General features: G+C 71.1%; 54 protein-coding genes (2 of these 54 only partly in view). 28 read left to right on the forward strand and 26 right to left on the reverse strand.

Annotated features, from left to right (window positions below):
• The 4 genes from DI272_RS23140 to DI272_RS23155 all read left to right on the forward strand — a co-directional run.
• A protein-coding gene (locus tag DI272_RS23140; protein ID WP_109497199.1) for a dihydrolipoamide acetyltransferase family protein crosses the window boundary here: on the forward strand, nt 1-844 show its 3' portion. Its footprint begins 548 nt before the window's first position; only the last 844 of its 1392 coding nucleotides appear in the window; its start codon lies off the left edge, out of view; it ends in the stop codon at nt 842-844.
• A gap of 230 nt (nt 845-1074) precedes the next feature.
• A complete protein-coding gene (locus DI272_RS23145) occupies nt 1075-2010 on the forward strand; it encodes an NTP transferase domain-containing protein (RefSeq protein WP_109497200.1) in 936 nt (311 codons plus the stop codon).
• Nucleotides 2007-3371, forward strand: coding sequence for a molybdopterin molybdotransferase MoeA (locus DI272_RS23150; RefSeq protein WP_109497201.1), 1365 nt, complete (start codon nt 2007-2009; stop codon nt 3369-3371). Before DI272_RS23145 ends, DI272_RS23150 begins: the two co-directional genes overlap by 4 nt.
• Complete coding sequence (locus tag DI272_RS23155) at nt 3368-4465, forward strand: potassium channel family protein (RefSeq protein ID WP_375138059.1); 1098 nt, start codon at nt 3368-3370, stop codon at nt 4463-4465. Before DI272_RS23150 ends, DI272_RS23155 begins: the two co-directional genes overlap by 4 nt.
• A 17-nt stretch (nt 4466-4482) precedes the next feature.
• Here the strand turns inward: DI272_RS23155 and DI272_RS23160 are convergent, their stop codons facing one another.
• Both DI272_RS23160 and DI272_RS23165 read right to left on the reverse strand, forming a co-directional pair.
• Nucleotides 4483-5331, reverse strand: coding sequence for an ABC transporter permease (locus tag DI272_RS23160; RefSeq protein ID WP_109497203.1), 849 nt, complete (start codon nt 5329-5331; stop codon nt 4483-4485).
• The gene (locus DI272_RS23165; protein WP_109497204.1) at nt 5328-6332 is read right to left on the reverse strand and encodes an ATP-binding cassette domain-containing protein; all 1005 of its coding nucleotides are present in this window, start codon (nt 6330-6332) and stop codon (nt 5328-5330) included. Before DI272_RS23165 ends, DI272_RS23160 begins: the two co-directional genes overlap by 4 nt.
• Nucleotides 6333-6559: 227 nt before the next feature.
• Here DI272_RS23165 and DI272_RS23170 point away from each other — a divergent pair, with 227 nt between their 5' ends.
• Nucleotides 6560-7549: an NAD(P)H-quinone oxidoreductase gene (locus DI272_RS23170; RefSeq protein ID WP_109497205.1), complete on the forward strand. Its 990-nt coding sequence runs from the start codon at nt 6560-6562 to the stop codon at nt 7547-7549.
• A 239-nt stretch (nt 7550-7788) separates the two neighbouring features.
• On the opposite strand, the gene DI272_RS23175 is transcribed toward DI272_RS23170, so the two are convergent.
• Nucleotides 7789-7995, reverse strand: coding sequence for a hypothetical protein (locus tag DI272_RS23175; protein ID WP_109497206.1), 207 nt, complete (start codon nt 7993-7995; stop codon nt 7789-7791).
• A gap of 621 nt (nt 7996-8616) precedes the next feature.
• Between DI272_RS23175 and DI272_RS23180 the strand changes: the two genes are divergently transcribed.
• Together DI272_RS23180 and DI272_RS23185 are read left to right on the forward strand one after the other, a co-directional pair.
• Nucleotides 8617-9168, forward strand: a complete 552-nt coding sequence (locus DI272_RS23180) for a PadR family transcriptional regulator (protein WP_109497207.1) — start codon at nt 8617-8619, stop codon at nt 9166-9168.
• A gap of 86 nt (nt 9169-9254) precedes the next feature.
• On the forward strand, nt 9255-9791 hold the full coding sequence (locus tag DI272_RS23185; RefSeq protein WP_109497208.1) for a bacterial proteasome activator family protein: 537 nt from the start codon (nt 9255-9257) through the stop codon (nt 9789-9791).
• A gap of 91 nt (nt 9792-9882) precedes the next feature.
• On the opposite strand, the gene DI272_RS23190 is transcribed toward DI272_RS23185, so the two are convergent.
• From DI272_RS23190 to pdhA, 3 genes are read right to left on the reverse strand one after another with little or no spacing between them, the layout of a single operon-like run.
• A complete protein-coding gene (locus DI272_RS23190) occupies nt 9883-11283 on the reverse strand; it encodes a dihydrolipoamide acetyltransferase family protein (RefSeq protein ID WP_109497209.1) in 1401 nt (466 codons plus the stop codon).
• Between the two features lie 10 nt (nt 11284-11293).
• Nucleotides 11294-12298: an alpha-ketoacid dehydrogenase subunit beta gene (locus tag DI272_RS23195; protein ID WP_109497210.1), complete on the reverse strand. Its 1005-nt coding sequence runs from the start codon at nt 12296-12298 to the stop codon at nt 11294-11296.
• A gap of 1 nt (nt 12299) precedes the next feature.
• Nucleotides 12300-13448, reverse strand: coding sequence for a pyruvate dehydrogenase (acetyl-transferring) E1 component subunit alpha (gene pdhA, locus DI272_RS23200; protein ID WP_109497211.1), 1149 nt, complete (start codon nt 13446-13448; stop codon nt 12300-12302).
• Between the two features lie 346 nt (nt 13449-13794).
• Between pdhA and DI272_RS23205 the strand changes: the two genes are divergently transcribed.
• From DI272_RS23205 to DI272_RS23215, 3 genes are all read left to right on the forward strand, one after another.
• A complete protein-coding gene (locus tag DI272_RS23205) occupies nt 13795-14460 on the forward strand; it encodes a response regulator transcription factor (RefSeq protein ID WP_109497212.1) in 666 nt (221 codons plus the stop codon).
• Between the two features lie 67 nt (nt 14461-14527).
• Nucleotides 14528-14950 (forward strand): pyridoxamine 5'-phosphate oxidase family protein, encoded by a 423-nt coding sequence (locus tag DI272_RS23210; protein ID WP_109497213.1) that lies wholly within the window; start codon nt 14528-14530, stop codon nt 14948-14950.
• A 92-nt stretch (nt 14951-15042) separates the two neighbouring features.
• Nucleotides 15043-16059, forward strand: a complete 1017-nt coding sequence (locus DI272_RS23215; protein WP_181387289.1) for a phosphotransferase — start codon at nt 15043-15045, stop codon at nt 16057-16059.
• Nucleotides 16060-16184: 125 nt separating this feature from the next.
• On the opposite strand, the gene DI272_RS23220 is transcribed toward DI272_RS23215, so the two are convergent.
• Nucleotides 16185-17750, reverse strand: a complete 1566-nt coding sequence (locus DI272_RS23220) for a protein kinase (RefSeq protein ID WP_109497214.1) — start codon at nt 17748-17750, stop codon at nt 16185-16187.
• A 351-nt stretch (nt 17751-18101) separates the two neighbouring features.
• Between DI272_RS23220 and DI272_RS23225 the strand changes: the two genes are divergently transcribed.
• The 3 genes from DI272_RS23225 to DI272_RS23235 are packed head-to-tail and all read left to right on the forward strand — an operon-like array spanning nt 18102 to nt 20762.
• Entirely contained in the window at nt 18102-19733 is a 1632-nt protein-coding gene (locus DI272_RS23225) for a protein kinase (protein ID WP_109497215.1), read from the forward strand.
• A gap of 43 nt (nt 19734-19776) precedes the next feature.
• Nucleotides 19777-20298 (forward strand): hypothetical protein, encoded by a 522-nt coding sequence (locus DI272_RS23230; protein WP_109497216.1) that lies wholly within the window; start codon nt 19777-19779, stop codon nt 20296-20298.
• Nucleotides 20295-20762, forward strand: a complete 468-nt coding sequence (locus DI272_RS23235; protein WP_109497217.1) for a GNAT family N-acetyltransferase — start codon at nt 20295-20297, stop codon at nt 20760-20762. Before DI272_RS23230 ends, DI272_RS23235 begins: the two co-directional genes overlap by 4 nt.
• 57 nt (nt 20763-20819) lie before the next feature.
• Here the strand turns inward: DI272_RS23235 and DI272_RS23240 are convergent, their stop codons facing one another.
• Nucleotides 20820-21719 (reverse strand): D-alanyl-D-alanine carboxypeptidase family protein, encoded by a 900-nt coding sequence (locus DI272_RS23240; RefSeq protein WP_109497218.1) that lies wholly within the window; start codon nt 21717-21719, stop codon nt 20820-20822.
• A gap of 209 nt (nt 21720-21928) precedes the next feature.
• Between DI272_RS23240 and DI272_RS23245 the strand changes: the two genes are divergently transcribed.
• Nucleotides 21929-22612 carry a GntR family transcriptional regulator gene (locus tag DI272_RS23245; RefSeq protein ID WP_109500990.1) on the forward strand — a complete coding sequence of 228 codons (684 nt, stop codon included), beginning with the start codon at nt 21929-21931 and terminating at the stop codon, nt 22610-22612.
• Entirely contained in the window at nt 22609-23904 is a 1296-nt protein-coding gene (locus tag DI272_RS23250) for a nitrate/nitrite transporter (protein WP_109497219.1), read from the forward strand. Before DI272_RS23245 ends, DI272_RS23250 begins: the two co-directional genes overlap by 4 nt.
• A gap of 96 nt (nt 23905-24000) precedes the next feature.
• Here DI272_RS23250 and DI272_RS23255 read toward each other — a convergent pair whose 3' ends face one another.
• Complete coding sequence (locus tag DI272_RS23255) at nt 24001-24825, reverse strand: maleylpyruvate isomerase family mycothiol-dependent enzyme (protein ID WP_109497220.1); 825 nt, start codon at nt 24823-24825, stop codon at nt 24001-24003.
• Nucleotides 24826-25007: 182 nt separating this feature from the next.
• Between DI272_RS23255 and DI272_RS23260 the strand changes: the two genes are divergently transcribed.
• Nucleotides 25008-25805 carry a carbon-nitrogen family hydrolase gene (locus DI272_RS23260; protein ID WP_109497221.1) on the forward strand — a complete coding sequence of 266 codons (798 nt, stop codon included), beginning with the start codon at nt 25008-25010 and terminating at the stop codon, nt 25803-25805.
• 102 nt (nt 25806-25907) lie between these two features.
• Here DI272_RS23260 and DI272_RS23265 read toward each other — a convergent pair whose 3' ends face one another.
• Both DI272_RS23265 and DI272_RS23270 read right to left on the reverse strand, forming a co-directional pair.
• Nucleotides 25908-26408 carry an LURP-one-related/scramblase family protein gene (locus tag DI272_RS23265; RefSeq protein ID WP_109497222.1) on the reverse strand — a complete coding sequence of 167 codons (501 nt, stop codon included), beginning with the start codon at nt 26406-26408 and terminating at the stop codon, nt 25908-25910.
• On the reverse strand, nt 26405-27397 hold the full coding sequence (locus DI272_RS23270) for a GlxA family transcriptional regulator (protein WP_109497223.1): 993 nt from the start codon (nt 27395-27397) through the stop codon (nt 26405-26407). Before DI272_RS23270 ends, DI272_RS23265 begins: the two co-directional genes overlap by 4 nt.
• Before the next feature lie 52 nt (nt 27398-27449).
• Here DI272_RS23270 and DI272_RS23275 point away from each other — a divergent pair, with 52 nt between their 5' ends.
• Nucleotides 27450-27866 carry a cupin domain-containing protein gene (locus tag DI272_RS23275; protein WP_258314637.1) on the forward strand — a complete coding sequence of 139 codons (417 nt, stop codon included), beginning with the start codon at nt 27450-27452 and terminating at the stop codon, nt 27864-27866.
• Between the two features lie 29 nt (nt 27867-27895).
• On the forward strand, nt 27896-29740 hold the full coding sequence (locus tag DI272_RS23280; RefSeq protein WP_109497224.1) for an NHL domain-containing thioredoxin family protein: 1845 nt from the start codon (nt 27896-27898) through the stop codon (nt 29738-29740).
• 21 nt (nt 29741-29761) lie between these two features.
• On the opposite strand, the gene DI272_RS44595 is transcribed toward DI272_RS23280, so the two are convergent.
• The 5 genes from DI272_RS44595 to DI272_RS23300 form a co-directional block, all read right to left on the reverse strand.
• Nucleotides 29762-29926, reverse strand: a complete 165-nt coding sequence (locus tag DI272_RS44595; RefSeq protein ID WP_181387290.1) for a hypothetical protein — start codon at nt 29924-29926, stop codon at nt 29762-29764.
• Nucleotides 29927-29962: 36 nt separating this feature from the next.
• Entirely contained in the window at nt 29963-31069 is a 1107-nt protein-coding gene (locus tag DI272_RS23285) for a glycosyltransferase family 2 protein (RefSeq protein WP_181387546.1), read from the reverse strand.
• 217 nt (nt 31070-31286) lie between these two features.
• Nucleotides 31287-31520, reverse strand: coding sequence for a DUF6458 family protein (locus DI272_RS23290; RefSeq protein ID WP_109497226.1), 234 nt, complete (start codon nt 31518-31520; stop codon nt 31287-31289).
• 58 nt (nt 31521-31578) lie between these two features.
• Nucleotides 31579-32874: a M18 family aminopeptidase gene (locus DI272_RS23295; protein WP_109497227.1), complete on the reverse strand. Its 1296-nt coding sequence runs from the start codon at nt 32872-32874 to the stop codon at nt 31579-31581.
• Between the two features lie 102 nt (nt 32875-32976).
• A complete protein-coding gene (locus tag DI272_RS23300; protein ID WP_109497228.1) occupies nt 32977-34803 on the reverse strand; it encodes an acyl-CoA dehydrogenase in 1827 nt (608 codons plus the stop codon).
• Between the two features lie 182 nt (nt 34804-34985).
• On the opposite strand from DI272_RS23300, the gene DI272_RS23305 reads away from it, so the two are divergent.
• From DI272_RS23305 to DI272_RS23315, 3 genes are all read left to right on the forward strand, one after another.
• A complete protein-coding gene (locus tag DI272_RS23305) occupies nt 34986-35459 on the forward strand; it encodes an SseB family protein (protein ID WP_109497229.1) in 474 nt (157 codons plus the stop codon).
• A gap of 179 nt (nt 35460-35638) precedes the next feature.
• Nucleotides 35639-37585, forward strand: a complete 1947-nt coding sequence (locus tag DI272_RS44600) for a YncE family protein (RefSeq protein WP_181387291.1) — start codon at nt 35639-35641, stop codon at nt 37583-37585.
• Nucleotides 37586-37693: 108 nt separating this feature from the next.
• The gene (locus tag DI272_RS23315) at nt 37694-38665 is read left to right on the forward strand and encodes a pirin family protein (protein WP_109497230.1); all 972 of its coding nucleotides are present in this window, start codon (nt 37694-37696) and stop codon (nt 38663-38665) included.
• Nucleotides 38666-38746: 81 nt separating this feature from the next.
• On the opposite strand, the gene DI272_RS23320 is transcribed toward DI272_RS23315, so the two are convergent.
• The 3 genes from DI272_RS23320 to DI272_RS23330 form a co-directional block, all read right to left on the reverse strand.
• Nucleotides 38747-39616, reverse strand: coding sequence for a Bro-N domain-containing protein (locus tag DI272_RS23320; protein WP_109497231.1), 870 nt, complete (start codon nt 39614-39616; stop codon nt 38747-38749).
• Nucleotides 39617-39724: 108 nt separating this feature from the next.
• The gene (locus tag DI272_RS23325; protein WP_109497232.1) at nt 39725-39931 is read right to left on the reverse strand and encodes a DUF397 domain-containing protein; all 207 of its coding nucleotides are present in this window, start codon (nt 39929-39931) and stop codon (nt 39725-39727) included.
• Nucleotides 39909-40757, reverse strand: a complete 849-nt coding sequence (locus DI272_RS23330) for a helix-turn-helix transcriptional regulator (protein WP_109497233.1) — start codon at nt 40755-40757, stop codon at nt 39909-39911. The genes DI272_RS23325 and DI272_RS23330 overlap by 23 nt, the downstream gene beginning before the upstream one ends.
• Before the next feature lie 123 nt (nt 40758-40880).
• Between DI272_RS23330 and DI272_RS45460 the strand changes: the two genes are divergently transcribed.
• The 3 genes from DI272_RS45460 to DI272_RS23345 all read left to right on the forward strand — a co-directional run bounded on the left by DI272_RS45460 (nt 40881) and on the right by DI272_RS23345 (nt 42447).
• Nucleotides 40881-41081 (forward strand): hypothetical protein, encoded by a 201-nt coding sequence (locus tag DI272_RS45460; protein ID WP_109500992.1) that lies wholly within the window; start codon nt 40881-40883, stop codon nt 41079-41081.
• A complete protein-coding gene (locus DI272_RS23340) occupies nt 41078-41317 on the forward strand; it encodes a hypothetical protein (RefSeq protein WP_375138060.1) in 240 nt (79 codons plus the stop codon). Before DI272_RS45460 ends, DI272_RS23340 begins: the two co-directional genes overlap by 4 nt.
• A gap of 80 nt (nt 41318-41397) precedes the next feature.
• A complete protein-coding gene (locus tag DI272_RS23345; protein ID WP_109497235.1) occupies nt 41398-42447 on the forward strand; it encodes an AI-2E family transporter in 1050 nt (349 codons plus the stop codon).
• Here the strand turns inward: DI272_RS23345 and DI272_RS23350 are convergent.
• Entirely contained in the window at nt 42414-44558 is a 2145-nt protein-coding gene (locus tag DI272_RS23350; protein WP_109497236.1) for a SpoIIE family protein phosphatase, read from the reverse strand. The two genes, DI272_RS23345 and DI272_RS23350, sit on opposite strands and share 34 nt — an antisense overlap.
• A 184-nt stretch (nt 44559-44742) precedes the next feature.
• On the opposite strand from DI272_RS23350, the gene aspS reads away from it, so the two are divergent.
• Together aspS and DI272_RS23360 are read left to right on the forward strand one after the other, a co-directional pair.
• Nucleotides 44743-46506 (forward strand): aspartate--tRNA ligase, encoded by a 1764-nt coding sequence (gene aspS / locus DI272_RS23355; RefSeq protein WP_109497237.1) that lies wholly within the window; start codon nt 44743-44745, stop codon nt 46504-46506.
• Between the two features lie 119 nt (nt 46507-46625).
• Nucleotides 46626-47555 carry an intradiol ring-cleavage dioxygenase gene (locus tag DI272_RS23360; protein WP_109497238.1) on the forward strand — a complete coding sequence of 310 codons (930 nt, stop codon included), beginning with the start codon at nt 46626-46628 and terminating at the stop codon, nt 47553-47555.
• Here the strand turns inward: DI272_RS23360 and DI272_RS45465 are convergent.
• The 6 genes from DI272_RS45465 to DI272_RS23395 form a co-directional block, all read right to left on the reverse strand.
• Nucleotides 47506-49419 carry a hypothetical protein gene (locus DI272_RS45465; RefSeq protein ID WP_258314638.1) on the reverse strand — a complete coding sequence of 638 codons (1914 nt, stop codon included), beginning with the start codon at nt 49417-49419 and terminating at the stop codon, nt 47506-47508. The two genes, DI272_RS23360 and DI272_RS45465, sit on opposite strands and share 50 nt — an antisense overlap.
• 77 nt (nt 49420-49496) lie before the next feature.
• The gene (locus DI272_RS23375; protein ID WP_109497239.1) at nt 49497-50099 is read right to left on the reverse strand and encodes a DinB family protein; all 603 of its coding nucleotides are present in this window, start codon (nt 50097-50099) and stop codon (nt 49497-49499) included.
• Nucleotides 50100-50136: 37 nt separating this feature from the next.
• Nucleotides 50137-51378 carry an MFS transporter gene (locus DI272_RS23380; RefSeq protein ID WP_109497240.1) on the reverse strand — a complete coding sequence of 414 codons (1242 nt, stop codon included), beginning with the start codon at nt 51376-51378 and terminating at the stop codon, nt 50137-50139.
• A 13-nt stretch (nt 51379-51391) separates the two neighbouring features.
• A complete protein-coding gene (locus DI272_RS23385; RefSeq protein WP_109497241.1) occupies nt 51392-51661 on the reverse strand; it encodes a hypothetical protein in 270 nt (89 codons plus the stop codon).
• A 146-nt stretch (nt 51662-51807) separates the two neighbouring features.
• Nucleotides 51808-53094 carry an MFS transporter gene (locus tag DI272_RS23390; RefSeq protein WP_109497242.1) on the reverse strand — a complete coding sequence of 429 codons (1287 nt, stop codon included), beginning with the start codon at nt 53092-53094 and terminating at the stop codon, nt 51808-51810.
• The gene (locus DI272_RS23395) at nt 53087-53623 is read right to left on the reverse strand and encodes a DUF3291 domain-containing protein (protein ID WP_258314639.1); all 537 of its coding nucleotides are present in this window, start codon (nt 53621-53623) and stop codon (nt 53087-53089) included. The genes DI272_RS23390 and DI272_RS23395 overlap by 8 nt, the downstream gene beginning before the upstream one ends.
• A 194-nt stretch (nt 53624-53817) precedes the next feature.
• Between DI272_RS23395 and DI272_RS23400 the strand changes: the two genes are divergently transcribed.
• Together DI272_RS23400 and DI272_RS23405 are read left to right on the forward strand one after the other, a co-directional pair.
• Nucleotides 53818-55110 carry an ATP-grasp domain-containing protein gene (locus DI272_RS23400; RefSeq protein WP_109497244.1) on the forward strand — a complete coding sequence of 431 codons (1293 nt, stop codon included), beginning with the start codon at nt 53818-53820 and terminating at the stop codon, nt 55108-55110.
• Nucleotides 55107-55748: the 5' portion of an acetyl-CoA carboxylase biotin carboxylase subunit family protein gene (locus DI272_RS23405; RefSeq protein WP_109497245.1), read on the forward strand. It continues 678 nt past the right edge of the window; 642 of the gene's 1320 nt are visible here — the first part of the coding sequence; its start codon is at nt 55107-55109; its stop codon lies off the right edge, out of view. The genes DI272_RS23400 and DI272_RS23405 overlap by 4 nt, the downstream gene beginning before the upstream one ends.

Consider the following 55748-nt stretch of genomic DNA (forward strand, 5'->3'; position numbering starts at 1 on the left):
CGACGGACTGATCCTGCGGGCGGACGTGGAGTACGCGCTGCGGGCCGCCACGGCCCAAGGACGCGCCGCCGCTCCCGCCCAGGCAGGCCCCGTCGCCGCGCCGGCCGCCGTTCCGGAGCCGACGCCCGCCCCGGTGCTCACCGGCCCCGCCGCCGGAGGCATCCGCACCCCCCTCAAGGGACTCCGCGGTGCCGTCGCCGACAAGCTCTCCCGCAGCCGGCGCGAGATTCCCGACGCCACCTGCTGGGTGGACGCCGACGCGACCGAACTCATGCGCGCGCGGGCCGCGATGAACGCCGCCGGTGGGCCGAAGATCTCCCTCCTCGCCCTGCTGGCCCGCATCTGCACGGCGGCCCTCGCCCGCCACCCCGAGCTCAACTCCACGGTCGACATGGCGGCCAGGGAGGTCGTCCAGCTCGACCAGGTGCACCTCGGCTTCGCCGCCCAGACCCCGCGTGGCCTCGTCGTACCGGTCGTACGCGACGCACACGCGCGGGACGCTGAGTCGCTGACCGCGGAGTTCGCCCGGCTCACCGAGGCCGCCCGCACCGGCACCCTGACTCCTGGGGAACTGACCGGCGGGACCTTCACGTTGAACAACTACGGCGTCTTCGGCGTCGACGGCTCCACGCCGATCATCAACCACCCCGAGGCCGCCATGCTGGGCGTGGGCCGCATCGTCCCCAAGCCGTGGGTGCACGAGGGCGAGCTGGCGGTGCGGCAGGTCGTCCAGCTGTCGCTCACCTTCGACCACCGCGTCTGCGACGGCGGCACGGCGGGCGGCTTCCTGCGGTACGTGGCCGACTGCGTCGAACAACCGGCGGTGCTGCTGCGGACACTGTGATCGTGGCGCCGCCCACGCGTTCTTCGCGATCGCGGCGCTGCCCAGACGTTTTCTCTGGGGTCGCGGTGATGCCGTTGCGCACAGAGTGATCGTGGCGGCACCGTTGCGCGCACGGTGATCGCGACCGTGCCGTTGCGTCCACGCTGATCGTGGCGGTGCCGCTGTGCTCCCTGTGATTGCGGAACCCCCCACGCGTTCCCTGTGATCGCGGCGCCCCCCATACTCGGAGGGTGACCTCGTACGAGCCCGCGGGCGCCGCCGGTGCCGACGTCGTGTACGACGCCGTCGTGCTCGCCGGGGGTGCCGCGCGGCGGCTCGGCGGCGCGGACAAGCCCGGCGTGCGCGTGGGCGGCCGTGCGCTGCTGGAACGCGTCCTGACGGCCTGCGCCGACGCCCGCACCACCGTCGTCGTCGCCGACCCCCGGCCCACCGCACGGCCCGTCACCTGGGCGCGCGAGGACCCTCCCGGCGGCGGCCCGGTCGCCGCGCTCGGCGCCGGGCTGAGCCCCACGGCGGCGCCGGACGTCGTCGTCCTCTCCGCCGACCTGCCCTTCCTCACGACGGACACCGTCCGCCGACTGCTGACCGCCCTCCGCGCGGCCGGCACCGACGGGGCGCTGCTCACCGACGCCGACGGCCGCGACCAGCCCCTCGTGGCCGCGTACCGCGCCTCCGCGCTGCGCCGCGAGCTGACCACGCTCGCCGAGGAACACCACGGCCTCACCGGGCTGCCCCTGCGCAGGCTCACCGCAGGCCTCCACCTCACCCGTGTCCCGGACCCCGTCGCGTCCTTCGACTGCGACACCTGGGACGACATCGCCGCCGCCAGGGCACGTATCAGGGAGCATGGACCCGTGCTGGATGAATGGATCTCCGCAGTCAAGGACGAGCTGGGCATCGAACTCGACGTCGACACCGGCGTCCTGCTCGACCTCGCCCGCGACGCCGCCCACAACGTGGCCAGGCCCGGGGCGCCGCTGACCACCTTCCTCGTCGGCTACGCCGCCGCGCAGGCCGGGGGAGGCCCCGAGGCGGTCGCCGAGGCCGCCCGCAAGGCGACCGCCCTCGCCCTCGCCTGGCCCGACGAGGACGCGTCCGACGCCAAGCCGGCCGACGCCGGGGCCGCCGGCGACTCCGGCGCCCAGCCCGGTACGGACGCCGGATGACCGCCCGTCCGGATGCCGCCGACGCCGAGGACCTGGACGTCGAGGAGGTGCTCGCCCTCGTGAACGAGACCGCACACGACACCGGCCACCCGCACGCGGCCCCGCCGCCCCGGTCCACCGACCGGGCAGCCGGCAAGTCCGACGCCCACCACCGCGCCACCCCCTGGCCCGAGGCCCGCGCGATCGCCGAACGTGCCGCGCGTTCCACCGCCCGCGCCGCCCGTCGCGCCCCTGTCTCCGTTCCCCTCGACGCCGCCCTCGGCCTCACCCTCGCCGCCCCCCTCACCGCCCTCACCGACCTGCCCTCCTTCGACACCTCCGCGATGGACGGCTGGGCAGTTGCCGGACCCGGCCCGTGGGACGTGCGCGACGAGGGTGTCCTGGCCGGGCACGCCGAGCACCGGCCGCTCAGCGACGGCGAGGCCGTCCGGATCGCCACCGGCGCGCGCATCCCCCCGGACACCACCGCGGTCCTGCGCAGCGAGCACGGCCGCGCCGACGCCCAGGGCCGTCTGCACGCCACCCGCGACACCAAGCACGGCCAGGACATCCGCCCGCGCGGTCAGGAGTGCCGCACCGGCGACCAACTCCTGCCCGTCGGCACCCTCGTGACCCCGGCGGTCCTCGGGCTCGCCGCGGCCGCCGGGTACGACACGCTCACCGCGGTCCCCCGCCCCCGCGCCGAAGTCCTCGTCCTCGGCGACGAGTTGCTCACCGAGGGCCTGCCGCGCGAGGGCCTGATCCGGGACGCGCTCGGCCCGATGCTGCCGCCCTGGCTGCGCGCACTCGGCGCCGAGGTCATCGCCGTACGCCCGCTCGGCGACGACGCCGAGGCCCTGCACAAGGCGATCACCGGCTCGGACGCCGACCTGATCGTCACCACGGGCGGGACCGCCGCCGGCCCCGTCGACCATGTGCACCCCACCCTCCGGCGCATCGGCGCCGAACTCCTCGTGGACGGCGTCAAAGTGCGCCCCGGTCACCCGATGCTGCTGGCCCGCGTCAAGGAGAACCAGCACCTGGTCGGCCTGCCCGGCAACCCTCTCGCCGCCGTCTCCGGGCTGCTCACGCTCGCCGAGCCGGTGCTGCGGACCCTCGCCGCCCGCCCCGCCCCGGAGCCGTACACCCTGCCCCTGCGCGACGAGGTGCACGGCCATCCGCACGACACCCGGCTCATCCCCGTCGTCCTGCGCGGCGACAGTGCCGCTCCGCTGCACTACAACGGCCCGGCCATGCTGCGCGGCATCGCGGCGGCCGACGCCCTGGCCGTCGTACCGCCCGGGGGTGCCCGCTCGGCCCAGGAGCTCGAACTCCTCGACCTGCCCTGGGCATCCGCCGGAATCGGGGTGTGTTTCACGTGAAACTTCCGGGCCATGACGCGATCGCCCGCCAGGCGGACGAGCACCTCGTGACCCACCGGGTGAAACTCCCGCGCAAGGTGGTGGAGCACCCGTTCCGGCAGGTCGCCAAGCGGGTCCTGATGGCGTTGCTGGTGCTCTCGGCGACCGCGCTGCTCGTGTGGTTCGACCACGACGGTTACAACGACAACTCCGACGGCTCGGTCGACTTCCTCGACGCCTGGTACTACGCGACCGTCACGCTCTCCACCACCGGCTACGGCGACATCACCCCGGTCAGCGACGCGGCCCGGCTCACCAACATCTTCGTCATCACGCCCCTGCGCGTGCTGTTCCTGATCATCCTGGTCGGCACCACGCTCGAAGTCCTCACCGAACGCACCCGGGAGGAATGGCGGCTCAACCGCTGGAGGTCCACGTTGCGAGACCACACCGTCGTCGTCGGCTTCGGGACCAAGGGGCGGTCGGCGATCCAGACCGTCTGTGCGACGGGGCTGAAGAAAGAGCAGGTGGTCGTGGTCGACCCCAGCTCCAAGGTGATCGACGCCGCGACCGCCGAAGGGTTCGCGGGGGTCATCGGGGACGCGACGCGCAGCGATGTGCTCAAGCGGGCCGAGGTGCACAAGGCGCGGAAGATCATCATCGCGACGCAGCGGGACGACACCGCCGTCCTCGTCACCCTCACCGCACGGCAGCTCAACAAGGGCGCCAAGATCGTGGCCGCGGTGCGGGAGGAGGAGAACGCGCCGCTGCTGAAGCAGTCCGGTGCCGACGCCGTCATCACCAGCGCGAGCGCGGCCGGACGGCTCCTCGGCCTGTCGGTGCTGAGCCCCGCCGCAGGCATGGTGATGGAGGACCTCATCCAGCAGGGCAGCGGGCTCGACATCGTCGAACGCCCGGTCATAAAGGCCGAGGTGGGCCGTAATCCGCGGGAGGTCGAGGACCTGGTGGTGAGTGTCGTACGAGGTCATCGGGTGCTCGGCTACGACGACCCGAACCTGGGGGCGCTGGAGCTGACCGACCGGCTGATCACCATCGTGCGGATGACGCCGGGCACCCAGGTGGCGCCCGACGTCAGGCCGCTGCCGCAGGACTGAGGCCGGTTCTTCGGGGTCTACTTGCGGTTGTAGAGCCGCATCGTGATCGGGCCGAAGACCAGCACGAACAGGCCCGCCCACCCCAGCGACCAGGCGATCTCGTCGGCCGGCCAGTCGCCCGCCATCAACGCGCGGACGGCCGAGGACAGATGCGTGATGGGGCTGTTGTTGACGAACGCCTGGAGCCAGCCGGGCATCGTGCGCGGATCGACGAAGACGTTGGACAGGAAGGTCAGCGGGAAGATCACCATCATGCTGACGCCCATCACCGACTTCTCCGTGCGCAGCAGCAGCCCGAACATGGTCCAGATCCACGAGAACGCGAACGAAAACACCACCAGCAGCACGATCCCGGCGGCCACCCCGCCCATCCCGCCGTCCGGGCGGTAGCCGATGATCATGCCGACGACGAGCATTACGACCGACGCGATCGTGTAACGCAGGGCGTCGCCGAGCAGATAGCCGACCATCGTCGACGGCCGCCAGATGGGCAGCGACCGGAACCGGTCGAAGACGCCCTTCTCGATGTCGGTGTTCACGGACACGCCCGTGTACATCGTGATCATCACGACCGACATCACCAGGATGCCCGGCAGCAGGAACTGGATGTACTCCTTCGGGGAGCCGGCCAGGGCACCCCCGAACAGGTATGTGTACATCAGCACCATCATGATCGGGAACGCGGTGACGTCGAAGAGCTGCTCGGGCACGTGCTTGATCTTCAGGATCGCCCGCCAGCCGAAGGTGAGGGAGGCCGAGAGCGCCCCGGGGCGCGGCGGCCGCTCCCCGGCGACCAGCAGGGCGGCCAGCGACTCGGCGCTGACGGGGGCGAGGTCCTTGGCCTCGGTGGTGGTCGCGGTGCTCATGCCGCCGCCTCTTCCTTCGCGTCGGGGGCTTCGTGGGTGTCGTGTCCGGTGAGGGCGAGGAACACCTCGTCCAGGCTGGGCTGGCCCAGCGAGAAGTTGTCGACGGTGATGCCGGTGCGGGCCAGTTCGGCGAGCGCGCGGGAGGCCTGCTCGGCCGCCGAGTCGCCGCTCACGCCCGCGAGACGGGCGGTGAGCGCCACCGGATCGGGCTCCAGCTGTACGTCCGTGTCGAGCGCGAGCCTCAGCACCCGCTCCGCCTCCGGCCGCTGCGCCGGATCGCGCAGCCGCAGATGCACGGACCCGGCCCCGACGGACGCCTTCAGCTCGCCCTTGGTCCCCTCGGCGATCACCCGGCCGCGGTCGATGACGGCGATCCGGGACGCCAGCTGGTCGGCCTCGTCCAGATACTGCGTGGTCAGCAGCACGGTGGTGCCCTGGGCGACGACCGCGCGCACGATGTCCCACACCTGGTTGCGGCTGCGCGGGTCGAGCCCGGTCGTCGGCTCGTCGAGGAAGAGCAGGTCGGGGGTGTTGAGGATGGAGGCGGCGATGTCGATACGGCGCCGCATGCCGCCCGAGTAGTGCTTGACCTGCTTTCCGGCCGCGTCCGTCAGCCCGAAGGCCTCCAGGAGCTGTCCGGCCCGCACCCGGGCGGCCTTCTTGTGGTGGCCGAGGAGACGGCCGAGCAGGACCAGGTTCTCGATCCCGGTGAGGTCCTCGTCGACGGAGGCGTACTGGCCGGTGAGGCTCACTCGGCCGCGCACCTCATCGGCCTCGCGGACGACGTCGTGGCCGAAGACATGGGCCTCGCCGCCGTCGGGGCGGAGCAGGGTGGCGAGCATCTTCACGGTGGTCGTCTTGCCGGCGCCGTTCGGACCGAGGACGCCGTAGACCGTGCCGGCCGGGACGGCGAGGTCGACGCCGTCGACGGCCCGGGTCTCGCCGAACGTCTTCACCAGTCCGGCCGTCTCGATGGCCAGGCCGGAGGTGTGCTGGCTCATGGTGGGGTGTCCTTCCGCGTGCTGTGGTCGGCCGATCAGGCGCTGTGGTCTTGAACGTGCTTGGGCTACGCATGGGGAGACCTTTACGGTCGCGCAAACTCATCGGCGGCGCACCGGGGTTTTCGGGGAGGGCGGCCGTCGCCGCCGGTGGCGGCCGATCCGACCAGGTGGGACGAGGCGCGGGTGCACCAGGCCGCAGCCCGGGGGCGAGGAGTAGCGTCGCCTCCATGCGTGCGATCACGATTCCCGAACCTGGTGGACCCGAGGCGCTGGTGTGGAGCGAGGTCCCCGATCCGGTGCCCGGCGAGGGCGAGGTGCTGGTCGAGGTGGTGGCCAGCGCCGTCAACCGGGCCGACATCATGCAACGGCAGGGCTTCTACGACCCGCCGCCCGGCGCCTCCCCGTACCCCGGCCTGGAGTGCTCCGGCCGCGTCGCCGCGCTCGGCACCGGCGTGTCCGGCTGGGCCGTCGGCGACGAGGTGTGCGCGCTGCTGTCCGGCGGCGGGTACGCCGAGAAGGTCGTCGTCCCGGCGGGCCAGCTGCTGCCCGTGCCCAAGGGGGTCGACCTGAAGCACGCCGCCGCGCTGCCCGAGGTGGCCTGCACGGTCTGGTCGAACGTCTTCATGATCGCCCACCTCCGCCCCGGCGAGACGGTGCTGGTGCACGGCGGCTCCAGCGGCATCGGCACGATGGCGATCCAGCTCGCGAAGGCCGTGGGCGCGAAGGTCGCCGTCACCGCGGGCACCAAGGAGAAGCTGGAGCACTGTGCGCGGCTCGGCGCCGACATCCTGATCAACTACAAGGAGCAGGACTTCGTGGCCGAGGTCAAGGCGGCCACGGACGGTGCGGGGGCGGACGTCATCCTCGACAACATGGGCGCGAAGTATCTGGACCGCAACGTCCAGGCCCTCGCGGTCAACGGCCGTCTCGCGATCATCGGCCTCCAGGGCGGGACCAAGGGCGAGCTGAACATCGGCGCGCTGCTCGGCAAGCGTGCGGCCATCAGCGCGACCACCCTGCGGGCGCGTCCGCTGACCGAGAAGACGGCGATCGTGGCGGCCGTACGCGAACACGTCTGGCCCCTGCTCGACGGCGGCCACGTCCGCCCGGTCGTCGACCGCGAACTCCCGATGAGCGATGCGCCAGCCGCCCACCGGGTGGTGGAGGAGAGCGGGCACGTGGGCAAGGTGCTGCTGATCGTGGACGGGCAGAACTGACCTGGACCTGCGCCGCGGTGCCGGGCCGCCTTGCGCCGCGGTGCCGGGCCTTGTGCGTCGCGTGGCCGGGCCGCATTGCGTCGCAACTGCCGGGCCGCCCTGCCCTGCGCTGGCAGGCCGTCCCGCCCTGCGCTCACGTGCCGCTCGGCCTCCCGCGCTGACGGGCCGTCCCGCCGCCCGCTGATGGGCTCCCCGCCCTCAGCCGGGTGGGGGTGGCCCTCAGCCGGGCGAGGCGGCCGTCAGCCGCGGCGCAGGCGCACCCCGAGCAGGGCGAGCCCCAGGCCGAGCCCGATCAGTACCAGCCCGCTGCCGAGCGGCAGGATTCGCAGGACGGGCTCGGTGGGGCGCTCGGCCTGGCCGACGGCCTGCCCGACCGGCCGCGGCGATGCCTCGGGCACGGCGGTGCCGGCACCGTCGGTCGCCCGCCCTGCCTCCTCGTCCCGCACGCCGTCATCCCCGACGCCTTCGCCCGGCGCCGCCGAGTCCGCCGTTCCCTCACCCCTGACTTCGGACTCCTGACGCCCGGCGTCCGCATCCGTACCGGTATCGACATCCGCGTCCGCATCGACGTCGGCCTCGGGCTCCTCCCGCCGCCCTGGACGTTCCCGCCCCTCACCCGCGCTGCTCCCGGCCCGGGACGGCCCGACGCCGGGAACGGCCGGCTGTCCCGCCCGCGGGGGTGCGGCGGACGCCACCGGCGCGGCCGTATCGCGAGAGACATCCGGTACGAGGGTGGCGGCAGCGCCGTCGGGCACGCCCACGGAGGTCGCCGCACCGCCCGGCCCCGACCGCCCTGACCGCTCCCGGCTCTGCCCCGGCCCCTGCTCCCGTCCCGGCCCGTGGCCCCACCCTTGTTTCTGTTCCCGCCCTTGCACCGCCCCATCCGGCGTCACCACCACCCCACCCGGTGGCGCCGTCGCCACCGTCCCGCCCGTCGCCAGGGCGATCAGGAGTCCCGTAGTGCGCACGGTGCGCAGCCATCGCGTCACAGGACCAGCGTCACATCGCTCCGCGATTCCGGCATTACGGGTACCGCCGCCGGGCCCAACCGGCTGCACAATCCGGGTATGTCGATACGGCACGGACTGCTGGCGCTCCTGGAACGCGGCCCCCGCTACGGCTCGCGGCTGCGCTCCGAGTTCGAGGCGCGCACGGGCGGGACCTGGCCGCTGAACATCGGGCAGGTCTATACCACCCTCGGCCGTCTGGAGCGGGACGGCATGGTGAGGCAGGAGGGGGCGGACGAGGCCGGGCGGATGCTGTACGGCCTGACGGAGGCGGGCCGCGCCGAGGTGCGGGCCTGGTTCACGCGGCCGGTGGATCGAGGGAACCCGCCGCGCGACGAGCTGGCCATCAAGCTGGTGATGGCGGTCGGCGTGCCCGGAGCCGACGTCCGGGCGGTCGTCGAGGTCCAGCGACGGCATGTGTCCCGGGCGCTGCACGAGCACGTCCGGGCCCGTGCGGAGGCGCTGGCGCGGGCGCCCGGGCATCCGGACGAGGTGGCGCGGCTGCTGGTGCTGGAGCAGCAGGTCTGCCACACGGAGGCCGAGCTCCGGTGGCTGGAGCACTGTGAGGCCCGGCTGCTGCGGATGACACAAGCCCCGAATCCGGACAGCTGACGCGATCCCCCGCACCGTAAACGGTGGATCACCCTCCACCGGGGGCACCCCAATGGTGAGGTGTAGGGGTGCGAGAGAATGGCGGCATGGAGATGCCGAGGAACGAACGGTCGTCCGAACAGCCGCAGATCCTGGTCGTGGGCCAGGACGGGATGGCGCTCGGCGGCACCGGGGACGAGGACTCCCGCGAGCTTCCGGTGACGGAGATGGTGGAGCAGCCCGCCAAGGTCATGCGGATCGGCAGCATGATCAAGCAGCTGCTGGAGGAGGTGCGCGCGGCTCCTCTCGACGAGGCCAGCCGCGCCCGGCTGAAGGAGATCCATCGCAGCTCCGTCAAGGAGCTGGAGGACGGCCTGGCGCCGGAGCTGGTCGAGGAGCTGGAGCGGCTCTCCCTGCCGTTCACGGACGGGGCGACCCCGAGCGACGCCGAACTGCGGATCGCGCAGGCTCAGCTGGTCGGCTGGCTGGAGGGCCTCTTCCACGGCATCCAGACCACGCTGTTCGCCCAGCAGATGGCCGCGCGGGCCCAGTTGGAGCAGATGCGTCGGGCGCTGCCGCCGGGCGTGGGCCACGACGGCGAGGACGGACACCCGGGCGGACGCTCCGGCGGGCCGTACCTCTAGGACCGAAGGCACGTAGACACGTAGAGAAGGCACGTAGACACGTGACGAGAAGGGGCCGGCGTCCGCGGACGCCGGCCCCTTCTCTCATGTCTCACGCCCAGGTGATCAGCCGCTTGGGCTGCTCCAGGATCGCCGCCACGTCGGCGAGGACCTTGGAGCCCAGTTCGCCGTCGACCAGGCGGTGGTCGAAGCTCAGAGCCAGGGTCGTCACCTGACGCGGCTTCACCTTGCCCTTGTGGACCCACGGCTGGAGCTTGATCGCGCCGACCGCGAGGATCGCGGACTCGCCGGGGTTGAGGATGGGCGTACCGGTGTCGACGCCGAAGACGCCGACGTTGGTGATCGTCACGGTGCCGCCCTGCATCGCGGCCGGGGAGGTCTTGCCCTCCCGCGCGGTGGCCACCAGCTCGCCGAGCGACTCGGCCAGTTGCGGCAGCGTCTTGGCGTGGGCGTCCTTGATGTTCGGGACGATCAGGCCGCGCGGGGTGGCCGCGGCGATGCCCAGGTTCACGTAGTGCTTGAGCACGATCTCCTGGTTGGCCTCGTCCCAGGACGCGTTGACCTCGGGGTTGCGCTTGATCGCGACCAGCAGGGCCTTGGCGATCAGCAGCAGCGGGTTGACCCGCAGCCCCTGCATGTCCTTGTCCTGCTTGAGCTCCTCGACCAGCTTCATGGTGCGCGTGACGTCGACCGTCACGAACTCCGTGACATGCGGCGCCGTGAACGCCGAGCCGACCATCGCCGCCGCCGTCGCCTTGCGGACGCCCTTGACCGGGATGCGGGTCTCCCGCGCGGTGTCGTACGTCGCGACCGGGGCGGGCGCGGGGGCCTGGACGGGGGCCGGCGCCTCGACGACCGCCGGCTCGGCGGCCGGGGCCGCCGCCGCGTGGACGTCCTCGCGCGTGATGATGCCGTCGGGGCCGGTCGGGGTGACCGTGGCGAGGTCGACGCCCAGGTCCTTCGCCAGCTTGCGCACCGGCGGCTTGGCCAGCGGGCGCTCCTTGACGGCGGGGGCGGCGGGTGCGGCGGCCGCGTGACCGTTGAGCTCGGCCTGGACGGCCGTCGAGGCCTCCTGGACCGGGATCTGGGGGCCCTTGCGGGGGCGGCGCTTGGTCGAGGACGCGGCGACGCCGTAGCCGACGAGGACGGGCTGCCGTCCCTCGGGCTGCTTCTCGGGTTCGGGGGCCTCCGCGGCCTCGGGGGTCGTTTCAGGAGCCGGAGCCGGGGCCCCTCCCGAGACGTCCACCGCGATGATCGAGGTGCCCACGTCGACCGTGGTGCCCTCGGGGAAGTGGAGTGCGCGGACGACACCGTCGTAGGGGATGGGCAGTTCGACGGCCGCCTTGGCGGTCTCGACCTCGCACACCACCTGGCCGTCGGTGACCTTGTCACCGGGCTGCACGTACCACTTGAGGATCTCGGCCTCGGTGAGTCCCTCGCCCACGTCGGGCATCTTGAACTCGCGCACGGACGCTTCAGTCATCGTCGTCATGCCCCTCTCCTCAGTACGCCAGGGCACGGTCGACGGCGTCGAGCACCCGGTCCAGGCCCGGCAGGTACTCCTCCTCCAGGCGGGCCGGCGGGTACGGGGCGTGGTAGCCGCCGACCCGGAGCACCGGGGCCTCCAGGTGGTAGAAGCAGCGCTCCGTGATCCGGGCGGCGATCTCCGCGCCGGAGCCGAAGAACACCGGCGCCTCATGGACCACGACCAGGCGGCGGGTCTTCTCCACCGAGGTCTGGATCGCGTCGAAGTCCAGCGGGGACACCGAGCGCAGGTCCAGGACCTCCAGCGACTTGCCCTCCTCGGCCGCGGCGGCCGCGACCTCCAGGCAGGTCTTCACCATCGGGCCGTACGCCACCAGCGTCAGGTCCGTGCCCTCACGGACCGTCTGCGCCTTGTGCAGCGGGCCGGGGATGGCGTCGGTGGTGACCTCGCCCTTGTCCCAGTAGCGGCGCTTGGGCTCGAAGAAGATCACCGGGTCGTCGCTCTGGATGGCCTGCTGCATCATCCAGTAGGCGTCGGACGCGTTGGACGGCGAGACGATCTTCAGGCCCGCCACGTGCGCGAAGAGCGCCTCCGGCGACTCCGAGTGATGCTCGACCGCGCCGATGCCGCCGCCGTAGGGGATGCGGATGACGACCGGGAGCTTGACCTTGCCCAGCGAGCGGGCGTGCATCTTCGCGAGCTGGGTGACGATCTGGTCGTAGGCCGGGAAGACGAAGCCGTCGAACTGGATCTCCACCACCGGGCGGTAGCCGCGCAGCGCGAGGCCGATCGCGGTGCCGACGATGCCGGACTCGGCGAGCGGGGTGTCGATGACGCGGCTCTCGCCGAAGTCCTTCTGCAGGCCGTCCGTCACGCGGAAGACGCCGCCGAGCTTGCCGACGTCCTCGCCCATGACCAGGACCTTGGGGTCGGACTCCAGGGCGTGGCGCAGCGACTCGTTGATCGCCTTGGCCAGAGCCATGCTCTTGGATGTCACCGTCTTGGTGGTTTCGGCCGCCATGTCAGGCCCCCTCTCCGTCAGCGAACGACGCCTGGTAGGCGGCGAACTGGGCTCGCTCCTCGTCGACCAGCGCATGCCCGTCCGCATACGCGTGCTCGAAGATGGCGAAGTGGTCCGGGTCGGGCATGGCACGGACCGCCTCGCGCACTCGCTTGCCCAACGCCTCGCTCTCGGCCTCGAGTTCCGCGAAGAATCCGTCGTCCGTGTGGTTTGAGGCCTCCAGGTACCGGCGAAGGCGCAGGATCGGGTCCTTGGCCTCCCAGGCCTGCCGCTCCTCGTCACCGCGGTAGCGGGTCGGGTCGTCGGAGGTGGTGTGGGCGCCCATGCGGTAGGTGAACGCCTCGACCAGGGTGGGGCCCTCGCCGGCGCGGGCGCGCTCCAGTGCCCACTTCGTCACCGCGAGGCAGGCCAGCACGTCGTTGCCGTCCACGCGGACGCCGGGGAAGCCGAAGCCCTGGGCGCGCTGGTAGAGCGGGACGCGGGTCTGCTTCTCGGTGGGCTCGGAGATCGCCCACTGGTTGTTCTGGCAGAAGAACACGACCGGGGCGTTGTAGACCGCGGAGAAGGTGAAGGACTCGGCCACGTCACCCTGGCTGGAGGCGCCGTCGCCGAAGTACGCGATGACGGCGGCGTCGGCGCCGTCCTTGGCGATGCCCATCGCGTAGCCGGTGGCGTGCAGCGTCTGGGAGCCGATGACGATCGTGTAGAGCTGGAAGTTGTTGCTGTTGGGGTCCCAGCCGCCGTTGTTCACGCCGCGGAACATGCCCAGCAGGTTCTCCGGCGGGACGCCGCGGCACCAGGCGACGCCGTGCTCGCGGTAGGTCGGGAAGACGTAGTCGTCCTCGCGGGTGGCCCGGCCGGAGCCGATCTGGGCGGCCTCCTGGCCGAGCAGCGACGCCCACAGGCCCAGCTCGCCCTGGCGCTGCAGGGAGGTGGCCTCGGCGTCGAAGCGGCGGGTGAGCACCATGTCGCGGTACAGACCGCGGAGCTCTTCGGGGGTGATGCCGGCGACGTACTTGTCGTATGCGGCGTTCTTGACGCGCTTGCCCTCGGGCGTCAGCAGCTGAACCAGTTCGGGCTCGGTGCTCGGGGACTTTTTGGTCCCGGCGCTGCGTCGCGGCTTGCGCGCGGCAGTGCTCTCCACGGTCACGGGTGCTCCTCCGTCGGTCCGGCATCCGGGTTCGCCGGGTGCCAGTACGGCTCACCTGAAGCCTCGCGGACGCACGGGGTGGGTGCGGTCCATTCGGTATCAGGCGTGACAAGGTGCCCCGGCGAGCGCCCTGCAAAAGGCACGTTACCCAGTGCTGCACAATTCTGTGAAACCCCTCCTGACCTGGGATTTTGCTTGGATTTCCAAGTAAGTCGATGCTTGGATTTCCTACTAGGTCGCGGAATCGGGTACAGCCGCTGGTCACAGCCTCGCAGGAGGCCGGAGCAACGGCACGTTATCCCGGCTACCCAGGTCACCGGAAGACTTTCTGTGTTTGACTTGCTGCGTGCGCGAAGACGGAAAAATCACCGTATTTCTTCTCGACGACCATGAAGTGGTCCGTCGGGGCGTCCATGAGCTGCTCTCGGTCGAGGACGACATCGAGGTCGTGGGCGAGGCCGGTACGGCGGCCGACGCGCTGGTGCGGATTCCGGCCACCCGGCCCGACGTCGCGGTGCTCGACGTGCGGCTTCCGGACGGCAGCGGCGTGGAGGTCTGCCGGGAGATCCGGTCGCAGAACGAGGACATCAAGTGCCTCATGCTGACCTCGTTCGCCGATGACGAGGCCCTCTTCGAGGCGATCATGGCGGGCGCCGCCGGATACGTCCTCAAGGCCATCCGGGGCAACGAGCTGCTGTCCGCCGTGCGGGACGTCGCGGCCGGCAAGTCGCTGCTGGACCCGGTGGCCACCGCGCGCGTGCTGGAGCGGTTGCGGGACGGCGGCACCGCCAAGGGCGACGACAGGCTCGCGCACCTCACCGAGCAGGAGCGCAGGATCCTCGATCTGATCGGCGAGGGCCTCACCAATCGCGCGATCGGCGAGCGGCTGCATCTCGCCGAGAAGACGATCAAGAATTACGTGTCCGCTCTGCTCTCCAAACTCGGTATGGAACGGCGGTCGCAGGCGGCGGCGTACGTGGCGCGAATGCAGGCGGAACAGCAGCGCCACTGACCGGCCTCGGGCCATTGAGGACCAAAGACCTCTCCCGTGGGGCGCTCCCGCGTCCGACATTGGTGTCATGCCCTCCGACGAACAGCTCGCCGTCGACCTGCTCGCCCGCACCGACTACGGCCGGGTGGCCACCAGCATGCGCGCGCTGCCCTTCCTCGCCTTCGCCCGGCACATCGTGGTCGACGGGCGGGTGCTGCTGCGGCTGCCGAGGGGCGTCGGGTACCACCGGGCGTGCATCGGCCATGTCGTCGCGTACGGCGCGGACAACCTGAGCTCGGCCCGGTCGGGCGAGGGGCTGTGGTCCGTGCACGTGGTCGGCGCGTGCACGCGGCACGATCCGACGCCCGCCGAACTCGAACGGTTCGGCCCGGCTCCCCGCGTCGTGGACGGCGAGCCGTACGAACCCGTCTACCTGCGCGTCGAGCCGCAGTTCGGGACCGTGCACTCCACCGGCGGAGCCCTGGAAAGTCACTTCGCGCACATGCCGTGATCGATTGCGACTGTCTGTGACAATGCCCAGCTCACGGCGTCCCCGGGTGCCCTAGCATCTGGCGCGTGCCGCGCCCTTGTGTACCACCCCCCATGCCCCACGCGCCCCCGCTGAACGCCCTCCTGAGCCAGTACGCCGCCGGCTCCGCCGTCACCTGCGAACCCGTCGAACAAGGGCTGCTCAACCGCGGCTACCGGCTGTGCACGACCCGTGGCCGCTACTTCCTCAAGCACCACTTCGACCCCGACACCGCCGACCCGGACGCCATCGAACGCCGGCACCGCGCCACCCAGCGCCTGGCCGAGCTGGGCGTGCCCGTGGCCCCGCCGCTGGCCGGCCGGGACGGCCGCACGGTCGCCGTGGTCGGCGGCCATGCCTACGCCCTGCACCCCTGGATCGACGGCAGGCACCGCCACGGCGGCCAGCTCGCGCCCGAGCAGTGCGCACGCCTGGGGGCGCTGCTGGGAGCCGTGCACGCCGCCCTGGAGCGCGTGATGCCGCCCAAGGGGCGCACCCGACCGTCCACGAGCCCCCACCCGGTGCGCAGCGCCGACCCCGCCGCCACCTTCGCCCTCATCGACGACCTGCTCACGCGCGTGCGCCGGCACCGCCCCGCCGACACCTTCGACGAACTGGCCCGCCACCGCCTCCTGGAGCGGCGCGCCCTGCTGGAGCAGCACGCCGAACGGCGGCCCCCGAACGGGGCGTGCGTGGGGTGGGTGCACGGCGACTTCCACCCGTTCAACCTGCTCTACAAGGGGGACGCCCCCGCCGCGATCGTCGACTGGGACCGGCTCGGCGTGCAGCCCCGCGCGGAGGAGGCCGTCCGCGCCGCCGCGATCTTCTTCGTACGGCCCGCGGGCACGCTGGACCTGCCGAAGGTGCGGGCGTACGCGCGCGCGTACCGGCGGGCGGCCGGGGCCCCGCCCTCGGAGCTGGCGGCGGCCGTGCACCGCGTGTGGTGGGAGCGGCTCAACGACTTCTGGATGCTGCGCTGGCACTACGAGCGCGGCGACACCCGCGCGGACTCCCAGTTCCCGGCGGCGTCGGCGCTGGCGGTGTGGTGGACACGGGAGTACGAGGCGGTGTGCGACGCGTTCGCGGGCTGAGGGAGTGAGGGGCGACAGGTGCGGGGCAGGCAGCGCGGGAACAGCACGCGCGCGTGCGGGCCGTTTCCGGTTCGCACGCGCGCGTGGAGGTCAGGTCACAGGCCCCCCGTCGGCAGGCCCGTCCTTCAAGGGCCTTCTTCGCCACCCGGGTTGCCCGTGTCGCCGCCGGTGGTGTCGGTCGGCTGCGCGGTGTCGGACGGCTGGGCGGTGTCGCTCGGCTGGTTCGTCGGCTCCGTGGTCGTCGGCTCGTCCGTCGGCTCCGTGGCCGTCTCCGAAGGCGTCGCCGACGGCGTGTACGAGGGCTGCGACGACGGGGTCCAGGAGGAGCCGCCGCTGCTCGTGCCGTCGCCGGTCTGCTCCTCGGTGGTTTCGTCCGTCGGCTCGTCGCTCGGCGACTCGCTGGCCGTCTGGTCGTCCTTGGTCTGCGAGGTGGTCGGCGACTGCGTGGTGCCGCCCTCGCCGCCGTCGCCGTTGCCGCGGTTCAGCGCCAGCGCGACGCCCGCCGCGATCGCGACCACCGCGAGGACGGCCAGGATCCACAGCTTGCCGCGGCCGCTGCCCCGGTTGCCGTGCCCCTCGAAGCCGCCGTCGTCCCCGCCGCCGTAGCCCTGCGGCAGGATCGGCTGCGGGATCTGGGTCGTACCGGAGACGCCCGCGTCGGGGTGGCCCATGACGGTGGTGCTGGCGAAGCCCGCGGCCGGGGTGTGCCGGCCCTCGTGCACCGCGACCGGGCCGGTGTTCCAGGTGCCGGTGTGGCCGCCCTGCTCGTACAGCATCTGGAGCCCGTACTGGACGAGCCCGCGCATCTCCTCGGCCGTCTGGAACCGGTCGTCCGGCTCCTTGGCGAGCGAGCGCATGACCAGGCCGTCGAGCTCCGGGGGCGTGGCGTCGGAGACCTCGGAGGGCGGGGTCGGGATGTCCTGGACGTGCTGGTAGACGACGGACAGCGGGGTCTCGCCCGTGAACGGCGGGCGCAGGGCCAGGAGTTCGTAGAGGAGGCAGCCCGTCGCGTACAGGTCGGAGCGGTGGTCGACGGCCTTGCCGAGGGCCTGCTCCGGCGACAGGTACTGGGGCGTGCCCATGACCATGCCGGTCTGCGTCATCGTCGACTGCGCGCCGTGCAGGGCGCGGGCGATGCCGAAGTCCATCACCTTGACGGCACCGTTGTTGGTGATGATGACGTTGGCGGGCTTGATGTCGCGGTGCACGATGCCGTGCTGGTGCGAGTAGGCGAGCGCCTCCAGGACGCCGGAGACGATGATCAGGGCCTGCTCCGGGCCCGGCGCCTCGGCGTTGATCAGCAGGTCGCGGATCGTGCGCCCCTCGACGATCTCCATGACGATGTACGGAACGGACTGGCCGTTCACATAGTCCTCGCCGGAGTCGTACACGGCGACGATCGCGTGGTGGTTGAGACCGGCGACCGACTGGGCCTCGCGCGTGAAGCGGGCCTTGGAGACCGGGTCCTCGGCGAGATCGGCGCGCAGCAGCTTGACCGCGACGGTGCGGCCCAGCCGTACATCCTCGGCGGCGAACACCTCGGCCATGCCGCCGCGGCCGAGTCTGCGTGTCAGTCGATATCGGCCGTCACCGACCAGTCCGCCGTTACCCCACAGCTCCGGCGCATCTGACATTCCGCCGCCAGTCGCCTCGGGGTCGGACGGGCCCTGAGCGCGCTGCTGCTGTGCCATCAGTCCTCGCCGTCGTTTCTGCCCGCGGTGCGCGCGGTGTTGTTACGGTCTCCGTCGGCCACGCTACAGCCTCCGCGCAAGCCTCCGGTCCGGGATGAGCCCGGGGACCGGTCCGAGACGGACCGGCCATCAAATCGGTAGCACGCGCTGTCGTGCAAATTCTGTGTACTGGCCGTACGGCCCCTGTAACGCTTCCGCGACGCTTCTTTCGCGTACGGTCACGGAACGGGCACCCGGCTTGACCTGTCAGTGGGGTGGGGCAGACTTGGCCGGGAATGAGCCATTCGATCAACGACGATTCGATCAACGACAGTCGGGCCGGCGCCTGAAGGCCGATGGGGGACGCAGAACATGAGCCAGGACGGCGCACAGGGCCGGTACGCGGGGCGGGCACTCGCCAACAACCGCTATCAGCTGCGCGACTTGCTCGGCGAAGGCGGCATGGCCTCGGTGCACCTCGCGCACGACACCATGCTCGACCGCCCCGTCGCGATCAAGACCCTGCACACCGAGCTGGGCCGTGAGCAGGCCTTCCGCGAGCGGTTCCGCCGCGAGGCGCAGGCCGTGGCCAAGCTCACGCACACCAATATCGTCTCGGTCTTCGACACCGGCGAGGACGCCCTCGACGGCTCGACGATGCCGTACATCGTCATGGAGTACGTCGAGGGCCGCCCGCTCGGCTCGGTGCTCGACGAGGACGTACGGCAGTTCGGCGCGATGCCCGCCGACAAGGCGCTGAAGATCACCGCCGACGTCCTCGCGGCGCTGGAGATCAGCCACGAGATGGGGCTGGTGCACCGCGACATCAAGCCGGGCAACGTCATGATGACCAAGCGCGGTGTGGTCAAGGTGATGGACTTCGGCATCGCGCGCGCCATGCAGTCGGGCGTGACGTCGATGACGCAGACCGGCATGGTCGTCGGCACCCCGCAGTACCTCTCCCCCGAGCAGGCCCTCGGCCGTGGCGTGGACGCCCGTTCCGACCTCTACTCGGTCGGCATCATGCTGTTCCAACTGGTCACCGGGCGGCTGCCGTTCGAGGCGGACTCGCCGCTGGCGATCGCGTACGCGCATGTCCAGGAAGAGCCGGCCGCGCCCTCGTCGATCAACAGATCGCTGCCGCCGGCCGTGGACGCGCTGGTCGCCCGCGCCCTGAAGAAGAACCCGAACGAACGCTTCCCGAGCGCCGAGGCCATGCGCGACGAGTGCCTGCGCGTGGCGGCCTCCTTCCAGGCGGCGCCGCCCAGCATCGTCCCCGGCGCGCAGACCGCCAGCGGTGCGGGAGTCGGCTCGGCCGTCTTCCCGCCGGTCGGCCAGACGCCCCCGCCGCCCACCAACAACGTCCAGACCCCGTACCAGCCGGCCCCCACGCCGAACCCGTACGGCACCCCGACCCCGACCCCGGCGCCCGCCCCGGCGTACGGCTACCCGCAGCAGGGCGGCTACCAGACGCCGGCGCCGAACGCGTACACGCCGAACACCCCGCCGCCGTACAACCTCACGCCCCAGCAGGCCTCCGCGCCTTCGTCCGGCGGCGGCAAGAGCAACCGGCCGGTCGTCCTCGGCTCGATCATCGTCTCCGTCGTCGCGGTCGGCGGCCTCATCGCGGCCCTGACCCTGAGCGGCGGCGGCACGGACGACGACGCCAAGGGCAGTGACGGCGCGAGCACGTCCGCCTCGTCGCATCCGTCGGGATACCGCTCCGGCGACCCGAACCGGACGGTCGAGACGAGCGAGTGCACCGACCCGCAGGAGTCGTACAACGACCCGGACAAGATCCAGGTCCCGGACTTCGCCTACAAGAGCTGGGACTCGGTCCTGTCCTGCCTGAAGGCCGCCGGCTGGCACTACGACAAGACCCCCGTGGACGAGAGCACGTGGGGCGAGGGCACCGTGATCCGGCAGTCCCCCAAGGCCGGTACGGATGTCGACCCGAAGGACGTGGACATCCAGTTCGACATCTCCACCGGCAACCCGTCCTGACGGACCCCCGCGGCCGGGCCGTGCCGCGGGGCATCATGGCGGTATGACCGATCTTGGAACAGTCGCGCCGGTACCGGCGGCCGTGGACGTCTCAGGGCTGGCGGACCTGGCAGGGGGCCATCACGCCCGTGCCGTGACCCCGCTCGGGACGCGGGAGGTCGCCGGGCACCTGGTGAAGGTGTACGGCATCCAGGCACCCGGACGGGCCGTCATGGACGGGGAGGCCGCGCTGCGCATCGCCGGGGCCCATCTCGCCTCGGCCCGGCTGCGGGGCTCGCTCGGGCTGGCCGTGGTGCTGGCGCACGCGGGTGGGGACGGGGACTATCTGCTGGTCCACACGTGGATCGAGGGACACATGTCCGACCTCGCGGTCTTCGCCGGGCCGGTGGACCGGCCGGAGGAACTGCGCCCGGGGCGGCAGGGGCTGGCCCCGTGCGTGTGGGAGGCGGGCGTGCTCGCCCACGAGCGGGACGCCTTCGTCACGCATGTGCTGGACGGCACCGGGGAGTTGGCGGACCGCCTCACGGCGTGGGGCGCGGACGTACTGGAGGGGGAGGTCCGATGACGGGTCCTGCCGGGGTGCGGCGGGCGCGGGTCGAGGACCTGCCGGAGCTGATCGCGCTGATCGGTGAGCATGCCGTGTACGAGAAGGCCGACCCGCCCGCCGAGGGGCTCGCCGGGCGGCTGGAGCCGCTGCTGTTCGGGGCTCCCGAGCCCCGGCTGATCTGTCTCGTCGCCGAGGTGGGGGACGGCGGGCCCGTCGTCGGGTACGCCACCTGTTCCGCCGAGGTCTCCACCTGGGACGGGGCCGAGTACCTCCACATGGACTGCCTGTTCCTGCGGGACGGGCATCGCGGGCTCGGCCTCGGGGAGAAGCTCATGGAGGCCGTGCGGGGGGAGGCGCGGCGGCTGGGGCTCGGGCATGTGCAGTGGCAGACGCCCTTGTGGAACGAGGGGGCGATTCGCTTCTACGGGCGGATCGGGGCCACCTCGAAGGAGAAGCGGCGGTTCTTCTGGCCGGCCGGCTGAGCGGCCATGAGAAAGGGGCCCGCCGCCGCAGGCCCCTTCCCCCACCGCTTCGCTACGTCAGCTGATCTTCGCGTAGCCGTAGTTGATGAGCTTCTTCACGTCCGCCGTGCGGTTGTCCGCGGAGGACGCCGTCAGGACCGCGCCCATCACCGACTCGCCGTTGTACGTGGCGGCGAAGACCAGGCAGTACTTGGCGTCGGTGCCGGAGCCGGTCTTGACGCCCAGCGTGCCGTTCCAGCCCAGCAGGGTGTTGGTGTTCTTCCACGCCGCCATCGTGCGCGTGGAGCCGGAGCTGGTGATCGTCTTCGCCGTGTACGACTTGGTCTTCACGACGGACTTGAAGGTGGAGCTCTTCATGGTGCTGCGGGCGAGCTTCGTCAGGTCGCGCGGCGTCGAGTAGTTGGAGCCGTTGCTGATGCCGTCGAACGAGTCGAAGTGCGTGTTCGTCATGCCCAGGTCGGCGGCCTTCTTGTTCATCTTGGCGATGAAGTTCTTGGTGCGGGCCGCGACCGTCGTGCCGGAGCCGAACTTGTCGGCCAGCGCCATCGCGGCGTCGCAGCCGGACGGCAGCATCATCCCGTACAGCAGCTGACGGACGGTGACCTTGTCACCGACGATCAGGTGGGCCGACGAGGCGCCCTTGGAGACGATGTAGTCGCTGTAGGCCTTCTTGATCGTGACCTTGGCGTCCAGGTTCAGGTTCGTCTGCGTGAGCACGACCTTCGCGGTCATGATCTTGGTCGTGGAGGCGGTCAGCCGCTTGGTGTCGGCCGACTTGGTGAAGAGGGTCTTGCCGGTGGCGCTGTTCATCAAGAACCCGCCCTTGGCCGTGATGGTGGGCGTGGTGACGGCCTGCGCCGGCGCCGCGGTGAGAGCCCCGGTGGCGAGCATCGCGCCGGCCGTGAGGGCGACAGCAGCGGCTCTGCGGACACGGAGGCCCTTGGTGGCGGTAATCAACTGAAATACCCCGAATACGTCGAATTCACCTGTGGTGCGGCCGAGTTGAAGGGGAAAGACGGTGGGGCCGCATGTGTGAGACACGTAAGTAGCACAGAAGGTTGTGCGGCATCCGGGGCGGGTGTTGCCTTTTTTGCGCGAGGGGCTCCCGTGGTCCGCATCGTGAAACGGGACCCCTCATGCGTACGTGTTGTATCTATGCTGTGCGCATGCCTTCCGCCCCACCCGCAGCCACCGACCGGCCCCCCGCCACCGCCAAGCAGCCACCCGCAGCCGACCGCGTCTACACCCACGTCAAACAGGGCGTCCTGGAGCGCCGCTACGAGGGCGGGACCCTGCTCACCGAGGGCGAGCTCGCCGAGGCCGTCGGGGTGTCGCGCACGCCCGTGCGCGAGGCGCTGCTGCGCCTCGAGGTCGAAGGGCTGATCAAGCTCTACCCCAAGAAGGGCGCGATGGTCCTGCCCGTCTCCGCGCAGGAGATCGCGGACGTGGTGGAGACCCGGCAGCTGGTCGAGGAACACGCCGCGCGCAAGGCCGTACCGGCGTCCCCGCAGCTCATCGCCCGGCTCGAGGAACTGCTCGCGCGGCAGAAGGAGCAGGCCGCCGCCGGGGACCTGGCGGGCGCCGCCGTCACCGACCGCTGCTTCCACGCCGAGATCGTCCGCAGCGGGGGCAACGAGATCCTCTCCCGGCTCTACGACCAGCTCCGCGACCGGCAGCTGCGGATGGGTGTCGCGGTCATGCACGCCCACCCGGACCGCATCACCAAGACCCTCACCGAGCACGAGCAGATCCTCGACGCGCTGCGCTCCGGCGACGCGGAGGCGGTGGTCGGGCTGATCCACGGACACGTCGAGTGGTTCTCGCACCTCGCGCGGGGTGAGGTCCGATGAGGACGAGCTCCCTGCCCGGCGACCCGCCCGGCGGCCGGCGCGCGATCGCCGTCTGGGGCATCGGTGTCTCCGTCTACTTCGTCGCCGTCATCTTCCGCACCTCCCTCGGCGTCGCCGGCCTCGACGCGGCCGACCGCTTCCACGTCAACGCCTCCGCGCTGTCGACCTTCTCGATCCTGCAGCTGCTGGTCTACGCGGGCATGCAGATACCCGTCGGCCTGCTCGTCGACCGCCTCGGCACCAAGAAGGTCCTGACCCTCGGGGTCGTCCTCTTCACCGCCGGGCAACTGGGCTTCGCCTTCTCCCCCTCGTACGGCATGGCCCTCGCCTCACGCGCGCTGCTCGGCTGCGGCGACGCGATGACGTTCATCAGCGTCCTGCGGCTCGGCAGCCGCTGGTTCCCCGCCCGGCGCGGCCCGCTGGTCGCCCAGCTCGCGGGACTGGTCGGCATGGCCGGCAACCTTGTCTCCACCCTCGTGCTGGCCCGGCTGCTGCACGGCATCGGCTGGACGGCCGCCTTCGCGGGCAGCGCGCTCGCGGGCGTGCTGGTGCTGGTCCTGCTGGTCCTGTTCCTCAAGGACCACCCCGAGGGCCACGAACCCGAGCCCGTCCCGCACCAGGGCGCGGCCTACGTCCGGCGCCAGATCGCCGCCTCCTGGCGGGAGCCGGGGACACGTCTCGGACTGTGGGTGCACTTCACGACCCAGTTCCCGGCGATGGTGTTCCTGCTGCTGTGGGGCCTGCCCTTCCTGGTCGAGGCCCAGGGCCTGTCCCGGGCGACCGCCGGCGAGCTGCTGACCCTCGTCGTGCTGTCCAACATGGTCATAGGGCTCGTCTACGGCCAGGTCGTCGCCCGGCACCACGAGGCGCGGCTGCCGCTGGCGCTCGGGACCGTGGGCGCCACGGCGCTGCTGTGGGCGGTGACGCTGGCGTACCCGGGCGAGCACGCGCCCATGTGGCTGCTGGTGGTGCTGTGCGTGGTGCTGGGGGCGTGCGGTCCGGCGTCGATGCTGGGCTTCGACTTCGCGCGGCCCGCGAACCCGCCGGAGCGGCAGGGGACGGCGTCCGGAATCACCAACATGGGCGGGTTCGTCGCCTCGATGACGACACTGTTCGCGGTCGGTGTGCTGCTGGACGCCACCGGGGACGATTACCGGATCGCGTTCTCCGTGGTGTTCGTGCTCCAGGCGGTGGGGGTCAGCCAGATCCTGCGGCTGCGGAAGCGGGCGATTCGCAGGGAGCGGGAACGGCTTGTCGCGAGCCGGGTGGAGACGGTGCACGTTCCCGCGTGAGCGGGGCACGCCGGTGGGGGCGGCCCTGGGGGCTCCGCCCCCGGACCCCGGCCTTCGCCCACCCGCCGTCCGATTCGGTCGGCTGGAAAAGTCCTGCTACGACGTCACCGCGAAGTTCCGCAGTATCGACGCCGTCAACTGCGGATCGCCCTCCGCCTTCACCCGGTCCGCCACCGCCTCCGGCGTCACCCGCCCGCAGGCCAGGCGGACGTAGGTCTCCCAGTCCAGGGTGAGGGCGGCGGCGGGGCCGAGCGCGGGGGCGGTCTCCAGGGTGCCGCGGCCCTGGATGTCGACGCGGATCGTGCGCAGGAACTCGATGGGGCCGTGGACGTCGAAGACGACCGCCGAGCTGCGCGGCGCGTCGGCCTTCTCCGCGACGACGGCGGGGAGTTCGGCGAGCAGGACGTCACGCGCGATGTGCGCGCCGGGCGAGTCGAGGTTGCCGGGGCGGCCGAGGGCGGCACGCAGGTCCTGCTCGTGCACCCAGACGTCGAACGCGTGCCGCCGCATCGACGCTTCGAGGGTCAGTTCGGTGCTGTACGGGCCGCGCACCTTCGCCTGCGGGTCGCGCGACTCGTTCCGCAACTGGCGGTTGCGGCGGATGATCACGTACTCCAGCTCGGACGTCATCTCCGGCGCGGTGTGGTGGCGGCGGACGTCGACCTGCATCTCCATGTACCGCTGCTGCTCGTTCGTCACGTGGTACAGGTCGCGCGGCAGGGTGTGGATCGGGCGCGGGTCGCCGAGCATCTCGCAGTCCAGGCCGATGACATGGGAGACCACGTCACGGACCGACCAGCCCGGGCACGGCGTGCGCCGGTTCCACTCTCCCTCCACGAGCGGCGTCACCAACTCGGATATCGCTTCGATGGAGTGGGTCCAGGCGTCGGCGTAGGGCTGGAGGGTGGGATGCAGACTCACGGAACGGGACCCCTCGGCGGTCGGTACACGGGCAGGTGGTGGCGGCGTTGCCAGCGGGAGGTGGCTGCACTGAGCGGGTGTGTTGAAACGCTAAGTTACGCTGCTGTGAGGCACCCCGGCAGTGCTTTCGTGTGACGATCGTAGGCCCGTGTGAACGGCTCGAATGCCAGGACGGTGGTAGTGTGCGCGCCTCTCTGATCCAGATCGACGTGAACGAGGGCGAATCGGTCGAGTCGCGTCGACGGCGGGTGGCCTCTCTGGTGCGGGCGCAGGCGGGCGCCGATCTCGTCGTCCTCCCCGAGCTGTGGACCACCGGCGCCTTCGCCTACGAGGGGTTCGGCAGCGAGGCGGAACCGGTGGACGGGCCGACGCACGAGGCCATGGCGAAGGCCGCCAGCGACACGGGTGTGTGGCTGCACGCGGGCTCGATCCCCGAGCGTGCCGACGACGGCACCCTCTACAACACCTCGCTCGTCTTCTCCCCCTCCGGTGATCTGATCGCCGCCTACCGCAAGATCCACCGCTTCGGCTTCGACAAGGGCGAGGCCGTGCTGATGGGCGCGGGCCGGGACCTGGTGACGGCCCGTCTGCCCGACACGACCCTCGGCATGGCCACCTGCTACGACCTCCGTTTCCCCGAACTCTTCCGCGGCCTCGTCGACGCCGGCGCCGAGACCCTGGTCGTCCCCGCGGGCTGGCCGGAGCGCCGCCGGGCGCACTGGACGCTGCTGGCCCGGGCGCGGGCGGTGGAGAACCAGGCGTTCGTGCTCGCGTGTGGAACGGCCGGGACGCACGCGGGAGTTCCGCAGGCCGGTCACTCGATCGTGGTCGATCCGTGGGGCGAGGTGCTGGCCGAGGCGGGCGCCGGCGAGGAGGTCCTGACGGTCGAGTTCGACGCCGGGAAGGTCGCGGCGACCCGCGAGCAGTTCCCGGCGCTCAAGGACCGTGTGCTGGGCCTGGAGACGCCGCGCAGGCCGTAGCAGGCCGCAGCCGGGCCCGGACCGCAGCCGGGCGCGGGCCGCAGCCGGGCGCGGGCCGCAGCCGGTCCCCGGCCAGGTGTGTTGACCCAGCGCTTCAGGTCACTACACCTGGCCCTCGCGTTCCTTCTCCGCCAGGTGGATCACGCACACCGCCACCGCGATCAGCAGCGCCGGGTCCGCGTCCTCCCGTACGACGTCCACGCCGTAGGTCTCCCGGACGTGCAGCCAGCGGCGCGAGACGACGGCGAGGAGCTCCTCGTCGTACTCGATGGCGAACTCCCGGTCCAGGATCTTGCCGCTGACGTCCAGTTCGGTGCTGCCGTCGGCCAGGGTGACCCGGTAATGGTTGCGCAGCAGCGACAGGCGTTTGCGTGTGATGCGGGCCAGGGGCTCGCCGTCCCGCTCGATCAGCATCGTGTCGCGCAGGGCGAACATCTTCTGGCGGATGTCGATGAGGACGCGCCCGCGTGTGTCCTTCAGCTCGAAGGTGTCGCGCAGCCGCATGGCCTTGCCGTCGACGAGGAAGACCTTGTTGCCCTGGTCGTCCTCGATCCAGTAGTCGTCACCGAAGCCGAGGAGCCGGTCGCGTACGAGGAATCTCATGCCATGACCGCTTCCCCGGACGCCGGGCCGAAACGCCGCCGGTACTCCGACGGACTGAGCCCGGTCTCGCGCCGCACACGCGCGCGGAGGTTCGCGGCGGTGCCGAGCCCGCTCCGCGCGGCCACGACGTCGAGCCGCTCCTCGCCCCGCTCGATCAGCCGGCAGGCCAGCGCCACCCGCTCCCCGGTCAGCCAGGCCAGCGGTGTCGTCCCCAGCTGGGCCCGGAAGCGGCGGTGCAGCGTCGCGGGGGAGACGGCCGCGCGGGTCGCGAGGTCCGCCACGGTCAGCGGCTCGCCCAGCCGCTCCTGCGCCCACGCCAGCAGCGGCCCCAGCGACTCGTCCGGCACCTCGGGCACCGGCCGTTCCACGAACTGGCGCTGCCCGCCGTCGCGGTGGGCAGCGAAGACCAGGCGCCGGGACACGTGGTTGGCGATCTCGGCGCCGTGGTCGCGCCGTACGACATGCAGGCCGAGGTCGAGCGCCGAGGCGCTGCCGGACGCGGTGAGGATGTCGCCGTCGTCGACGAAGAGCACGTCCGGCTCCAGCCGTACCCGCGGGAACCTGGCGCGGAAGGAGTCGGCCCACATCCAGTGGCAGGCCGCCCGCCGTCCGTCCAGCAGCCCGGCCTCCGCCATGGTGAACGCCCCCGAGCAGAAGCCGAGCAGCCGGGCGCCCCGCGCGTGTGCCCGGCGTACGGCGTCCAGGACCCGTGGTGAGCGGGGGGTGCCGGTGTCGGGCCGGTTCGGCACGATCAGGGTGTCGGCCTCCTCGGCGGCCTCCAGCCCGGCGACGTCGGTGAGCGTGAAGAAGCCGTCCCGCATCCGGGTGCGCGGCCCGGCGGCGCACAGGGAGAAGTCGTAGAGCGTCCGCCCCAGTTCGGGCCGCCGGAGTCCGAAGATCTCGATGGCGCAGCTCATCTCGAAGGGGTTGGAGTTCTCGTCGACGACGAGCACCACCCGGTGCGGACGCTGCGAGGATTCTTGCGGCATATGCGATTCCTAGCACTCGTGAACCGCTGGGGCCACCCCGGACGATGACGTCATGGAACCCGACACCACGGAGCCCGACGCCATGGAACCCATCGACCTCGCCACCGCCCTCGCCTCCTTCACCGACCGGTGGAGCCCCCGCATCGTCACCGCCGTCAACGACTACGACGTCCGCATCGCCAAGGTCGAGGGCGACCACGTCTGGCACGTCCACGACCACACCGACGAGTTCTTCCTGGTCCTGGACGGCGAGCTGCACATATCCCTGCGGGAGCCGGCGGGCGAGCGCACGGTGGTCCTGCCGAAGGGATCGGTCTTCACCGTCCCCCGCGGCACCGAGCACAAGCCCTACGCCCCCGCCCCCACCGCCATCCTCCTCATCGAGCCCACCGGCACCCTCACCGTCGGCGACCGCCATGACGACGTGCCGGACCACGTGGACGCGACGACCGGGCACGCGCTGAGGTGACTGTCGGTGCCGGGTGGCACCCTTGACCCATGAGCGACTCCGCGCCCCGCCGTGTACGTGTCCGTGCCCCCGAGCTGATCGGCAAGGGCGGCTGGCTGAACACAGGCGAGAGGCAGTACACCCTTGCCGACCTGCGGGGACGCATCGTCATTCTCGATTTCTGGACCTTCTGCTGCATCAACTGCCTCCACGTCCTCGACGAACTGCGCGAGCTGGAGGAGAAGCACCGCGACACCGTCGTCGTCATCGGCGTGCACTCGCCCAAGTTCGTCCACGAGGCCGAGCACACGGCGGTCGTGGACGCCGTGGAGCGGTACGGGGTGGAGCACCCGGTGCTGGACGACCCCGAGCTGGCCACCTGGAAGCAGTACGCGGTACGGGCCTGGCCGACGCTCGTCGTCATCGACCCGGAGGGGTACGTCGTGGCGCAGCATGCCGGGGAGGGGCATGTGCACGCGATCGAGCGGCTGGTGGAGGAGCTGGAGGCCGAGCACGCGGCCAAGGGGACGCTGCGGCGCGGGGACGGCCCGTACGTGGCGCCGGAGCCCGAGCCGACCGTGCTGCGCTTCCCGGGCAAGGCGCTCGTGCTGCCCTCGGGGAACTTCCTCGTCAGCGACACCACCCGGCACCAGCTCGTCGAGCTGGCGGCGGACGGGGAGAGCGTCGTACGGCGGATCGGGTCCGGGAAGCGGGGTTTCCAGGACGGTACCGCCGCGGCCGCCTCCTTCAACGAGCCGCAGGGGCTCGCGCTCCTCGACGAGGGGGAGGGGGCCGTCGTCGTCGCCGACACCGTCAACCACGCCCTGCGGCGGCTGGACCTCGTCACCGGCGAGGTGACCACCCTCGCGGGCACCGGTCGGCAGTGGATGCAGGCCGACGCCACCTCGGGGCCCGCGCGCGAGGTCAACCTCTCCTCCCCCTGGGACGTCGCCCACTGGAACGGCAAGGTGTGGATCGCCATGGCCGGCATCCACCAGCTGTGGGCGTACGACCCCGAGGGCGGCACGGTCGCGGTCACCGCCGGCACCACCAACGAGGGCCTTGTCGACGGGCCCGGCGACGAGGCCTGGTTCGCGCAGCCCTCCGGGCTCGCCGCCACCCCGGACAAGCTGTGGCTCGCCGACTCCGAGACGTCCGCCCTGCGCTGGGTCGGCCTCGACGGCGCCGTCCGCACCGCCGTCGGAACCGGGCTGTTCGATTTCGGCCACCGCGACGGCGCCGCGGAACAGGCGCTCCTCCAGCACCCGTTGGGCGTCACGGCACTCCCCGACGGCTCGGTCGCCGTCAGCGACACCTACAACCACGCCCTGCGCCGCTACGACCCGGCGACCGGTGAGGTCACCACCCTCGCCACCGACCTGCGCGAGCCCAGCGACGCCGTGCTCGTCGGCGAGGACATCGTGGTCGTGGAGTCCGCCCGGCACCGGCTGACCCGGCTGCGGCTGCCGGAGGAGGCGGTGAAGGTGGCCTCCGTCGCCCACCGCACCCAGCGGGCCGCCACCGAAGTGACCCCCGGTGAGCTGCGGTTGGACGTCATCTTCCAGGCGCCCGCGGGGCAGAAGCTCGACCTTCGCTACGGCCCCTCGACCCGGCTGCTGGTCTCCGCCACCCCGCCGGAGCTGCTGCTCGGCGGCGAAGGAGAGGGCGCGGGCACCGATCTCTCCCGCACCCTGCGCCTCGATCCGGCCGTCGGGGAAGGCGTGCTGCACGTCTCCGCGATGGCCGCGTCCTGCGACGACGACCCCGACAACGCGTACCCCGCCTGCCATGTCCACCAGCAGGACTGGGGAGTTCCGGTCCGCCTCGTCGAGGGCGGGACGGACCGGCTGCCCCTGGTGCTGGCCGGGATGGACCCTGACCAGCGGGAGCACTAGGGCCTGCCGGCCCCGGCTCCGCTACCGGCGGCGCGGGCGCGGTGCCAGTTTGTACAGGGCCACGCCCGCGGCCGCCAGGGTGGTGGCCGTGACGATCAGCGCCATGCTGTTCATCCACAGGCCGGTCGCGGCCAGGGTGGCGCCTGAGGCACCGGTGGTCCCGGCGCCGATCACTCTTCCGTACATCGTGCTTCTCCTAGTCGTGCTGCTCCTGGTCGGAGATCATGTGGCGACCCACTTCTCCTCGCTGCGGCGCAACATCCCCCACAGCGAGGCGAAGTAGACGGCGTGCTGGAAGAGGTCGTAGAGCATCTCCGGCACCATCAGGGCGGCGACCAGGACGGCCCGCCGGCCGGCCCGTCGCACGGAGACGGTCTTCTCGACCACGAAGATCAGGCCGATCGCCGTCCAGAACGGCGAGAAGCCCGGCCAGCCGTACAGCGTGGTGAAGCCGGCCATGTAGGTCAGGTAGACCAGGAACGACAGCGCGCCGAAACCCATCAGGAACTGCTGGGCGAAGTAGCGGGCGGTGACCTTGGTCCAGCCGTAGTCGCGCAGGTTCTCCAGGGCGCCGCGCTGCCAGCGCAGCCGCTGGTGCCAGAGTTTGCCGAGGGTGGGCATGACCTCGGTGGTGACCGCGCAGCCGGCCGGGGACATGGCCCGGTAGCCGAGGGTCTTGACCGCCTTGGTCATCTCGTCGTCCTCGGTCAGCGAGGCGAGGCTGTAGTAGCCGGTGCCGCCGCCGATCACCCCGGCGCGGCGGGCCGCCCGCACCTCGCGCAGCACCCGGGCGCGGAACATGGTGCCGGTGCCGGTGAGGACCTGGGCCTTGCCGCCGGTGCGCTCCAGTTCCCAGGCGTAGCGGTGGAACTCCATGCGTTGCAGCAGGCCGAGGAGTCCGCCGCCCTGCTCGCCGTAGAAGACGCCGCCGACGGCGCCGACCTTGCGGTTGAAGGTGGTGAGGGCGGTCTCGGCGAAGGAGGGGGCCAGGACGGTGTCGGCGTCCTGGACGAGGAGGAGGTCGCGGTCGTCGAGGTGGGGCAGTATCCAGGCGATGGCCTGGTTGAGGGCGCCGGCCTTCTTGTGGGTGTTGCCCTGGGTGTGGAACACCTGCGCGCCGTGCGCGACGGCGGTCGCGGCGGTGTCGTCGGTGCAGTTGTCGCAGACCACGATGACGAGGTCGGGCCGCCGGGTCTGGTCGCGCAGTCCGTCGATGGCGGCGCCGATGCGGTCCGCCTCGTTGTGCGCGGGGATCAGGACGGCGAGCCGGGGGCGCGTCGGCGGTTCCTCGGGGGCCGCGTGGGCGCGGCGGGCCGCGTGGCGGGGTATCTGGTGCGGTCGGGGACCGCTCGGCGCCGCGAGGTCGAGCACGGCGGGCCCCCTGGTGCGAAGTCTTGCGAGGACAGGGCCCGGTACCGCGCAGGCCCCGGGCCCCTGAGTCCTCACAAGTCTTCACGAAATCCCTACAACCCGACAAGCAGTCCGGTGTAACGGACTGCTCACGGTTGTCTGGATATTTCCTGTGCGCCCATTTGATGACGAGCCGTCAGTACGGCGGCTCCCTGCGGGTCCGCCCCTCCTCGTCGATGACCGGCGTGGTGGGCGGCACCACGACCCGCCTGCGCCGCGCGATGCTGCTGAAGGTGCTGACCCCGATCAGTCCGACGACCATCAGGATGATGCCGACCAGATCGAGGTTGACCCCCTGCATGTCCCAGTCGGTCGCGAACGTGAGGATGGCTCCCGCGGCGATGAGGATGATGCATCCGCCGAGGCCCATGTGTGTCGCCTCCCCTGCATGACGTTTCCGTCAGGGGCGGGTACCCAGCCGGGTGAACCTATCCCTCCAGGAACGCCACCAGTGCGTTGGCCAGCAGATGCGGGTCGTCCGCGCCGCACAGTTCGCGGGCGCTGTGCATCGACAGGATGGCGACGCCGATGTCCACGGTCTTGATGCCGTGCCGGGCCGCGGTGATCGGGCCGATGGTCGTGCCGCACGGCATGGAGTTGTTGGAGACGAAGGACTGGAAGGGGACGTCCGCCTTCTCGCAGGCGGCGGCGAACACCGCCCGCCCCGAACCGTCCGTCGCGTAGCGGTTGTTGACGTTGACCTTGAGGATCGGGCCGCCGTTGACGCGCGGGTGGTGCGTCGGGTCGTGCCGCTCGGCGTAGTTGGGGTGGACCGCGTGGCCGGTGTCGGAGGACAGGCAGACGGTGCCCGCGAACGCTCTGGCCCGGTCCTCGTACGACCCGCCGCGCGCGAACACCGACCGCTCCAGGACGCTGCCCAGCAGCGGCCCGTCCGCTCCGGTGTCGGACTGCGAGCCGTTCTCCTCGTGGTCGAAGGCGGCGAGCACGGGGATGTACGGCGGCTCGGCGCCGCTGGACACCGCGGCCAGCGCGGCCACCCCGGCGTGCACGGACAGCAGGTTGTCCATGCGCGGACCGGCCACCAGCTCCTGGTCGCGGCCCAGGTAGGCGGGCGGCTCGACGGAGTGGACCATCAGGTCCCAGCCGGTGACCTCGCCCGCGGCGAGCCCTTCCTCCTGCTCCAGGAACGCGATCAGATCGCCCTCGCGGACGTCGTTCCCGAGCCCCCAGATGGGCTGCAGGTGCCGCTGCTTGTCGAGCTTGAGGCCCTCGGCCGACACCGAACGGTCCAGGTGGATGGCGAGCTGCGGCACCCGCAGCAGCGGCCGCCCGACGTTCACGAGCCGCGTCGAGCCGTCCCGCAGGGTCAGCCGGCCCGCGAGGCCCAGGTCGCGGTCGAGCCAGGAGTTCAGCAGCGGTCCGCCGTAGATCTCCACGGCGACCTGCCGCCAGCCGTGCGCCCCGGCGTCCGGCAGCGGCTTGACCCGCAGGTTCGGGGAGTCGGTGTGCGCGCCGACGATCCGGAACGGCGTGTGCGGCGCGGCACCCTCGGGCACGTACCAGGCGACGATCGCGCCGCCGCGCAGCACGTACTTGCCGCCGCTCGTCCCGTCCCAGGCGTCCGTCTCGGCGACCTGCCGGAAGCCGGCCTTCTCCAGCCGTTCGGCGGTGTTCGCCACGGCGTGGTACGGCGACGGACTCGCCGCCAGGAAGGACATGAGGTCGTCGGTGTGGCCGCGGTCGAAGCGGGAGGGTTCGCTCATGGGGTTCACCTTAACGACGTACGAGGGCCCGCTCCCGGCAGTGGAAGCGGGCCCTCGGGAGAGCTGTACGGATGTGTCCCGGAACGCGGACCGGAAGGCGGACTAGAACGCCGCCTCGTCCAGCTCCATCAGGTCCAGCTCGACGTTCTGGGCGAGCTTGCGCGCGCCCGTGACGCCCGGCAGGACGTTGGCCGCGAAGAACTTCGCCGCCGCGATCTTGCCGGTGTAGAACGCCTTGTCCTTCGCCGAGGCCGTCTCCAGCTTCTCGGCCGCGACCGCGGCGCCCTTCAGGAGCAGGTAGCCGACGACCACGTCACCGGAGGCCATCAGCAGGCGGGTGGTGTTCAGGCCCACCTTGTAGATGTTCTTGACGTCCTGCTCGGTGGCCGCGAGGTCGGTCAGCATCAGACCGACGATGGCCTCCAGCTCGACGGCCGCCTTGGCGAGCTGCTCGCGGGCGCCGGCCAGCTCCTCGCCGCCGGTGCCGAGCGCCAGGAACTTCTTGATGTCCTCGGCGAGACCGTTCAGGGCCGCGCCCTGGTTGCGGACGATCTTCCGGAAGAAGAAGTCCTGGCCCTGGATCGCGGTGGTGCCCTCGTACAGGGTGTCGATCTTGGCGTCCCGGATGTACTGCTCGATCGGGTACTCCTGGAGGAAGCCGGAGCCGCCGAAGGTCTGGAGCGACTGGGCGAGCTGCTCGTAGCCCTTCTCGGAGCCGTAGCCCTTCACGATCGGCAGGAGCAGGTCGTTCAGCGCGTGCTCGGCCTTGGCGTCCTCGCCCGCGGCCTCCTTGACGGCGATCGCGTCCTGGATCGAGGCGGTGTACAGCACCAGGGCGCGCATGCCCTCCGCGTACGCCTTCTGCGTCATCAGCGAGCGGCGCACGTCGGGGTGGTGGGTGATGGTGACCTTGGGCGCGGTCTTGTCGCCGAAGGCGGCCAGGTCGGAGCCCTGGACGCGCTCCTTGGCGTACTCGAGGGCGTTCAGGTAGCCCGTCGACAGGGTCGAGATGGCCTTCGTGCCGACCATCATCCGGGCGAACTCGATGATGCGGAACATCTGGCGGATGCCGTCGTGCTTGTCGCCGATCAGCCAGCCCTTGGCGGGGTGCTGGTCGCCGAAGGTCATCTCGCAGGTGTTGGAGGCCTTCAGGCCCATCTTGTGCTCGACGTTGGTGGCGTACACGCCGTTGCGCTCGCCCAGCTCGCCGGTCTCGAAGTCGAAGAGGTACTTCGGGACGAGGAAGAGGGACAGGCCCTTGGTGCCCGGACCGGCGCCCTCGGGACGGGCCAGCACGTAGTGAAGGATGTTCTCCTCCATGTCGTGCTCACCGGAGGTGATGAAGCGCTTCACGCCCTCGATGTGCCAGGAGCCGTCCTCCTGCTGGACCGCCTTGGTGCGCCCGGCACCGACGTCGGACCCCGCGTCGGGCTCGGTGAGGACCATGGTGGAGCCCCAGGTCCGCTCCACGGCGATCTGGGCGATCTTCTTCTGTACGTCGTTGCCCTCGTCGTAGAGGATGCCGGCGAACGCCGGGCCGGAGGAGTACATCCACACGGCCGGGTTGGCGCCGAGGATCAGCTCCGCGTACGACCAGATCAGGGACGGCGGGGCGACCGTGCCGCCGATGCCCTCGGGCAGGCCCAGGCGCCAGTACTCGGAGTCCATGAAGGCCTTGTAGCTCTTCTTGAAGGACGCCGGGACCGGCGCGGTGTTGGTCTCCGGGTCGAAGACCGGCGGATTGCGGTCCGCGTCCGCGAAGGACTCCGCCAGGTCGTGCTCGGCGAGACGGGTCATCTCGTCGAGGATGCTCTTCGCGGTCTCGACGTCCATCTCCTCGAAGGGTCCGGTGCCGTACAGCTTGTCGCGGCCGAGTACTTCGAAGAGGTTGAACTCGATGTCGCGCAGATTCGACTTGTAGTGCCCCATGGCGACGGCTCCCTGGAGAGACGGGCGAGGCACTGGATCCTCGCGCTAGTTCACATACCAACAAGTAGCTTCGATACGATGATGCTACCCGTCGGTAATAAGTCGCAACCCCGATCCCGCCATCTGTGACGGTTCACACCGGGCCGTCCGCCGGGCCCCGCCCGCTCGGTACGCTTGCCGCCATGTACGGCTACGACCAGAGCGCGGGAGCGCAGCAGCAGTACGCCACGCCGCAGCAGCAGATGGCCGGCGGCGTGGGCGGGTACGGCCAGCAGCCGCCCCTGTACCCCGAGCCGTCCCCGCCGTCCCTCGCGGACGCGGTGCGCGCGTTCACCACCGGCCAGCTGGCCGCCGAGGACTTCCAGCAGATCTTCGCCACCTCGAAGGTGTACTGCCCCCGCGGCGACAACCCCGGCTTCCTCGCCCTGCACAACACCCAGCAGCCGGTGATCCCGATGTTCACCTCGCTGAAGGAACTGCGCCGGTACGCGGGCAAGGAGTCCAAGTACTTCGTGATCACGGGCGCCGAGGTCATCGACCTCCTGCCGACCGGCTACGGCTTCGTCCTGGACATGGAGGGCGAGCACCGGATGGTCTTCGACGCCAAGGCGGTCGAGCAGATGGTGGAGTTCGCGATGCGCCGGATGTACGGCTAGCCGACGCCCGGCGGAACGAAAATCCTCCCCTGCTTGTCACAGCCATGCCATAAAGTTCCCCCTTGGCAGCCGCGCCCCGCACGCCACCGTTCTCCCACGGCACGCGTCCGGGTGCCGCGCGGCGCTTTCAGCTCTCCCGGCACCACCGGGATTCTCTGTGGGGGTTCATCACTGTGCGCATGCGCAGCACCTCGACCGCGACGGCACTCGCGGTCCTGTTCAGCTCGGTGGCGCTGAGCGTCGCCACGGCCGGCGGCGCGTCGGCCGCCGCGGCCGTCGTCACCAGCCCGGGCGGCCTCGCCGTCGACGACGCCCTGCAGCGCGTCTTCGTCAGCGACCAGGCCGACGGCCAGATCCTGGCCGCCGACTACAACGGCACCTTCCTCGCGCAGGCCGCCGGCTTCGGCCGGGTCAGCGACCTCGCGGTCTCCGACGACGGCGCCACCCTGTACGCGGCGCTGCCCGACAGCCACGAGATCGTGGCCCTGAACGCGGCCGACCTCCAGGTCAGGACCCGCTACCCCGTCGCCACCGGCACCGGTCCGGTGCACGTCGCCTTCGCCGGCGGCAAGGTCTGGTTCTCCTACGGCGACCAGTGGGACGGTGACCTGGGCTCCGTCGACCCGGCCGTGGACCCGTCGAGCGGCGCCGACCCGGTGGCACTGGCCCAGATCCCGACCGAGGGCACCGGGTCCGGGATGTGGGGGCAGGCCCTGCTGGACACCGACCCGCTGCGGCCGGGCCTGCTGGCCGTCGGCGAGACCGGGGACTCCACGGGCACCGAGGCCGTCCTCGACGTGTCCGGCGCCACGCCCGTCGTGACCGCCTGGCACGACACCTCCTACGCCCTCAACGACGGCCTCGGCGACATCGACCTCGTCGCGGGCGCCGACCAGGTCCTCGTCAACGGCACCGACCGGCACGCCTGGGCGAACGGCACCCTCACCAAGGCCGGCGCCTACCCGGCCGGCCAGCGGGCCGACGTCGGCCGCAGCGGCCTGATCGCCCAGATCACCGGCACCAAGGTCGCGATCTACCGGCCGAACGCCACCCAGCCGGTCCGCACCTACAGCACCGGCACCCAGTCCGCGGCCGACGTGGCCTGGGCCGGGGACTCCTCCCGGGTCTTCGCCCTGATCGCGACCAGCGGCGGCTACACCCTCAAGGCGCTCACCGACCCGACGAAGAACGTCCCCACCCTCACGGTCAACGCCCCGTCGACCGCGACCCGCGCCAAGTCGCTCACCGTCACGGGCAAGCTGTCCGCGACCGTGCCCCTGCCGGCCGGCGCCCGGCTCTCGGTCACCCGCACCGACCTGGAGAGCCCCGGCGGCAAGGCGCTCGCGTCCGTCACCGTGAAGGCCGACGGCACGTACTCCTTCACCGACACCCCGCCGGCCGGCGGCACGGTGAAGTACACCGTGAAGTACGCGGGGGACGCCGAGCACACGGCGGCGACCGCCTCCGACACGGTCGACGTCTCCCGCGCGTCCACCTCCCTGAGCCTGAACAACAACGGCAAGACCTACGCGTACGGCGCCGACGTGAAATTCACCGCGCACCTCGGTACGACGTACAAGAACCGCTCGGTCTCGATCTACGCGGACCCCTTCGGCAGCGACAAGGGCAAGAAGCTGATCAAGACCGGCACGGTCAACTCCGACGGCAACATCAGCGCCTGGGTGGACATGACCCGGGACACCGCCGTCACCGCGGTCTTCTCGGGCGACGCCCGCTACAAGCCCAGGACGGTCAAGTCCACGGCGTACGCCAAGGTCAAGATCTCCACGGCCGTCTCCAAGCACTACAAGACGGCGAAGATCGGCTCGACGACGTACTACTGGTTCCACAAGAGCACCGACCCGCTGCTCACGACGACCATGACGTACTACCCGGGCCGTCAGCAGCGCTTCGACCTCCAGGTCTACTACCAGGGCACCTGGTACTCGGCGGACTCGGAGTACTTCCCGCTCGGTACGAACGGCAAGTCGGCCGTCTCTCTCGGCGCACCCGGCGAGTCGGGCATCCGGGCGCGGATGCGGTCGGTGTACGTCAACGGCTCGTCCGGGGACACTGTGAACTCGACGACCTACGGGTCGTGGAAGTACCTGTACTTCAGCAACTGACACGGACGGCTGGGGAAGCCCGGAGGGAATGCTCTCCGGGCTTTCGCCGTTAGGGGTGGCAGAAAGTTCAACGCTCAACTAAACTGGGCGTACCAAGGAGGTACCGACATGCCTGCAGTGACCGTCGAGAACCCGCTGACGCTCCCCCGCGTCGCCGCGTCCGCAGACGCCGTGGCCCGTCCCGTACTCACCGTCACGACCGCACCGAGCGGCTTCGAGGGCGAGGGCTTCCCGGTACGCCGGGCGTTCGCCGGGATCAATTACCGGCATCTGGATCCGTTCATCATGATGGATCAGATGGGGGAGGTGGACTACGGTCCCAACGAGCCGCGGGGCACCCCCTGGCACCCGCATCGGGGCTTCGAGACCGTCACGTACATCATCGACGGCACCTTCATCCACCAGGACTCCAACGGTGGTGGCGGAACCATCACCAACGGTGACACCCAGTGGATGACGGCGGGCTCGGGTCTGCTCCACATCGAGACCCCGCCCGAGTCGCTGGTGATGTCGGGAGGGCTGTTCCACGGCCTCCAGCTCTGGGTGAACCTGCCGGCCAAGGACAAGATGAAGGACCCGCGCTACCAGGACATCCGCGGCGGCCAGGTCCAGCTTCTGACCTCCCCGGACGGTGGCGCGCTCCTTCGCGTGATCGCCGGTGAGCTGGACGGCCACCAGGGCCCCGGTATCACCCACACCCCGATCACGATGATCCACGCGACGCTGGCGCCGGGCGCGGAGATCACGCTCCCGTGGCGTGAGGACTTCAACGCGCTGGCCTACGTCCTGGCCGGCCGCGGCTCGGTCGGCAGCGACCGGCGTCCCATCCACCTGGGGCAGACGGCGGTCTTCGGCACCGGCGGCTCCCTGACGGTCCGCGCGGACGAGAAGCAGGACTCCCACACGCCGGACCTGGAGGTCGTGCTCCTCGGCGGACAGCCGATCCGTGAGCCCATGGCCCACTACGGCCCATTCGTCATGAACACCCGTGAGGAACTCCAGCAGGCGTTCGAGGACTTCCAGAAGGGACGGCTGGGGACGATCCCCGCCGTGCATGGAATGTCGGAGGGTGGCCTGTAAAGGGCTGCGGAGGCGAGTACGGTACGACGAGGCCCGAAGCCGCAAGTTGGTGTTGCGGCTTCGGGCCTGTTCTCTTGGCTGCTACGGAAGCACGTAGAAGGGCGCGCCGTTCGGAGCGCGGCCTACCTGCCGTACGCATTTCTGCTCGGACAGCAGCTCGAGGCTGTCGTGGACGCGGTCGGGCGACAGCCCGGTGCAGACGGCGATCTCGTCCACGCTGTAACCCGCGCCGCCGTGCAGGAGCGCCGGGGCAAGGTGGGCGGCCACCGCGTGGACGTCCTCGGTGACGACCAGGTTCCGGGACTTCCAGTTGGCAAGGAGCTGCTGGGGCGTCAACTCAGGGGCCTCGACGGGGCGGTAGCGGTCGCCGGAGCGTCGGAGGGCCTGGGCGATGTCTCGTAGCGAGTCGATGATCGTGTTCTGCTTGTCGTCGATCCGCCGGAGCGCTTCGTCCGTCCGGGACACCCGCTCTTCGAGCCGGACCAGTGCGTCGGCGAGCTTTTCGGGCACGGCGTACGCGGTGCGCTCGGCGGGAGCGGGCTGTACGGGCGCCGGTTCCAGGGTGTAGGAGCCGTCGCGCTGGATGGTGGCGATGACTTCTGAGACCCAGTTCTTGAAGGGCTGGGACTCTGGTTTCGTGCAGCCGTTGACCAAGCGGATCAGGCCCGGGAGATCGATGACGTTCATGTCTCGGCGCCACTCCCGACCTGCGGGAACGCTGAGACCATAACCTCCAGTTAGGTTCCCAAGAATCTCTCGGTGCTCTGTGGGGACATGGTCCGCCAGAGTCTTCGAAGGGTTCCTGTAGCCCAGTTCCTTGAGTACGTCTGCGACGGGAAACCAGTGCGTCCCGTCCGGCATAGTCAGCCTTCGTACCCGGGCCCCCGTGGCCGCGTACACGAAGTCGTTGATGTCGATCGCGTCCTTGCGCGTCGTGTTCTGCTCGTTCATCGAGCATCACCTCCGCGTCGGAACCTATGCACACGGAGGTGCAACTCACGTACATAGCAAGGACGTTCATCCGAAAGGTGGGCAGACGTACCGATTCTGCCGACCGCGTCAGCCCTTCACGCCCGCGACGAACGCGGCCCACGCGGCCGTTCCCAAGAGCAGTGCTGGACCGGTGGGGTTCTTGCTGTCACGAACGGGAATGAGGTCCGGGTTGCCGTCGGCGACCTCCACACAGTCCCCGTTGTCGGGGCCGCTGTGGCTGGACTTGCGCCAGGTGGTGAGGGCCGACGCGTCAGGGATGTGGTGGGCGCTCATGGTTGCCGTAGTCCTCCGCCACCGACTCGATCAGGTCCAGGGACGCCTCCGGCGGCAGTGCGGCGGCCCTGGTCAGATCGTATGCGTCGCGGTAACGGCGGACCAGTGACGGATCGTCGGTCAGTGAACCGGTGTGCAGCGCCTCTGCATAGGCCATGTCAGGAGCGTCGGCGAAACGCATCAGCTTCACCATGCTGCTCATGGTCGCGTGGGCTCCCACGCTGAACGGGACCACCTGGACCATGATCCGGCCGTCGCGCCCCAACTCCGCGATGTGCCGGAGCTGTTCGGCCATGACGACAGAGCCGCCGACCACCGTCCGGATCACGGTCTCGTGCAGGATCACCCACACTGTGGGGCTGTCCGGAATCGCCAGGATGCGGGCACGCTCAAGCCGGTTGACAACCTTCTTGTCAAGGTCGGCGGCCGTGTAGTTGGGCTTGCCCACTTTGAGCACGGCCCGCGCGTACCCCTCCGTCTGCAACAGCCCGGGCACCAGCGAAACCGCATACTCCTCGATGAATAGGGCCAGTTGCTCCGCCTCCGCCGCTTCCTGGAAGTGCTCGGCGAAGCGGGACTTGGCGAGTGTCTTGCGCCAGCGGGTGAAGAAGCCGCCGGTGCCCAGGACTTGGTCGAGGCGCTGTGCGTCCGCGTGTGAGGGCGTGCGGCGGCCCGCCTCGTAGTGGGCGATGAGGGACGGTGAGCACACGATCCGCTCGGACAGGTCGGCCTGGGTGAGACCGGCGGCCTCTCTCCTGCGGCGCAGCTCGTCGCCGTACCGCTGCTCGTTGGAGAGTGGTTCCTGATGCCCTGCTCGACCTGTCATCCGCGCAACGCCCCTTCTTGACAGTCGCGTTGTAGAGCCGATCACTCTGTCCACGGTAGCCGCGCACCGTCACTCTTTGGATACGAACAGTGAGATCAGCCAGGTGAGAGGGCGGCGGTGGATATGGATATCGGAGCGCTGGTGGTGGACACGCGTGACGGGCGGATCGGTGTGGTCATGGGGAAGGAGGGGCCGTATGTGCAGCTACGGCCTCTGCAGGGTGGTGTCGAGTGGGACGTGCCCCCGGACCTTCTCCGCGCGTCGGAGCCCGGCGAGGTGCTGAGTGCCAAGGTGGCCGTCGCCAACGGGAGGTGGGGGAAGTGAGCGGGCCGCGTGCCGTCGTACGGCAGGTGCGCTGGACGCTGGAGCCGGACCGGGAGCCGGACGCCGAGCCGGTCACGTACGCCATGGAGTGTGCGGTGTGCGGTGAGCGGTCGGAGTCCAGCGTGGACTTCGGGGTGCCGCAGGGGTGGGTGCTGGCGCACGGTGGGCGGAATCCGTCGCACCACAGCTATCGGGAGGTCATCGTGCGGCCTTGGCGTGCCTGGTGGAGGCCGTGAAGCCGGGTCGTGGTGACAGCTCGTCACCTGTCCGGCCGACCGCGCAGGACAATCCCGTGGGCGCGTGATCCGCTGGAGGTGTGCGCCTGCTACCCGACCCCGTCCGCCGCCTGGCCGCCTGGTGCGCCGTCGCGCTGCTCGTCGCCGGGGTTGGCTACGTCGGGATTCTGCTGTGTGCGGAGTTGCGTACCGCCGTGGTGCCCGTGCTGCTCGCTCTGCTCGGGACCGCGTTGCTCGGGCCGTTGCACCGGTGGCTCATCAAGGTCGGGGTCGGGCGGTCGCTTGCCGCCGGGCTCACCTGTGTCGCCGTCGTCTGCGTGGTCGGCGGGGCCGTGTACATCGTCGTCGCCGCGCTCATCGACACGGGGGACGAGATCGTCGCCTCGCTCAAGGACGCGGCCCAGGGGGTGGCCGAGCACTTCGGGGCCGCCGGGACCTCGCTCGACGACGTCGCGTCCAACGCCAGGAAGTTGCTCGGGAAGTTCGGGGGGACCGCCGCCTCCGGGGTCATCAGCGGGGTGAGTGTGGTGGGGGAGGTCCTCGCGATGGGGGTGCTCGCGCTCTTCCTCGTGTTCTTCTTCCTGCGGGACTCTGATCGGGCCGCCGGGGCGCTGCGGTCGATGGTTCCCGCCTCCTCCGGTGATCTCGTCGAGGCCATGACCCGGCGGGCGTTCGAGGCGGTCGAAGGGTTCATGCGGGGGACCACGGTCATCGCCCTCATCGACGCCACCTGCATCACCGTCGGGTTGCTCGTGCTCGATGTGCCGGGGGCCGTGGGGCTGGGGGCGCTTGTCTTCGTCGGGGCCTACATCCCTTATCTCGGCGCCTTCATCTCGGGCGCCGTCGCCGTGCTCGTCGCGCTCGCCGACCGGGGGTTCGTCATCGCGCTGTGGGCGCTGGGGGTCGTGCTCGCCGTGCAGGTGCTCGAAGGGCATGTGCTGCAGCCCGTCATCCAGAGCCGTACCGTGCAGATGCATCCGGCGGTCGTGATGCTCGCCATCACCGCCGGGGCCTCCGTCGCCGGGATCGTCGGGATGCTGCTCGCCGTGCCGCTCACCGCCGCCGCCTTCGGGATCGCGCACGAGCTGCGGGAGCGTTACGCGGAGGACGCCTCCGCCGTCGACTCGTAGAGCTCGAACCAGATGCTCTTGCCCTCGCCCCGCGGGTCGACCCCCCACGCGTCCGCGAGGAGTTCGATCAGCATCAACCCGCGGCCGGAGGAGGCCAGTTCGCCGGGGCGGCGTTTGTGGGGGAGGTCGTCGCTGCTGTCGGTGACCTCGATGCGCATGCGGCGGGTGCCGGGGCCGTCGCCGTGCACCTCGGCGAGGAGCAGCGCGTCGGCGTCCGTGTGGACCAGGACGTTCGTCAGCATCTCCGACAGGAGCAGGACCGCCGAGTCGATCTGGTCCTGGGAGGGCCAGTCGTGGAGGAGCTCGCGCAGCTGTTCCCGGGCCACTCCCACGCGTTCCGGTTCCGCCTGGGCCACCGAGAGCATCGTGCGGCGGACCTGGGGCGGGGTCACCGTGTCGCCGCAGCCGCAGCCCTCTCCCTCGCGGTGCAGGAGCAGGACCGCGATGTCGTCCTCGCGGCGGTCGGCCAACGGGCCCCGCGTGTGGTGGGAGGAGGGGCCGTGGACCCCCTGGACCAGGGCGTCGGCGAGTTCTTCGAGGTCGTCGCCCTTGTGCTGCTCCAGGATGGCGCGGACCCGCTGCCAGCCCGAGTCGAGGTCGTGGCCGCCCGTTTCCAGCAGGCCGTCGGTGCAGACCATCATCGTCTCGCCGGGTTCGAGGGTGAGACGGGTGGTGGGGTAGTCCGCGTCCGGGTCGATGCCGAGGGGGAGGCCGCCGTCGGTGCGGCGGGCCAGGACCGTGCCGTCCGCCATGCGGATCGCCGGGTCGGGGTGGCCGGCGCGGGCGATGTCCAGGACGCCGGTGGCCGGGTCCACCTCGACGTACAGGCAGGTCGCGAAGCGCAGGTCCGAGGGGTCCTGGTCGTCGTACGTCATGCCGTGCAGGAAGCGGGAGGCGCGGGAGAGGACGGCGTCGGGGCGGTGGCCCTCCGAGGCGTAGGCGCGCAGCGCGATCCGCAGCTGGCCCATCAGGCCCGCCGCCCGTACGTCGTGGCCCTGCACGTCTCCGATCACCAAGGCCAGGCGGCCTCCGCCGGGCAGCGGGATCATGTCGTACCAGTCGCCGCCGACCTGGAGGCCGCCGCCGGTGGGGACGTAGCGGGCGGCGACGCTCAGGCCCGGTATCTCGGGGCCCAGCTTGGGGAGCATGGAGCGCTGGAGGCCGTCGGTGAGCTCGCGGGCGGATTCCGCCGCCTCGGCGCGGGAGAGGGCCTGGGCCAGCATGCGGGCGACCGTGGTGAGGACCGAGCGTTCGTCGGGGGTGAAGGCCACCGGGTAGGCGAAGGCCGCCATCCAGGCGCCCATCGTGCGGCCGGCGACCGTCAGCGGCAGGAACGCCCAGGACTGGCGGTTGAAGTGGGCGGCGAGGGGCCAGGTGACCGGGTAGCGCTCGCGGTAGCGCTCGGGGGTGGAGAGGTAGACCGCGCGGCCGGTGCGGACCACCTCGGCGGCCGGGTAGTCCGTCTCCAGGGACATGTGGGAGAAGGGGCCCTCGTCACCGGGCTGCTGGCCGTGGTGGCCGATGATCTTCAGGCGGTCGCCCTCGACGCCGAAGACGGCCAGGCCGTCGGGGGAGAAGCCGGGCATGGAGAGGCCCGCGGCCACGCGCAGGACCTCTTCGGTGGAGCGGGCCTCGGCCAGGGCGCGGCCCGCGTCCAGCAGGAACGCCTCGCGGGAGCGGCGCCAGTCGCCGGTGATCGTGGTGCTGCTGTTGCGGGCCGCGGCGGTGGCCGGTGAGGGTTCGGTGACCTCCTGCATGGCGCCGATGAGGACGAAGGCGCGGCGCTCGGCGTCGTAGGACGGCTTGGAGCGGCTGCGTACGACGCGGATCACCCGGTTCTGCTCGTCCATGATCCGGATGCGGACCTCGGCGAGGGTGCCCTCGGCGACGGCGAGCTGGATGACGCCGGTGATCTCGTTCCAGTCCACGGGGTGCATGCGGGCGCGTGCCTGGACCTCCGTGAGGGTGGTCGCCTCGGCCGGGAGGCCCAGCAGTCGTGCGGCCTCGGCGTCCACGGTGACCAGGCCCGTCGCGGTGTCCCAATGCCACAGGCCGGTCGCGAGGGCGGCGAGTACCTCCCCCACGGCGGGCAGAGGCTCACCAGTGCGCATTGCCCCACTGTAAGAAGAGGTGATCGAACGGTGCCACTGATGGGCCATGCATGCATACGACGGAAAGGGTGGAGAGGCGATCTTGGGGTGGCCGGTACCCTTGGGAGGTCCGGGCACCATGGCCCGTTCACGTCGGGGAGTGACCCTCGGCACACAGCCCACACTGTAAGGACGATGAACGACGATGCATCGGTACAGGTCCCACACCTGCGGCGAGCTCCGCTCCTCTGACGTCGGCACCGACGTCCGGCTGAGTGGCTGGCTGCACAATCGGCGCGACCTGGGCGGCATCCTCTTCATCGATCTGCGCGATCACTACGGCATCACGCAGCTCGTCGCCCGGCCGGGCACGGACGCCTACGAGGCCCTCGACAAGGTCTCCAAGGAGTCGACCGTCCGCATCGACGGCCGCGTTGTTTCACGTGGAACCGAGAACGTGAACCCGGACCTGCCGACCGGTGAGGTCGAGGTCGAGGTGAGCGAGGTCGAGCTGCTCGGCGCCGCCGCCCCGCTGCCGTTCACGATCAACGCCGAGGACGGGGTCAACGAGGAGCGGCGCCTGGAGTACCGCTTCCTGGACCTGCGCCGTGAGCGCATGCACAAGAACATCATGCTGCGGACGGCCGTGATCAGCGCCATCCGTCACAAGATGACGGCCCTCGGCTTCAATGAGATGGCGACCCCGATCCTGTCGGCGACCTCTCCCGAGGGCGCCCGCGACTTCGTGGTCCCCTCGCGCCTCAACCCGGGCAAGTTCTACGCCCTGCCGCAGGCGCCGCAGCAGTTCAAGCAGCTGCTGATGATCTCCGGCTTCGACCGCTACTTCCAGATCGCGCCCTGCTTCCGTGACGAGGACGCCCGCGCGGACCGTTCGCCGGGCGAGTTCTACCAGCTCGACGTCGAGATGAGCTTCGTCGAGCAGGAGGACGTCTTCCAGCCGATCGAGAAGCTCATGACCGAGCTGTTCGAGGAGTTCGGCAACGGACGTCATGTGACGTCCCCCTTCCCGCGGATTCCGTTCCGCGAGGCGATGCTGAAGTACGGCTCCGACAAGCCGGACCTGCGCGCCCAGCTGGAGCTGGTCGACATCACCGACGTCTTCGAGGGCTCGGAGTTCAAGGCCTTCGCCGGCAAGCACGTGCGCGCGCTGCCGGTGCCGGCGGTCCAGGACCAGCCGCGGAAGTTCTTCGACCAGCTCGGCGACTTCGCCGTGACGCTGGGCGCGAAGGGCCTGGCCTGGGTGCGGGTGGCCGAGGACGGTTCGCTGTCCGGTCCGATCGCGAAGTTCCTCACCGAGGAGAACGTCGCCGAGCTGACCAAGCGCCTGTCGCTGGCCGCCGGGCACGCCGTGTTCTTCGGCGCGGGCGACTTCGACGAGGTCTCGAAGATCATGGGCGCGGTGCGGGTCGAGGCCGCCAAGCGTGCCGGGCACTTCGAGGAGGGCGTCTTCCGGTTCTGCTGGATCGTCGACTTCCCGATGTACGAGAAGGACGAGGACACCGGCGCCATCGACTTCTCGCACAACCCGTTCTCGATGCCGCAGGGCGGTCTTGAGGCCCTGGAGACCCAGGACCCGCTGGACATCCTGGGCTGGCAGTACGACATCGTCTGCAACGGTGTCGAGCTGTCCTCCGGTGCGATCCGGAACCACGAGCCCGAGATCATGCTGAAGGCGTTCGAGATCGCGGGCTACGACCGGGAGACGGTCGAGGAGAAGTTCGCGGGCATGCTGCGCGCGTTCCGCTTCGGCGCCCCGCCGCACGGCGGCATCGCCCCCGGCGTCGACCGCATCGTGATGCTGCTGGCCGACGAGCCCAACATCCGCGAGACCATCGCCTTCCCGCTCAACGGCAACGCCCAGGACCTGATGATGGGCGCGCCCACGGAGCTGGAGGAGGCGCGGCTGAAGGAGCTGCACCTGTCGGTGCGCAAGCCGCAGCCGAAGTAGGTCAGTCGAGGGGAGAGGGCTCGGAACCGGCGCCGGTTCCGAGCCCTTTCGCTTTCTTTGAAGGAGCCACAGCCCGCACCCACGCCCCTGACAGTCTCCGTCCCTACGGTTCGGTGCCCATGACGGGAAATCAGCAGCACAACGAGCCGAAGCACAAAAGGGATCTGACGCGTCGCAAGGTCGTGGTGGCCGGGGCCGGTGCGGCCGTGGCGGTGGGTGCGGGTGCCGCCCTTGCCACGGGCGCGTTCGCCGGCGAGGAGGCGGGCGCCGCCTCCGCGAGCGGTACGTCCACCGCGGAGGTCTGTTACAAGCTCACCTCGGAGACCACCGAGGGGCCGTACTACATCGACGCCGACAAGATCCGCCGGGACATCACCGAGGACAAGGAGGGCATCCCGCTCGTCCTGAACCTGAAGGTCATCGACTCCGAGACCTGCAAGCCGATCGCGGACGCGGCGGTCGACATCTGGCACTGCGACGCGCTGGGCATCTACTCGGGCTACGAGAGCCTGTCGACCGGCGGTGGCGGCACGGCCCCCACCGACGCGCCCTCGGGGGCGCCGAGCGGCACGCCCACCGGTGAGCCGCCGTCCGGGGCGCCCTCCGGCGGCACCGGCGGCGGCGGGCACGAGGAGCCCACCGACGACGAGCGCTATCTGCGCGGCACCTGGAGGACCGACCAGCACGGCAAGGTCACCTTCAGGACGATCTTCCCGGGCTGGTACCGGGGCCGCACCGTCCACATCCACACCAAGGTGCATGTGGACGGCGAGTGGACCGACGCCGGTTACGAGGGCGGGCACACCTGCCACACCGGGCAGTTCTTCTTCGACGAGGAGTCCGTGCTGGCGTCCGCCGAGGTCGAGCCGTACTCGACCTCGACGACCGAGCGCACCACGCTCACCGAGGACACCATCTACGACCAGAGCGGCACCGCGGGTGGGCTGCTCAAGCTGAAGTACGCCAGGAAGAACATCGCCAAGGGGGTCGTCGGCTCGATCACGATGGGCGTCGACCCGGACGCGACGAACGACGGAACGTCGCTGTAAGGGCGGCGCCCACGGCCAGCAGGACGCCGGCGATCGTGCCCAGCAGCAGGGTGTGGTCGCCGGCTCCGGTGTCCGGCAGGTGCGGGGGGTGCGAGTTCGAGGGCGTGGGTCCCGGTGCCGGGTCCGTCGGGGACGGCGTCGGCGTCGCGGTGGGCGTCGGGGTGGGGGTCGGTGTGGGTGTCGGTGTGGGTGTCGGTGTGGGTGTCGGGGTGGGTGGGGGTGTCGGGTCCGGGGCGGTCACCCAGCGGTTGGTGACGATGCAGTCCACGCCGGTCGCGGGCACGGTCACCGGGAAGGACACCGCACCCGCCGACTCCGTCGCCGCCACCTCCGTACCGTCGCACTCGGCGCGGACGAACTCCCAGGAGCCCTCGTCGGTGGCGGCGGGCAGCGTCTCGGTGACGGTGTGGTCGCCGACGGCCAGTTCGTGCCAGGCCAGGTCGACCGGGGTGTCCTCGGCGGTCGTGGTGGCCGAGCCGAGTGCGGTGCCGTTCTCGTCGGTGAAGGGGAACGGGCCGCCGGTGCCGCCGACCGTCCGCTTGTGCAGGGCGAGCGTGCCGACGGCCGCGGTGGTCGTCGGGGCGTCGGTGTAGACGCAGGTCACGGTGTCGCCGGCGGCGAGGTCGACGCTCGCGGTGCCGTCGGCGCGTGTGCTGGTGGTGCTGGTGCCCTCGGCCGACTCGCAGACCAGGTTCACCAGCCGCCAGCCCTCGGGGACGGTCTCGCCGAACGACCAGGGCTCGTCGCCCGTGCCCTTGGTGGCGGCACGGCGGAAGGACTGCTGCGCGGGCGCCCCGTCCGTCACGGCGAGCTCGAAGCTCTTGTCCTCGGTGTAGGAGATGGAACCGGTGAAGGGGAACGTCTCGGTCGCGTCGCTGCCCTCGACCTGTTTGCGGACGACGACAGTTCCCGCCGCGGCGCTCGCCTTCACCGTGTAGTAGAAGCAGAAGACATGCCGGTGGCCGGTCGGGTAGGCGGCCCGGTCCACGTTGTCGTTGCGCTGGTGGTCGACCGCGCAGCGCAGCGCGCCGAAGGCGTAGGTGTCGCCGAAGGCGGCGGTGTTCAGCGGGTCGGTGGGGGTGCCGCCCTGGATCTGGAGGCGGCGGTTGGCCGCCAGGGTCGCGTCCGTCGTGCCGAGTACGACGGTGACGGCGCCGGCCAGGGTCCGGCCGGTCGGGTCGCCCTGACTGTCCAGCAGCGGGGTCGAGGCCGCGGTGACGGGCTGGACGCCGGAGTCGCTGGGGACGACCGTGGACAGTCCGCCGACCTCGCCGCCGATGCCCCGGCCGAGGGTGAACCGCCAGCCGGCCAGGGGGCGGCAGCGGGGGTCGTTCGCCTCCTCGACGGCCGCGTCGACCGGGTCGCCGACCGCGTACACCGAGTCCTTGCCCAGGTCCCGGAGGGACTGCTGGTTATTGTCCCGGGCGTTGTTGGCCATGATGTCGGTGTACTCGTCGCATTCGCGGGCGGCGAGGGTGAGCCGCAGGCCATCGGCGCGACGGCGGGGTGCCGGGGGCTCGGGGGAGGCCGGGGGCGCCGGTTTGCCGGTGGGGGCCGCGGTGCCGGCCGGCAAGGCGGGGGCCGCGGGGGGCGGGGCCGAGGAAGGGGACGCGGACGCGGAGGCCGGTGCCGCGGGTGACGCCGGGGCCAGGGCCGCGGCGGTGGCCGTCGGGGATGCGGACCCCGTGGGGGACACGGACTCCGTGGGGGACGCGGCAGCCGTCGGTCCGGTTGCCGTCGGTTGGCTCACCGTCGGTTCGCTCGCCGTCGGTTCGCTTGCCGTCGGTCCCTGCACTCCCAGCGCGAAGGCGGCCGCCAGCACCAGCGCGGCCACGTACAGCGGTCTCGGTCGTCGTCTTGTCACACCGCAGAGCGTGCGAGGCGGCGCGGCCCGGGAGCGGTACGCCACTCCCGGACCAGACGCATGATCAACCGATCGTCCTACAGGCCCAGCGACAGGTACGTCGCGTCCAGCTCCGCCACGTCCAGCCCCGCCGCCTGACGGACCATGCGGATCGCGCGGTAGATCTGGTTGATGTGGGCGATGTCGTGGCCGACGACCTTCTTGATCATGACCTCCATGGTCTCGCCGCCCTGCTCGCCGTGGTGGCCGGTGCGCTGCCAGTCCTCCGGGGACAGCCCCGCGAGCAGCGCCACGTTCGAGGCGCGCAGCCCGGTCCACGCGTCGAGCATCTGACGGAACGGCAGGCGGGGCAGCGGGGCCCACTTCTCCTCGTCGTACCCGGGGTAGACCGGGGCGTCCTCGGTGGCGACCAGCCGCCAGCGGAAGCCGTAGACGATGTCGACGTCGAAGAGGTGCCCGACGGTGAACGCGGCCGGCCACTCGCCCTCCTCCGGGACCGTCTCGGCGAGCTCGGTCGGCAGGTCGGCGAAGAGCCGTGCGGCCCACACCGGGGTCTTGGCGAGGACGTCGAACGGGTCGCGCTCGGCGGCGACTTCGAGGAGGGCGGTGACGTAGGCGGCGGGGTCCTCGGTGGCGGAGGGGATGTCGATGCGGGGAACGTCGGTGTCGGTGACGGTCATCGGGATCTCTCAGGTGTGAAGGGATGGGTACGGAAGGTCAGTTGGTGGCGGCGGCCACGGGCTCGGACGTCTCCGTCGCCGGTGCCTCGGTCTGCCGTGCGCCCGGCTTGGCGCCCAGCACCAGGACCGCGCCGAGGGCGGCGACGGCGGCGCAGACGGTCCAGTGCAGCGGGGCGTTGATGCCGTAGAGCAGGCCGCCGACGGCCGGGCCGAGGGTGCCGCCGAGGGTGTGGGCGAGGCCCTCGGCACCCTGGTAGCGCCCGCGCAGGTGGGCCGGGGAGAACTCGGCCGGGTAGGCGTTGGCGATCGGGGTGTAGATCGTCTCGGCGACCGTCCACAGCACGACCGTCAGGGCCAGCAGCCACACCGCGTTCATCGCGCCCGTCAGGCCCATGCCGGCGCCGAGCAGCAGCAGGCCGAGGGCGATGACGCGGCGCGGGTCGCGGCGCTCGGTGTGCCGGGTCAGGGGCAGCTCGATGACCACGCACAGCAGGGCGTTGAGGCCGAGCAGGAGGCCGTAGACGGTGTTGGAGAAGCCGGCGTCGGTGACGTGCAGGGGGAGGGTCGCGGTGGTCTGGCCGTAGACGAAGGTGGCCGCGACCATCGACAGCAGGAACAGGACGTACGGGCGGTCGGTGAAGACCTCGCGGTAGCCGCCCTTGCCCGCCGCCTCGGCGGCGGTGACCGGGGCCTGGGCCGGGCGGCCGGCCGGCAGGAGCAGCAGGGCCAGGGTGCCGAAGGCGAGGGAGAACAGGGCGTCGCCCGCGAAGACGTACGTGTAGGAGTGGCCGCTGAGGAGGCCGCCGACCAGCGGGCCGACCGCCATGCCGACGTTGACGGCGAGTCGCAGCACCGCGAACGCCATGACCCGCTGTTCGCCGTCGACCACGTCGACGAGCAGCGCGCCGGCCGCCGGGCGGTACAGCTGGGCGAAGACGCCGACCAGGCAGACCAGGGCGGTCGTGGTGATCAGGCCGTCGGTGAAGGGGACCGTGGCGGTGGCCGCCGCCGAGCCGAACATCGACACCGCGATCGCGCTGCGCCGGCCGAACTTGTCGGCGACCGTGCCGCCGATCATGTTGCCGACGAAGGTGCCGAGGCCGACGGCGGCGACCGCGAGGCCCGCCTGGGCGGTGGAGTAGCCGCGGGAGACGAGGAAGAGCACGAGGAAGACGTTGAGGAAGTTCCCGAACTTGATCAGGAACATGCCCGCGAAGATCACCCAGGCGCTGCGGGGCAGCTGGCGCAGGCGTCGGTGCAGGGGGGCGGTGTCCGCCATGGGGGTGGCTCCTTCAGGAGGGGAGATCGGAAGGGGTGTCGGCCGACCGCGGCACGCCGCGCGCCGTCACCAGCGCGCAGACCACCAGTCCGTAGGCCGCGGCGGTGGTGACGGCGAAGAACGTGGCCGCCCGGTCGACGGCGGCGCCGGGGCCTTCGGTGATGTCTCCCGTGGGCACGAAGTAGGTCTCGAGGGTGATCTTCAGTGCCGTTCCGATGAGGGTGAGCAGGAAGGCGGCGGTGGTCACCACCAGGAGGAACGGGCGCGTGCGGGGCTCATGCATGGCAGGGCGGTCCTTGGGGCGGGCGGGGCGGAGCCCGAGACGGGAGACGTGCGGCGGGAGCGGTAAGGGGGATCAGAGGGGGAGCCGTGCGGCGAGGGCGGTAAGGGGGATCAGAGGGGGAGCCGTGCGGCGAGGGCGGCGCAGTGTCAGCCGGCGGGGGCCAACTCCTTCTGCTCGGCCGGGGCTTCGGACGCCGCCGGGGCTTCCGCCGCCGGAACCCGGCTGGCCAGCACCAGGACGCAGGCCGCCGCCGCGAGGGCCGCGCAGCCGAGGGTCACCGGCGTGTAGCTGTGCGTCGAGTCGGCCATCTGGGCGCCGAGTTCGCTGGTGAGGGCGGTGCCGAGGGCGTGGACGGTCCACACCAGGCCCATGCCGAAGCCGCGCACCTCGACGGGGAGGACCCGGGCCGCCCACATGGTGGTGGCGATGACGGTGGCCAGGTAGCTGATGCCGAAGACGATGCCGAAGGCGATCGCGACCGTGCCGGTCGGGGTGAGGGCGACCAGCAGCATCGCCACGCCGCGCACCGCGTACGCGCTCACCAGCACCGCCTTGATCCGGCCCCGGTCGCACAGCCAGCCCGCCAGCAGACCGCCCGCGATCTCGAAGACGCCGAGCAGGGCGACGGCGGTGGAGGAGACGGTGTGGCCCAGGCCGTGGTCGTGCATCAGCGGGATGAAGTGCACGTCGATGAAGGCCATCGTGGCCCCGCACGCGAACATGGCCAGCGCGAGGCGGCGCAGGTCGCCGTTGCGGGCGGTCAGCCGGAACCGCGCGGCGAAGGAGAGGCGGACCGGCTCCTCCGTCTGCTGCGCGGAAGCCTCCTCGTCCGCGTCCGCGGACGTCACCTTCCCCGACGCCCGCGCCACCAGCAGTGCCACCGGTGCCAGCACGAACAGGAAGGCGAGACCGACCACGAGCAGGACGTGCTGCCAGCTCGCCCAGGTGCCGAGCCAGGACCACAGCGGCACCAGGACCACGAAGCCGACAGCCGCGCCGTTGGTGAGCAGCGCGTACATCAGGCCCTTGCGGCCGTCGCGGAAGAGCTCGTCGACGAGGACGCCGAGGGGTACGTACGACAGCATCGTGGAGGCCAGCGCGGCGACGACGGCGTACACCGCGACGAACAGCCACAGCCGGCCGGCGAGCGCGCAGCCGACGAGGGCCGCGCCGGACAGGGCGGTGCCGACGGCGAGGGTGGCGGCGCCGCCGATGCGGTCGGCGATCGCGCCGACCAGCGGGGAGGCCACCGCGACGGTGACGGCGAAGAGGGTGGTCGCCCAGGCGAGGGCGCCGCGGGAGCCGCCGAAGGTGTCGGCCATCGGCACGAAGTAGACCTGGACGGTGTTCTTCAGCGCCGAACCGGCGAGGGTGAGCAGGAAGGCCGCGGCGCTCAGCACCAGCAGCAGGGCCCGGACATGGGGCTTAGACATGGGTCACCTCGGGGGAGTGCGCGGCGGACTGGGGGCGGCCCTCGCAGTCGTAGGGCTGGCGGAAGTCGAAGGCGTGCGGGGTGGAGCCGTGCGTGTCGAGGTGCTCCAGACGCCGGCAGGCCTCGCTCCAGGTGGGGATCTCGGTGTCGGCCACCCACCAGGCCGCGTACAGCTTGTGGGGGATCTGCGCGAACCAGCGGCGGCGGTCGCGCAGCGCCTGCCGGTGCAGACCGCCGTACGCGTACGCCTTCACGGACGCGAGGTCGGTCCACAGCGAGAGGGTGGAGGCGCGGGTGTCGGTGTCGTCGGTGCGGCCGCCGGTGTAGAAGGAGGGCGCCTCGAATCGTCCCCAGTCGCCGTAGTCGCGGCCGAAATTCGTCCACTTCGTGTCGGCGACATCGATCGCGGTGGCGCGTGCGATGAAGCCGGGGCTGGTTTCGGAGGCGCCGAAGACCAGCGGCTCCAGTGCGTTGAAGTCCTCGTTCGACAGGTGCGGATACGGCTGTTTGAGCACGGCGAACGTGGTCATGGCGATCCTTGGCATGGCCTCGATGTTCCCGGCCCGGCGACGGCTGGGGAAGGGGAACGGGCGGGCACCAAAGTGCGTGGCACAAAAGTGCCAGGGGGCCTTTTCCGAAGGGCCGCTGCGTCTTTTGTGCCGGGCATTCTTGTGCCAGTCGAAAAGTATTTTCCCGCCGGAATTCATGGCCCAGAGTTCTCGGCATGACCCAGCAATCAACGACCTCGCGATCAACCGGTGCCCCCACGCTGCTCGTCGTGGGCGGACGGATCCAGACCCTGCGCAAGGCGGCCGCGCTCGGTGTCCGCTTCGTGCTGATCCAGCACCAGGACCACTTCGTGCCGGAGGCGGCCCAGCTCGCCGAGGCCGTGATCATCGCCGACTACACGGACTGGGAGACCACCCGCCCGCTGGTCGAGGCCGCGCACACCGCGTACGGCTTCACGCGGGTCGTGTCGATCACCGAGCCGGGTCTGGTGCCGGCCGCGCGGATCAGCGACCACCTGGGCCTCGGGGGGACCACCGAGCGCACCGCCGAACTCCTGCGGGACAAGCGGGCGATGCGCGATCTGCTGGCCGCGTCCCCGGACACCCGGGACCTGTCGGTCGCCGCCGCCGAGGTGACGTCCGCCGACGATCTGCTGGCCTTCGGCGCCGCGCACGGCTACCCGTTCGTGCTCAAGCCCGCCGACGCCACCGCGAGCCTCGGTGTCGAGCGCATCGACGGGCCCGAGCAGGCCGCCGCCGCGTGGGCCGGGGTGGAGGCGCTGCGGGCGCGCACCGATCTGCAGTGGGGGAACTTCTTCCACATCGAGCGCTTCCTCGTCGAGCAGTACATCTCCGGGCCCGAGTTCAGCGTGGAGTCCTTCTCCTTCGCGGGCCGGCACGTGGTCCTCGCGGTCACGGAGAAGCTGACCGGCGGCGAGAACGGGTTCATCGAGTTCGGGCACGCGCTGCCGGCCCGGCTGACCCCCGAGCAGGAGCGGAGCGTGGAGGACACGGTCGCCCGGTTCCTCGACGCGCTCGGCCTCACCGACGGCGCCGCCCACACCGAGCTGCGGCTCACCCCCACCGGGCCGAAGATCATCGAGAGTCACAACCGCATGGGCGGCGACCGCATCTTCGACCTGCTCGACGCCGCCTACGGCATCGACGTCGAAGAGTGGATCGTGGCCTGGCAGTTCGGGCTGATCCCGGCCCTGGACGCCCGCCCGGTGCCCGAGCGCGCCGCCGCCACCCGCTTCCTGTCCGCCCGCCCCGGCACGGTCGTCGAGGTGCAGGGCGCCGAGGAGGCCAAGCAGCTGGCCGACGTCATCGACGTCGAGACCACCGTCAAGCCCGGCGACGTCCTGGGCGAGCTGCGCGGCAACTGGGACCGCGCCGGCCAGGTGCTGACCACCGGCCCCGACACCACGGCCGCGATCGCCACCGCCGAGGCCCTGCTGGAGCAGGTCACCGTCGTCACCGTCGAGCTGGCGCGGGAGGTCGCGGCATGAGCGGCGCGCAGATCCTGCTGATCATGCGGAACACCTACGCGTGGCACCGCGAGCACATCGAGACGCTGGAGCGGATGGGGCTGGAGATCCACCTCGCCACCGGTGTCAGGCAGGCCGCCGACGACGGCCGCTTCGCCTCCGTGATCCCGGTACCGGAGGAGCTGGAGGGCGAGTCGATGGCCGCCTTCTGCGCCGACGAGGCCCGCAAGCTCGGCATCACCACCGCGATCACCTTCTACGACAGCGACATCGCCGTCACCTCCCGCACCAACCAGCTCCTCGGCCACACCTGGCCGCGCCCGAAGGCCGACGCGATCTCCCGGGACAAGAAGCTCCAGCGGTCCTTCCTCACCGAACACGGCCTGCCCGCACCGCGGTTCGCCGGCGTGACCGGCGTCGAGGCGGGCCTGAAGGCGGCCGAGGACTTCTCGTACCCCTTCATCGTCAAGCCCAGCGCGCTCGCCGCGAGCATCGGCGTCAGCCTGGTGCGGGACCGCGACGAGCTGGAGCGGGCGCTGACCGACGTGGCCCGCCTCGCCGAGGAGTGGGGCGGCTACTTCCCCAGCGACGGGCCGGAGATCGCCCTCATCGAGGAGTTCCTGCCCGGCAAGGAGGTCACCCTCGACGGTGTCGTCGTC

Source organism: Streptomyces sp. Act143 (assembly GCF_003143935.1).
In the GTDB taxonomy this organism is placed as follows: Bacteria; Actinomycetota; Actinomycetes; order Streptomycetales; family Streptomycetaceae; genus Streptomyces.

Excerpts from the sequence above, each read along its gene's own strand:
- DI272_RS44600 (WP_181387291.1), top strand. The coding sequence starts at position 35,639 with ATGCGCAGCACCTCGACCGCGACGGCACTCGCGGTCCTGTTCAGCTCG.
- DI272_RS23320 (WP_109497231.1), bottom strand. The coding sequence starts at position 39,616 with ATGAACGAGCAGAACACGACGCGCAAGGACGCGATCGACATCAACGAC.
- DI272_RS23270 (WP_109497223.1), bottom strand. The coding sequence starts at position 27,397 with ATGCCGCAAGAATCCTCGCAGCGTCCGCACCGGGTGGTGCTCGTCGTC.
- DI272_RS23160 (WP_109497203.1), bottom strand. The coding sequence starts at position 5,331 with ATGAGCACCGCGACCACCACCGAGGCCAAGGACCTCGCCCCCGTCAGC.
- DI272_RS23215 (WP_181387289.1), top strand. The coding sequence starts at position 15,043 with ATGCCCCACGCGCCCCCGCTGAACGCCCTCCTGAGCCAGTACGCCGCC.
- DI272_RS23230 (WP_109497216.1), top strand. The coding sequence starts at position 19,777 with ATGACCGATCTTGGAACAGTCGCGCCGGTACCGGCGGCCGTGGACGTC.
- DI272_RS23170 (WP_109497205.1), top strand. The coding sequence starts at position 6,560 with ATGCGTGCGATCACGATTCCCGAACCTGGTGGACCCGAGGCGCTGGTG.
- DI272_RS23290 (WP_109497226.1), bottom strand. The coding sequence starts at position 31,520 with ATGGGCCTCGGCGGATGCATCATCCTCATCGCCGCGGGAGCCATCCTC.
- DI272_RS23165 (WP_109497204.1), bottom strand. The coding sequence starts at position 6,332 with ATGAGCCAGCACACCTCCGGCCTGGCCATCGAGACGGCCGGACTGGTG.
- DI272_RS23150 (WP_109497201.1), top strand. The coding sequence starts at position 2,007 with ATGACCGCCCGTCCGGATGCCGCCGACGCCGAGGACCTGGACGTCGAG.
- DI272_RS23315 (WP_109497230.1), top strand. The coding sequence starts at position 37,694 with ATGCCTGCAGTGACCGTCGAGAACCCGCTGACGCTCCCCCGCGTCGCC.
- DI272_RS23350 (WP_109497236.1), bottom strand. The coding sequence starts at position 44,558 with ATGCGCACTGGTGAGCCTCTGCCCGCCGTGGGGGAGGTACTCGCCGCC.
- DI272_RS23250 (WP_109497219.1), top strand. The coding sequence starts at position 22,609 with ATGAGGACGAGCTCCCTGCCCGGCGACCCGCCCGGCGGCCGGCGCGCG.
- DI272_RS23400 (WP_109497244.1), top strand. The coding sequence starts at position 53,818 with ATGACCCAGCAATCAACGACCTCGCGATCAACCGGTGCCCCCACGCTG.
- DI272_RS23305 (WP_109497229.1), top strand. The coding sequence starts at position 34,986 with ATGTACGGCTACGACCAGAGCGCGGGAGCGCAGCAGCAGTACGCCACG.
- DI272_RS23275 (WP_258314637.1), top strand. The coding sequence starts at position 27,450 with ATGGAACCCGACACCACGGAGCCCGACGCCATGGAACCCATCGACCTC.
- DI272_RS23245 (WP_109500990.1), top strand. The coding sequence starts at position 21,929 with ATGCCTTCCGCCCCACCCGCAGCCACCGACCGGCCCCCCGCCACCGCC.
- DI272_RS23395 (WP_258314639.1), bottom strand. The coding sequence starts at position 53,623 with ATGACCACGTTCGCCGTGCTCAAACAGCCGTATCCGCACCTGTCGAAC.
- DI272_RS23295 (WP_109497227.1), bottom strand. The coding sequence starts at position 32,874 with ATGAGCGAACCCTCCCGCTTCGACCGCGGCCACACCGACGACCTCATG.
- DI272_RS23180 (WP_109497207.1), top strand. The coding sequence starts at position 8,617 with ATGTCGATACGGCACGGACTGCTGGCGCTCCTGGAACGCGGCCCCCGC.
- DI272_RS23225 (WP_109497215.1), top strand. The coding sequence starts at position 18,102 with ATGAGCCAGGACGGCGCACAGGGCCGGTACGCGGGGCGGGCACTCGCC.
- DI272_RS44595 (WP_181387290.1), bottom strand. The coding sequence starts at position 29,926 with ATGTACGGAAGAGTGATCGGCGCCGGGACCACCGGTGCCTCAGGCGCC.
- DI272_RS23280 (WP_109497224.1), top strand. The coding sequence starts at position 27,896 with ATGAGCGACTCCGCGCCCCGCCGTGTACGTGTCCGTGCCCCCGAGCTG.
- DI272_RS45460 (WP_109500992.1), top strand. The coding sequence starts at position 40,881 with ATGGATATCGGAGCGCTGGTGGTGGACACGCGTGACGGGCGGATCGGT.
- DI272_RS23265 (WP_109497222.1), bottom strand. The coding sequence starts at position 26,408 with ATGAGATTCCTCGTACGCGACCGGCTCCTCGGCTTCGGTGACGACTAC.
- aspS (WP_109497237.1), top strand. The coding sequence starts at position 44,743 with ATGCATCGGTACAGGTCCCACACCTGCGGCGAGCTCCGCTCCTCTGAC.
- DI272_RS23385 (WP_109497241.1), bottom strand. The coding sequence starts at position 51,661 with ATGCATGAGCCCCGCACGCGCCCGTTCCTCCTGGTGGTGACCACCGCC.
- DI272_RS23390 (WP_109497242.1), bottom strand. The coding sequence starts at position 53,094 with ATGTCTAAGCCCCATGTCCGGGCCCTGCTGCTGGTGCTGAGCGCCGCG.
- DI272_RS23235 (WP_109497217.1), top strand. The coding sequence starts at position 20,295 with ATGACGGGTCCTGCCGGGGTGCGGCGGGCGCGGGTCGAGGACCTGCCG.
- DI272_RS23300 (WP_109497228.1), bottom strand. The coding sequence starts at position 34,803 with ATGGGGCACTACAAGTCGAATCTGCGCGACATCGAGTTCAACCTCTTC.
- DI272_RS23220 (WP_109497214.1), bottom strand. The coding sequence starts at position 17,750 with ATGGCACAGCAGCAGCGCGCTCAGGGCCCGTCCGACCCCGAGGCGACT.
- DI272_RS23190 (WP_109497209.1), bottom strand. The coding sequence starts at position 11,283 with ATGACGACGATGACTGAAGCGTCCGTGCGCGAGTTCAAGATGCCCGAC.
- DI272_RS23185 (WP_109497208.1), top strand. The coding sequence starts at position 9,255 with ATGGAGATGCCGAGGAACGAACGGTCGTCCGAACAGCCGCAGATCCTG.
- DI272_RS23195 (WP_109497210.1), bottom strand. The coding sequence starts at position 12,298 with ATGGCGGCCGAAACCACCAAGACGGTGACATCCAAGAGCATGGCTCTG.
- DI272_RS23360 (WP_109497238.1), top strand. The coding sequence starts at position 46,626 with ATGACGGGAAATCAGCAGCACAACGAGCCGAAGCACAAAAGGGATCTG.
- DI272_RS23325 (WP_109497232.1), bottom strand. The coding sequence starts at position 39,931 with ATGAGCGCCCACCACATCCCTGACGCGTCGGCCCTCACCACCTGGCGC.
- DI272_RS23380 (WP_109497240.1), bottom strand. The coding sequence starts at position 51,378 with ATGGCGGACACCGCCCCCCTGCACCGACGCCTGCGCCAGCTGCCCCGC.
- DI272_RS23375 (WP_109497239.1), bottom strand. The coding sequence starts at position 50,099 with ATGACCGTCACCGACACCGACGTTCCCCGCATCGACATCCCCTCCGCC.
- DI272_RS23210 (WP_109497213.1), top strand. The coding sequence starts at position 14,528 with ATGCCCTCCGACGAACAGCTCGCCGTCGACCTGCTCGCCCGCACCGAC.
- DI272_RS23330 (WP_109497233.1), bottom strand. The coding sequence starts at position 40,757 with ATGACAGGTCGAGCAGGGCATCAGGAACCACTCTCCAACGAGCAGCGG.